Annotated in this window: 49 protein-coding genes and 2 pseudogenes (1 of these 51 running past the window's edge); 14 read left to right on the forward strand and 37 right to left on the reverse strand. The window is 39.4% G+C overall.

Features of this window, described 5'->3' with window-relative positions:
• Positions 1-557: 557 nt before the first annotated feature.
• The 7 genes from BLS16_RS24250 to BLS16_RS11495 form a co-directional block, all read right to left on the reverse strand.
• The gene (locus BLS16_RS24250) at positions 558-1,103 is read right to left on the reverse strand and encodes a hypothetical protein (protein ID WP_242876265.1); all 546 of its coding nucleotides are present in this window, start codon (positions 1,101-1,103) and stop codon (positions 558-560) included.
• A gap of 633 nt (positions 1,104-1,736) precedes the next feature.
• Positions 1,737-2,180, reverse strand: coding sequence for a hypothetical protein (locus BLS16_RS11475; RefSeq protein WP_092333335.1), 444 nt, complete (start codon positions 2,178-2,180; stop codon positions 1,737-1,739).
• Positions 2,181-2,380: 200 nt separating this feature from the next.
• Positions 2,381-2,551: a hypothetical protein gene (locus tag BLS16_RS23605; protein WP_176786137.1), complete on the reverse strand. Its 171-nt coding sequence runs from the start codon at positions 2,549-2,551 to the stop codon at positions 2,381-2,383.
• A complete protein-coding gene (locus tag BLS16_RS11480; RefSeq protein WP_092333337.1) occupies positions 2,503-3,636 on the reverse strand; it encodes a glycosyltransferase family 2 protein in 1,134 nt (377 codons plus the stop codon). Before BLS16_RS11480 ends, BLS16_RS23605 begins: the two co-directional genes overlap by 49 nt.
• Before the next feature lie 124 nt (positions 3,637-3,760).
• Positions 3,761-4,894 carry a glycosyltransferase family 2 protein gene (locus BLS16_RS11485; RefSeq protein ID WP_092333339.1) on the reverse strand — a complete coding sequence of 378 codons (1,134 nt, stop codon included), beginning with the start codon at positions 4,892-4,894 and terminating at the stop codon, positions 3,761-3,763.
• 268 nt (positions 4,895-5,162) lie between these two features.
• Positions 5,163-5,402, reverse strand: a complete 240-nt coding sequence (locus tag BLS16_RS11490; RefSeq protein ID WP_282433738.1) for a helix-turn-helix domain-containing protein — start codon at positions 5,400-5,402, stop codon at positions 5,163-5,165.
• Between the two features lie 134 nt (positions 5,403-5,536).
• The gene (locus BLS16_RS11495; protein ID WP_092333341.1) at positions 5,537-6,349 is read right to left on the reverse strand and encodes a DUF3102 domain-containing protein; all 813 of its coding nucleotides are present in this window, start codon (positions 6,347-6,349) and stop codon (positions 5,537-5,539) included.
• 279 nt (positions 6,350-6,628) lie between these two features.
• Between BLS16_RS11495 and BLS16_RS11500 the strand changes: the two genes are divergently transcribed.
• Entirely contained in the window at positions 6,629-6,853 is a 225-nt protein-coding gene (locus tag BLS16_RS11500) for a DUF1659 domain-containing protein (RefSeq protein WP_092333343.1), read from the forward strand.
• Positions 6,854-6,894: 41 nt separating this feature from the next.
• Positions 6,895-7,134 carry a DUF2922 domain-containing protein gene (locus BLS16_RS11505; protein WP_092333345.1) on the forward strand — a complete coding sequence of 80 codons (240 nt, stop codon included), beginning with the start codon at positions 6,895-6,897 and terminating at the stop codon, positions 7,132-7,134.
• Between the two features lie 110 nt (positions 7,135-7,244).
• On the opposite strand, the gene BLS16_RS11510 is transcribed toward BLS16_RS11505, so the two are convergent.
• Together BLS16_RS11510 and ppx are read right to left on the reverse strand one after the other, a co-directional pair.
• Complete coding sequence (locus BLS16_RS11510) at positions 7,245-7,622, reverse strand: LrgB family protein (protein WP_092333347.1); 378 nt, start codon at positions 7,620-7,622, stop codon at positions 7,245-7,247.
• A 321-nt stretch (positions 7,623-7,943) separates the two neighbouring features.
• Positions 7,944-9,440: an exopolyphosphatase gene (gene ppx / locus BLS16_RS11515; RefSeq protein ID WP_092333348.1), complete on the reverse strand. Its 1,497-nt coding sequence runs from the start codon at positions 9,438-9,440 to the stop codon at positions 7,944-7,946.
• Positions 9,441-9,568: 128 nt separating this feature from the next.
• Here ppx and BLS16_RS11520 point away from each other — a divergent pair, with 128 nt between their 5' ends.
• The 3 genes from BLS16_RS11520 (at position 9,569) to BLS16_RS11530 (ending at position 13,928) form a co-directional block, all read left to right on the forward strand.
• A complete protein-coding gene (locus tag BLS16_RS11520) occupies positions 9,569-11,101 on the forward strand; it encodes a Ppx/GppA phosphatase family protein (protein ID WP_092333350.1) in 1,533 nt (510 codons plus the stop codon).
• Between the two features lie 6 nt (positions 11,102-11,107).
• A complete protein-coding gene (locus BLS16_RS11525; RefSeq protein WP_092333352.1) occupies positions 11,108-13,228 on the forward strand; it encodes an RNA degradosome polyphosphate kinase in 2,121 nt (706 codons plus the stop codon).
• Positions 13,229-13,400: 172 nt separating this feature from the next.
• On the forward strand, positions 13,401-13,928 hold the full coding sequence (locus tag BLS16_RS11530; RefSeq protein WP_092333354.1) for a hypothetical protein: 528 nt from the start codon (positions 13,401-13,403) through the stop codon (positions 13,926-13,928).
• 869 nt (positions 13,929-14,797) lie between these two features.
• Here BLS16_RS11530 and BLS16_RS11535 read toward each other — a convergent pair.
• The 5 genes and pseudogenes from BLS16_RS11535 to BLS16_RS11555 form a co-directional block, all read right to left on the reverse strand.
• Complete coding sequence (locus tag BLS16_RS11535) at positions 14,798-15,757, reverse strand: anti-sigma factor (protein ID WP_092333356.1); 960 nt, start codon at positions 15,755-15,757, stop codon at positions 14,798-14,800.
• Between the two features lie 254 nt (positions 15,758-16,011).
• Positions 16,012-16,782, reverse strand: a pseudogene (locus BLS16_RS11540) (PhzF family phenazine biosynthesis protein).
• A gap of 418 nt (positions 16,783-17,200) precedes the next feature.
• Positions 17,201-17,857: a hypothetical protein gene (locus tag BLS16_RS11545; protein ID WP_176786138.1), complete on the reverse strand. Its 657-nt coding sequence runs from the start codon at positions 17,855-17,857 to the stop codon at positions 17,201-17,203.
• 53 nt (positions 17,858-17,910) lie between these two features.
• A pseudogene (locus tag BLS16_RS11550) lies at positions 17,911-18,849 on the reverse strand (IS1595 family transposase).
• Positions 18,850-19,106: 257 nt separating this feature from the next.
• On the reverse strand, positions 19,107-20,120 hold the full coding sequence (locus BLS16_RS11555; RefSeq protein ID WP_092333360.1) for a LysR family transcriptional regulator: 1,014 nt from the start codon (positions 20,118-20,120) through the stop codon (positions 19,107-19,109).
• A 913-nt stretch (positions 20,121-21,033) separates the two neighbouring features.
• On the opposite strand from BLS16_RS11555, the gene BLS16_RS11560 reads away from it, so the two are divergent.
• Complete coding sequence (locus tag BLS16_RS11560) at positions 21,034-22,728, forward strand: ATP-binding protein (protein ID WP_242876267.1); 1,695 nt, start codon at positions 21,034-21,036, stop codon at positions 22,726-22,728.
• Positions 22,729-22,730: 2 nt separating this feature from the next.
• Positions 22,731-23,429 (forward strand): response regulator transcription factor, encoded by a 699-nt coding sequence (locus BLS16_RS11565; RefSeq protein WP_092333364.1) that lies wholly within the window; start codon positions 22,731-22,733, stop codon positions 23,427-23,429.
• Positions 23,430-23,976: 547 nt separating this feature from the next.
• Here the strand turns inward: BLS16_RS11565 and BLS16_RS11570 are convergent.
• From BLS16_RS11570 to BLS16_RS11595, 7 genes are all read right to left on the reverse strand, one after another.
• The gene (locus BLS16_RS11570; RefSeq protein WP_242876268.1) at positions 23,977-24,750 is read right to left on the reverse strand and encodes a YdcF family protein; all 774 of its coding nucleotides are present in this window, start codon (positions 24,748-24,750) and stop codon (positions 23,977-23,979) included.
• Between the two features lie 357 nt (positions 24,751-25,107).
• Positions 25,108-25,623 (reverse strand): rhodanese-like domain-containing protein, encoded by a 516-nt coding sequence (locus BLS16_RS11575; RefSeq protein WP_092333366.1) that lies wholly within the window; start codon positions 25,621-25,623, stop codon positions 25,108-25,110.
• 89 nt (positions 25,624-25,712) lie between these two features.
• Positions 25,713-25,853 carry a DUF3102 domain-containing protein gene (locus BLS16_RS24875; RefSeq protein ID WP_143015526.1) on the reverse strand — a complete coding sequence of 47 codons (141 nt, stop codon included), beginning with the start codon at positions 25,851-25,853 and terminating at the stop codon, positions 25,713-25,715.
• Between the two features lie 1,568 nt (positions 25,854-27,421).
• On the reverse strand, positions 27,422-27,979 hold the full coding sequence (locus BLS16_RS11580) for a hypothetical protein (protein ID WP_092333368.1): 558 nt from the start codon (positions 27,977-27,979) through the stop codon (positions 27,422-27,424).
• Positions 27,980-28,159: 180 nt separating this feature from the next.
• Complete coding sequence (locus BLS16_RS11585; protein WP_092333370.1) at positions 28,160-29,290, reverse strand: zinc-dependent alcohol dehydrogenase; 1,131 nt, start codon at positions 29,288-29,290, stop codon at positions 28,160-28,162.
• 789 nt (positions 29,291-30,079) lie between these two features.
• The gene (locus tag BLS16_RS11590; protein ID WP_092333372.1) at positions 30,080-30,595 is read right to left on the reverse strand and encodes a hypothetical protein; all 516 of its coding nucleotides are present in this window, start codon (positions 30,593-30,595) and stop codon (positions 30,080-30,082) included.
• A 253-nt stretch (positions 30,596-30,848) separates the two neighbouring features.
• Positions 30,849-31,892: a metallophosphoesterase family protein gene (locus BLS16_RS11595; protein WP_092333374.1), complete on the reverse strand. Its 1,044-nt coding sequence runs from the start codon at positions 31,890-31,892 to the stop codon at positions 30,849-30,851.
• A gap of 669 nt (positions 31,893-32,561) precedes the next feature.
• Between BLS16_RS11595 and BLS16_RS11600 the strand changes: the two genes are divergently transcribed.
• Positions 32,562-32,792 carry a hypothetical protein gene (locus tag BLS16_RS11600; RefSeq protein ID WP_092333376.1) on the forward strand — a complete coding sequence of 77 codons (231 nt, stop codon included), beginning with the start codon at positions 32,562-32,564 and terminating at the stop codon, positions 32,790-32,792.
• Between the two features lie 6 nt (positions 32,793-32,798).
• Here the strand turns inward: BLS16_RS11600 and BLS16_RS11605 are convergent, their stop codons facing one another.
• The 10 genes from BLS16_RS11605 to greA form a co-directional block, all read right to left on the reverse strand.
• Entirely contained in the window at positions 32,799-33,830 is a 1,032-nt protein-coding gene (locus BLS16_RS11605) for a 4Fe-4S dicluster domain-containing protein (protein WP_092333378.1), read from the reverse strand.
• Positions 33,831-34,197: 367 nt separating this feature from the next.
• Positions 34,198-35,421 (reverse strand): NrfD/PsrC family molybdoenzyme membrane anchor subunit, encoded by a 1,224-nt coding sequence (gene nrfD, locus BLS16_RS11610; protein WP_092333380.1) that lies wholly within the window; start codon positions 35,419-35,421, stop codon positions 34,198-34,200.
• Between the two features lie 29 nt (positions 35,422-35,450).
• Positions 35,451-36,227, reverse strand: coding sequence for a 4Fe-4S dicluster domain-containing protein (locus BLS16_RS11615; protein WP_092333382.1), 777 nt, complete (start codon positions 36,225-36,227; stop codon positions 35,451-35,453).
• Positions 36,228-36,243: 16 nt separating this feature from the next.
• A complete protein-coding gene (locus BLS16_RS11620; RefSeq protein ID WP_092333384.1) occupies positions 36,244-37,821 on the reverse strand; it encodes a [FeFe] hydrogenase, group A in 1,578 nt (525 codons plus the stop codon).
• 781 nt (positions 37,822-38,602) lie between these two features.
• Entirely contained in the window at positions 38,603-39,775 is a 1,173-nt protein-coding gene (locus tag BLS16_RS11625) for a DegT/DnrJ/EryC1/StrS family aminotransferase (protein ID WP_092333385.1), read from the reverse strand.
• Between the two features lie 91 nt (positions 39,776-39,866).
• On the reverse strand, positions 39,867-40,643 hold the full coding sequence (locus BLS16_RS11630) for a DeoR/GlpR family DNA-binding transcription regulator (RefSeq protein WP_092333555.1): 777 nt from the start codon (positions 40,641-40,643) through the stop codon (positions 39,867-39,869).
• A 264-nt stretch (positions 40,644-40,907) separates the two neighbouring features.
• Positions 40,908-41,348 carry a DUF6773 family protein gene (locus BLS16_RS11635; RefSeq protein ID WP_092333387.1) on the reverse strand — a complete coding sequence of 147 codons (441 nt, stop codon included), beginning with the start codon at positions 41,346-41,348 and terminating at the stop codon, positions 40,908-40,910.
• A 5-nt stretch (positions 41,349-41,353) separates the two neighbouring features.
• Complete coding sequence (locus tag BLS16_RS11640; RefSeq protein ID WP_092333557.1) at positions 41,354-41,548, reverse strand: helix-turn-helix transcriptional regulator; 195 nt, start codon at positions 41,546-41,548, stop codon at positions 41,354-41,356.
• Positions 41,549-41,730: 182 nt separating this feature from the next.
• Positions 41,731-42,918 carry an ATP-binding protein gene (locus BLS16_RS11645; RefSeq protein WP_242876269.1) on the reverse strand — a complete coding sequence of 396 codons (1,188 nt, stop codon included), beginning with the start codon at positions 42,916-42,918 and terminating at the stop codon, positions 41,731-41,733.
• 870 nt (positions 42,919-43,788) lie between these two features.
• Positions 43,789-44,259 carry a transcription elongation factor GreA gene (gene greA / locus BLS16_RS11650; protein ID WP_092333391.1) on the reverse strand — a complete coding sequence of 157 codons (471 nt, stop codon included), beginning with the start codon at positions 44,257-44,259 and terminating at the stop codon, positions 43,789-43,791.
• 373 nt (positions 44,260-44,632) lie between these two features.
• Between greA and BLS16_RS11655 the strand changes: the two genes are divergently transcribed.
• On the forward strand, positions 44,633-45,775 hold the full coding sequence (locus tag BLS16_RS11655) for a DNA cytosine methyltransferase (RefSeq protein WP_092333393.1): 1,143 nt from the start codon (positions 44,633-44,635) through the stop codon (positions 45,773-45,775).
• 60 nt (positions 45,776-45,835) lie between these two features.
• Here the strand turns inward: BLS16_RS11655 and BLS16_RS11660 are convergent, their stop codons facing one another.
• The 4 genes from BLS16_RS11660 to BLS16_RS11675 all read right to left on the reverse strand — a co-directional run bounded on the left by BLS16_RS11660 (position 45,836) and on the right by BLS16_RS11675 (position 50,625).
• A complete protein-coding gene (locus BLS16_RS11660) occupies positions 45,836-46,561 on the reverse strand; it encodes an SGNH/GDSL hydrolase family protein (protein ID WP_092333395.1) in 726 nt (241 codons plus the stop codon).
• Positions 46,562-46,724: 163 nt separating this feature from the next.
• Complete coding sequence (gene sstT / locus BLS16_RS11665) at positions 46,725-47,954, reverse strand: serine/threonine transporter SstT (RefSeq protein ID WP_092333397.1); 1,230 nt, start codon at positions 47,952-47,954, stop codon at positions 46,725-46,727.
• 1,347 nt (positions 47,955-49,301) lie between these two features.
• The gene (locus BLS16_RS11670) at positions 49,302-49,982 is read right to left on the reverse strand and encodes a formate dehydrogenase subunit gamma (protein ID WP_092333399.1); all 681 of its coding nucleotides are present in this window, start codon (positions 49,980-49,982) and stop codon (positions 49,302-49,304) included.
• Positions 49,972-50,625 carry a molecular chaperone DnaJ gene (locus tag BLS16_RS11675; protein ID WP_092333401.1) on the reverse strand — a complete coding sequence of 218 codons (654 nt, stop codon included), beginning with the start codon at positions 50,623-50,625 and terminating at the stop codon, positions 49,972-49,974. The genes BLS16_RS11670 and BLS16_RS11675 overlap by 11 nt, the downstream gene beginning before the upstream one ends.
• A gap of 293 nt (positions 50,626-50,918) precedes the next feature.
• Between BLS16_RS11675 and BLS16_RS11680 the strand changes: the two genes are divergently transcribed.
• Positions 50,919-51,428 carry a type II toxin-antitoxin system HicB family antitoxin gene (locus BLS16_RS11680; RefSeq protein WP_092333403.1) on the forward strand — a complete coding sequence of 170 codons (510 nt, stop codon included), beginning with the start codon at positions 50,919-50,921 and terminating at the stop codon, positions 51,426-51,428.
• 1,469 nt (positions 51,429-52,897) lie between these two features.
• Here BLS16_RS11680 and pckA read toward each other — a convergent pair.
• Entirely contained in the window at positions 52,898-54,472 is a 1,575-nt protein-coding gene (gene pckA, locus BLS16_RS11685) for a phosphoenolpyruvate carboxykinase (ATP) (RefSeq protein ID WP_092333405.1), read from the reverse strand.
• Positions 54,473-54,711: 239 nt separating this feature from the next.
• Between pckA and BLS16_RS11690 the strand changes: the two genes are divergently transcribed.
• The 3 genes from BLS16_RS11690 (at position 54,712) to BLS16_RS11700 (ending at position 55,873) form a co-directional block, all read left to right on the forward strand.
• On the forward strand, positions 54,712-55,158 hold the full coding sequence (locus tag BLS16_RS11690; RefSeq protein WP_092333407.1) for a demethoxyubiquinone hydroxylase family protein: 447 nt from the start codon (positions 54,712-54,714) through the stop codon (positions 55,156-55,158).
• Between the two features lie 78 nt (positions 55,159-55,236).
• Complete coding sequence (locus BLS16_RS11695; protein WP_034597020.1) at positions 55,237-55,446, forward strand: hypothetical protein; 210 nt, start codon at positions 55,237-55,239, stop codon at positions 55,444-55,446.
• 100 nt (positions 55,447-55,546) lie between these two features.
• Entirely contained in the window at positions 55,547-55,873 is a 327-nt protein-coding gene (locus BLS16_RS11700) for a hypothetical protein (protein WP_092333408.1), read from the forward strand.
• A 72-nt stretch (positions 55,874-55,945) separates the two neighbouring features.
• Here BLS16_RS11700 and BLS16_RS11705 read toward each other — a convergent pair whose 3' ends face one another.
• A complete protein-coding gene (locus BLS16_RS11705; protein ID WP_242876272.1) occupies positions 55,946-56,485 on the reverse strand; it encodes a flavodoxin family protein in 540 nt (179 codons plus the stop codon).
• 212 nt (positions 56,486-56,697) lie between these two features.
• On the opposite strand from BLS16_RS11705, the gene BLS16_RS11710 reads away from it, so the two are divergent.
• On the forward strand, positions 56,698-57,671 hold the 5' portion of the coding sequence (locus tag BLS16_RS11710; RefSeq protein ID WP_092333412.1) for an MFS transporter. It continues 286 nt past the right edge of the window; 974 of the gene's 1,260 nt are visible here — the first part of the coding sequence; the start codon lies at positions 56,698-56,700; the stop codon falls past the right edge of the window.

Consider the following 57,671-nt stretch of genomic DNA (forward strand, 5'->3'; position numbering starts at 1 on the left):
TGATAAATTTTATATGCCCACCTGTATGTATAAGAAAAACACAACCATCTTAATCTGGATGGTTGTGTTTTTCAGGCCTTAACTTAATGACATTGACCCAAAGGGGAGCATATCACTTCATCTTTGGACTCTTTTGTTTGTGTAATATGCGAGTACGAACGGAATCAAAGGTACGAATGCGAGCAATCCATACCAATTTTCAGCACCGCCGAAATAGAGCATTGGTAGTATAAATGCTGTCCCACTAATAAGTAGTGCCTTAGAAGACTTTTTACAAAGTCCGTAAACAAATAGCAATAAAGCACATCCAATCAATGTCCAAAAGATGAATCCTACCCAATAGAAGCCCATTTTCTCATCTCCTGTGTAATGTTAGCCAATCACAGTTCATTTACAAATACCCTCTTGATATCTTCTACGGATGATACGCCTTTGTTTACAGCCAAGAATGATAGTAATGTTATAGGTTTATTTAGTTGTGCTGAAGCAAATGTTTTTCAGGTAAATCTCTTAATCCGTTTCCTAAAATATTAGAAACCTCATGGGGAGATATGCTCCTATTTGCCATTTAGGTAGGAATCAATTACCCTCCATGAGATAGCTCCTTCATTTGTGTCGTATCTTAATAACATGTATCCAGAAATATGTCCATCTTCGAAATATGCCAATACCCATTTATCTGTAAGAACATGTATGTCATTTTCACTATAAAACCCCATTGTGCCACCCTTAATCCCCTTGTAGGGAATCAGCTCGCTATGCGTTTTAAGGTCTGCGACGATGTCTTTAAGTTGACCAGTATAACCTTCACGCTGTAATTCCCTTATCGCAACTTTATCAGAGTTGACTAGTATTTCGATCTCGCCCTTCAATTCCGCAACTTGAGTGACGTAATCTTCATTTCCTTGCTGTAGTTTGGTGTTATCGTTAGATAAACTAGTCATCTTTTGCTCAGCGTAACTCAACTTAGTTTGATATTGAAGAAAAAGGAATAAGGAGATGGAGATAACTATCACCAATGAACCTATCCATATGACTCGCTCTTTACTTTTCACATCTATATCCCCTTCTTGGTATCTTTCCGACAATAATTTCCTAGCCATGACGACCTAATTGTATCCTTCCACACATTTCCTTGATATCCTTTTAGATCTTGGAAGTCACCGAATAAAAATAAAAATGACAGACCGTCAGATATCAATCAAGCATTTCATACAGAAAGGGACTATGGAAGTTTTACTCTTCTAAGTCAGTTTAGTTAATATTTATAAATAACTGGCCCATTGCATTTATATCTTTTTAACTTTGTCTTCCTAAGAGCCAGGATATCTTTACCCTTAATAGAATGTAGTTCATTAGAATTATATCTTTTCACCATAAACTTCACACCAAAATAACATTACCAATTTTCTTTATAACTCCTCATTAGAGAGGTTATAAAAAATGCTAAATACATAACAAATAACACATCCCACTCGATATCAGAAAATGAATCCCTAATTATCAGATTAACAATGAGAAAAGTTATAGTTATAACTGCAAGATTTATGAAATTCCTTTCGAGAGACTTTTTTGTTGACACTTTCATAATATCTCCTTTTTATATATTGCTATTGCACAATTTCCTACGAAAGCGTCACAGGATAAGAATGGTACGCCAATGCTTTGCATTAATCATAGCAATAGCAATCCAAACAAACATAAAAAGCGTTGTTAATATGTTTATAATAATGGAACTAACATTTATAGAATTCATTGATCTCCTCCCTTAATATTGCTTCTTTCTTATAAAAGCTAGTTATAAGTGTATATCCGCAAATTATTCCCGAGACCTGAAAGAACAAGTTATTATAGGAAAGGAAACTTGGAAGTCGAATTGGTAACGTATAAATTAAAACCAAATAAAAAGCAAAAACACCCGATGGAACCCCCATGATAATAAGCCTAATAATATTTACTGACCAATTTCCGTCCTTGCGGAATTCTTTCACTAAGTGTTCTAACCCCAATAATAAGCCTAATAATATATAAATTACACTAGATCCAATAAACCCTGGTATTGGTGTATAATTTCTACCTACCCATACTTTGATCATAAACATCTCCCAAGAAGCAACTGCCAGAGCGCCAAGCAGAACTAATATGTACAAGATATATGTCAGTATCTTAGAAGTTCTCACGACCGACCACTCCTCCTCTCACTCTTCTATATTTTTCGGCATGATCTTCTCACAATCCATTATATACCATACCTTAAGAAAAATGGCATTATAACAAAAAAGACTTGAGTTTTCTCAAGCCTTACTTTATTTGGTTTCCGAGCGGTCGATTTTATCATACCCAGCTCAACTCCTCGACAGCTCTCGCGATATCATGCTCGTTAGGCTGCTTCTATTTCATCCTTATCATCATAGCCTTTATCGGCAGCGACATGAATTGTTTCAACTTGCAAGGTACTTTGCTTTTTTAGGCCATAGATGTAAGGTTGTTCTAACGTTGAACTTAAATATGTTTCTTCAATACTTCTAAGGGATAGAAGGTTCCTCGCCATTTGATACCGCCTCGGTTAATAATCTTGACCATTGAATTTAGCATTGCTCCAAGAAACAACAACGCAGATAAAGGATGAAGTAAAAAATAACCACGGGAAATATCAATGAGCTTTGATAAGTGATTATAGGCGACAAACAAACTGAGGACAGATATCCCACATAGAACCCTCGCCGATAGTGGGCCAAAGAACAGACCAGCAAAAGGATAAACATTAGTAAGCAAGCTATATATGCATAAACCTATTACGGCTGATACCCTATAGTTCATAGATGAAAATTGGTTCTTTTCAAAGCCCCTAAGAATATCAAAAAGGCTCTCATACCATTTCACCACGATAAAACCTTTGCCTGAACATGCTAAACCTTGTTTATATCCCTTCTCCACAACTTGCTTCCCAAACGACATGTCATCAAGAGGATGTAAAGCAATCGCTTCATACCCGCCAATTTCCTGATATACGGATGTTTTTACTAAGTTAAATGCACCCAATCCCACCTTATGGGTAACCATTGCTATACTGAAAAATGTTAACCCAAAATATGCAAGAAAAGCCCGGTAGAAAACACCTCCGTAAAAAACATCTGGAACGATTGTTAGGTGGTCTAGCGAATGTTCTAATGCATAACTAACCGTATTTTTCAAACTTCTCCGTGCAAACATTACATCTGCATCGGTAAGAAGCAACAACTCCCCTGTAGCATGTTTCACGCCTTGGTCGATAGCATGGTTTTTGCCCAACCAATTTGAAGGCAAATCATAAATAGTTACCACTTTAAGTTGCGGGAATTGAATTAGAAGCTTCTCTAAAATTGCCCCAGTGTTATCGGTTGAGCGGTCATTCACAATAACTATCTCTAAATTTGGGTAATCTTGAGTGATTAACTGTCTAACCGTCTGTTCAATACATTCCTCTTCATTGCATGCTGGAACTATCACCGATAGTGTAGGATAAATTGCTTCATCATTCAAACAATCAGTTACCTCAAAAAGACGTATCGTTTTCATATATCTGAGCCATAACACAACTGAGATTAGCCCGTATAATGCCAAAATCGAAGCAATTGTCAAAAGAAGAACGCTCATATTTTTTCTCCCTCAATTTAGCCTCTATCTCTGAACGAGACAGTGGAAAAACACTCCTGAGGATAATACTTAGTTCAATTTGCACTCTTTTGATGTATTTGATATGGATACTTATTACTTTCTCTTAAAAAGTATGTTTCTTCAACTCATCTAAAGAATAAACTGTCCCCCGCCATTTGAGACCGCCCCTACTTAGAATCTTGACCATCGAGTTTAATACCGCCCAAAAGTACAGTATAGCTGATAAAGGATGAATTAAAACATACCTTAATGACACAACGGTGTACTTCTTCAAGTGATAATAAATAGCTACTAATATAATGATGGAAAACCCACACATTGCTCTAGCCCATTCGGATCCCAGGAACATTCCCGCGTATGGATAAACATGAAGAAAAAGAATGAACCAACAAAATGCTAAAGTGGGCAGAAATTTATAATTAATACTTGCAAACTGATTTTTCTCAATACCTTTTAGCATGGCACCTAGGTTATCAAATAATTTTACTGATATTAAGCCTTTACTAAACCCAAAACCCTGTTTGTATCCCTTCAACACAACTAATTTACCTAAAGAAACGTCATCAACAGGTTGCATTGCTAATCTCTCGTAACCGCCAATTTCTTGATAGGTAGATCTTTTTATGAGGTTAAAGGCACCGATTCCAGCACTCTTACTAATTAGGTAAAAACCAGTAACAACCAGAACAAAAAAGGAGATAAAACCGCCGTAGAAAAAACCTTTGTAGGTTATATCAGGAGTGATTGTTAAGTGATCAAGCTTGTTTTCCATCGAGTACTTTACGGTTTTCTTTAAACTTCCAGGGGAGAACATAACATCGGCATCTGTAAAAAGCAGCCACTCACCTGTTGCCTCTTTCACTCCTTGATAAACAGCATGGTTTTTACCTAACCAATTGGGGGGTAAATCTGAAATATTTACAACTTTTAATTGAGGATATATAACCTTAAGTTTATCAAGAATCACTCTCGTGCGATCTGTAGAACGATCATTAACGACTATCACTTCAAAATTCGGATAATCTTGGTCTAGTAATTGACTAATCGCCTTTCCGATTGACTCTTCTTCATTACAAGCTGGGATGACCACAGATAAGGATGGATAAATGATACCCTTTTCGGAACAACTAGTACCACTAAAAATTGGCTTGCTCTTCAAATAACTGAAGAAGATTGAGCCCATAAGTATCCAAGTGGCAAGATTGATAAAGGCCAAAACTATGAAAAGTGTACTCATACGTTTCTCCTCTCCAAAGATACAATTATAAACTTGGTGTGATCACCTCTAATCAATTAATTTTTTATTACATTTCTATAATATTTTTCCATTTCCTCTTTTTCTACCTTTGATTAAGAGATTTATTCCCATAAAATCAAACAACCCTCGCTTTTCAGGCGAGGGTTGTCAAAACATTACTGTTTTGTTTGTGCTATCAGGTCTGCGCTTAACATCAAACAAACCATTTCAGATAGTGCCGCAATTATACCATTAATAATTGCCAGATTTATTTGCTTTTACCTTCCTTGAAACGCTCTATCAGGCCGATTAACATCAGAAGGTCTTTATCGGGCAGACCGTGCAGACCGTCAAGTGCTTTTTGAATCAGAATCGGTTCTGCCTCGCTTTCATCGAAAAAAGCTTTTGGCGTGACATTCAGATACTCACAGATATACAAAAATTCTTCAAGAGATGGCAAGGAGCGCCCTGCGATAATGTTTTGTATATAGCTTCTGCTGTGCCCCAGATCAAGACTGCCGAGAAGGGATTGCTGTCCTTATGAAATCAAAGGGCTGCTGCTCTGTGAACTTTTTTCGTTCATTTTGCAGCAGTCCCTTCAACTATCGCAACCCTACCTGCACCTGGGCCTGGACAGCAGCCTTACAGTCTTTCCGCTATTTTTCCGATCAGCTCGCTTACCTCGCTCTTATACTTTTCATGAGCTTCCGGATCTGCCGGGGCCAGTTTAGTCAGTTCACTCAGCAAGTCTTCGAACTCTTTGGCGATATTGTTGTAGAGAAAGCTGACTTTGTTGGCCGACAGCTTGATCCGGGCGACTTTGATATCCTTTTCCAGGACGGCGATTTTTTCAACTGAAGCTTCACTCTGTCTGGCTGAGTCCAGTTTCCCCTGTAAAGTTTTGATGGTCAACTCTTTCGTGTGGATGGCCGCTTGGAAACCTGAGGCCTGTTTTCTCAACTCGTCCCGCTCAGAGGCTATTTCAGTGACTGTACCCTGGTTGGCGGTCAGAGCATTTTGAAGCTCCACTTTTTCGTTAACAGCCTGATCCCTTTCCTGGACTGCCTGTTTGAGCTCCCGGGTCGACATATTCGCTGCGTCATGCTCTGCCACAAAGGACTCCCGTTCCTCCTCGGGAATTCCCAGGAGGATAATCGCCTGGGTGTAGCTCAAATTCGGAATCGATTCCGAATTTCCACTGTCCTGTCCGGTGGTGAGCTTGGCCCCATACTCATCAAAGAGGCGCATGAGTTTATTGGCTGTGCTTTGGGAGTAACTCACCGAGCTCTCCAGCCACTTTCCCCATTCTCCATGATTGACCATGGATTTGGCCTCCGTCAGACGCCGTCCGATCTCGACAGAGCTATAAAGCAGCATTCTGCCAGTTTGATCTTTAATACTGTTAATTTCCGCCGCGATAATCTGTGGCGTTCGCTCACTTATTCCCTTCGCCATGATTTTCTAGCTCCTCTGCTTATTCATAAGCTTTTCCGGAGAAAAGCTCCCATAAGACAAGATGGATTTGTACAGCCTTACTCATAGCCTATGTGTTCAAGCCCTCACTTGTGACAAAATAATGGGAAGACCGTAAAAGGCTTAGGTACTTTACGGTCTTCCCATTATTTTGTCATATATACCCTAGACAAGGGTAACCCCTACCGGACAAGGTGCATAAGATAAAAAGGACAAACCAAGGCTTGACCAGTAAAAATCAGAATAAGGGAGGGATTATGAATGCCTATCATTTCGTCAGGGGTGGAAACCGAGATGGTTCTCCGTTATCAGATCGGCACGAATGCCGGCGGTTCCCCGGTTTTCCGGCAAAAAAGCTTTTCCGGGCTGAAGATGGACGTGTCCGATGAGGATCTTTACGAAGTTGCAACCACTTTATTCGATTTGTTGGAATACCCGTTGGTATCCGTAACCCGAAATAACCGCTTTGATCTAGCTGAGGAATAAATCTCTATTCAATCGATCATACGAGGAGAGGGGGGATTGGTATGGCAGATACGCAGCAGAAGACCCTTCGGCTGACCTTTGCTACAACCCAGGGAAGCACATTTACCCTTACGCTGCCGGCACCACGGACAGACTTGACTGCCGCGGAAGTTGAAGCCGCTATGGAACTGATTATATCAAAAAATATGTTTGTCACCACCGGTGGCGAATTAATCGGCAAAAAAGACATTAAAATAACAGATTCAACAACAACTGATTTGTATGATCCGCCCTTGTATTAAAGCCTGCCAGAGGGGCAAATGCCTCACCAGCCGATGGCTGTTGATTTTGCGGCCTAAGGGCCGCTCTTATGGATATAGAAATTGAGATAGTCAAAATGGTAAGTCAGTATTTATCCTATCAGTGTGAGGAACATCGGTGCTATCAATGATGTTAAAACACCAGCCAGTGCCATTGCCAGTCCGGCCATAGCTCCTTGCATTTCACCCTCTAGCATAGCAACGGCAGTCCCTTGACCCTGACCAGCAGTACCTAAGGCAATCCCTCTGGCAACAGGATCTGTGACTTTTAATCTCGTTAATAATGTAGGTCCGATAATGGAGCCAACCAAACCGGTAACAACCACAAAAATGGCTACCAAAGTCGGATCACCACCTATATATTTAGCAATTTCTATTGCAATAGGTATTGTTACCGATTTAGGTGCCAGAGACATTGTTATCGTTCTAGACAACCCTGTAAGCTTGCCAATTAACACAGCAGTGGTCATGCTAGCCAAGAGAGGCTGCAGCGAAGTTTAACATTAAGTTAACTTTTCCTTAACTGAGAATTAATGTTTATACTTTATACTGACAAGTAATGATATATGAATTTAGATTTTTCCGGTTTAGTCTAAGCCGTATAGAATGAGCGAGATGACAGATACATCTCGCTCACCGACATTTCCGGAAAGTTCTAAAGTCGTCGCCGACCCATAAATAAAAGGCTAGATGCTTGCTGCTTCTAGCCTCCTCCCCGATTACTACCTAAAAAGTATACTCCGAAGTTTTTCTTTACCTGAAGCATAAATGAACTAGGCGATGGGCAATGATTATTCCAACTCCAATGTTTTCCCGAATAATTTGTAAAAGTTACTACCGCGGTCCTCTACGGTTTTCCTCTCGCTTTCAGTCGTGCCCTCTGATAATAAACGCAAGAACAAGTTGTCTGACCTTAACTCGCATACTACATCAGTAACATTTCCGTTCCTTTTCTTGTCGAGGGATTCTGCCAGTCTTAAAATCGTTCCGAGTCTTTGAACAATTAATTTATCTTCTTTTGTTAATAGCTTGACATACGGAGATTTGTCGAGCACAAAATTCTCTTTTACGCTAAGAATCATTGTATAAGCCGCCATAATGAGTTCTTTATGCGTTAGCCCGTTAATTGGTAAACTAGCCATCATATAGAAGGAGTGTTTGTGATAACTATAGAAATTTATTGCTTTACCGCAATCATGTAATAAGGATGCAGTTTTTAAAATTTTGTAAGAGTTGCCATTCATCTTGTGGATAGGCTGAAGCTGAGTATACAAGCTTTCCGCAAGCTTCCAAACGTGATGGGCATGTTGTTTATCAATACTTAATGTTTCAATAATATTATTAATAGAAAACTCAAGCACATCGTTAATCACTTTATCTCCATGAAGGATCTCATGTAACAGCCCTTCTCGAATTCCGCTGCCACTTACAATTAGTTGAGGGCTACTACAGAACTCTATCAAAGCTGAAACCACAGAAAATGCTCCTAAGAACATATCGCTCCGGTCTTTAGAAAGCCCCTTTATCTTTTTACGTTGCTCGGAGTTGTTGAATTTTATATAATCATATAAATTCAAGACATCAGCAGAATCCATTATGTAATTATGAGAACGATCTATGGGATAATTAGTATTTTTCCTTGATATTCTAGCAATATTGCGAATCGTTCCGCCCACTCCTATCAGCGGTAAATTCGTTGCCCCACCAAGCCAAGATATTCTTCCGAATTGTGAGAGAAGGTATGTATTTAATTCTTTTTCAATAGTGCTATTCATTTTTTCTCTAATTCCGTATTGATCAGTAATGGTAATTGCACCAAAAGGGAGACTAACTGCTTCCTTAACCGTTTTACCCTCAACCCAGATGAGTTCTGTACTGGATCCTCCGATATCTATGATTAACACATTCGAATAGTCCATACTATTAATGACACCAAAATAATCATAATAAGCCTCTTCTACCCCGGAAAGTACCTTTATTTTGATTTGTAACTTGGATTCAACTAACTTTAAGAATTCCGCTTGATTGCTCGCCCTTCGGACAGCTTCAGTTGCTACGGGGAACAGTTCGCATTCGCCTAAACCTTCACACAATGATTTAAAATAGGATAACGTTTCAATAGCTCTTTCAATCCTAACTGGATTAAGTCGGTTATCTTCAGTCATCCCCATTCCTAATCGAACGGTTTCCTTTACTTCATCAATAATTCGAAAATAGTTACCACTGACCTCTATTAACATTAACCTTATTGAATTGGACCCAATATCAATTATTCCGATTTTCTTCATGCTATTTCTCCCATAAAATTATATGCTATGATACGTTAGATAAATCGATCTAATACTATATTAAATCTAAACTATTTTCAAGGTTGGCAAACTTAGATCACAAGAGGTACATAAGGAGCCGTAATATAATGAAAAAGAAAAATGAAGTGGTAGCCGCCATTAATGTAGGTTCAGATTTCTTAAGAATGAGTATTGCACAATTACATTCCGATGGTACCTTAAGGATATTAGAGGATACTTCCCTGCCAAATAATATTGGCAAGGATACATTTACAACTCGAAGAATTTCCCCTAAAACTATTAATGAAACCTGTATTCGATTAAAAAGTTTTGCCAAACTTATGAAGGATTACGAGGTGAAAGTATATAGAGCAATTGCTACAAGTGGTCTCCATGAAGCAGATAATCGAGACTACATTATTGAACAAATAAGACTTATAGCAGGAATCCATGTGGAAATTGTTAATATTCTTCAAGAGCGATTTTTGATCTATAAAGCTTTGAGAAATTATTTAAACGAAGTTGACCAGATTGACCTTGCTGATTCAATTATTGCAAATATAACTTCTGGTGGAGTCGAAGTTTCAATGTATGCCGCCGATGGATTGAAGTTTACAGAACATCTCAAACTGGGACCGTTAAGGCTAAGAGAAGTTCTCTCTTCACTGGAAGCAAAAACCATTTCATTCCCCAGGATTATGGAAGAATATATTGAAAGCAAAATATATTTACTTAAACCTAAGCTGAAAAAAATACCTATTAAGAAATTTATTTGTCTTGGCGGGAGTTTAAGCATATTATTACAAATCACCAAAATGGAACAACAAGCTTATATCAGCAAAGAATCTTTTGATACCCTGTATTTTCAGGTTAGAGATTTAAGCAGCGACCAAATGATCGAAGCATTCAATATTACTTTGGCAGAGGCAGAATTATTATTGCCCACCATATTAATTATTCACAGCTTACTGAGCAGGACAAAAGCTAAGGGCATCCATGCCCCGATGATAACTAATCGTCAAGGGATTCTTTATGGGCTTATTGATAGTTTATATGAGACGCAACGAAAATCAAACGATGAGAATGATATTATAAGTTCAGTGTGGTATATGGCTGAAAAATATGGTGTGGATGAAAAACATGCGTCCTATGTAGAAAAAATGTCCATAGAATTATTTGAAAAAACATGGAAATATCATAAACTTGGGGATCAGGAAAAATTATATCTTCAGGTGGCAGCAATTCTTCATGATTCTGGAAACTATGTTAGTTTAAGTGAACACAGCAACCATTCCTCGGATATAATCAGATCACAAAGTATTTTAGGCTTCTCGGATAAAGAATTAGAACTGATCGCTAATATTGCCAAGTATCACACAACAACAAGGATTCCTACATATTCGGACCAAAGTTATTATGTTTTGAGTCATACTGAAAAAATTTTAGTTTCAAAACTATCTTCAATCTTAAAAATTGCTGAATCAATGGATATTTCACATAAGCAAAAGATTAGTGATTTTGAAATACTCAGTTCTTCAGACGACGAACTTTACCTACACCTAATTAGTAATAAGGACATTATCCTGGAAAAGTGGGACATCATGAACAATGCAGAATTTTTTCAAGAAGTAATGGGTGTAAGAATTAAACTGAAAGGATAAAAAGCATTGAAGAAAAATCCTTATACAACCCAGCAATTTTTCAATAGAGAACTCAGCTGGCTGGAATTTAATGCAAGAGTTTTAGAAGAAGCTCAGGATACCAGTAACCCCCTTTTAGAACGCTTAAAATTTCTTTCAATTGTAGGTTCTAACTTAGATGAATTCTTTATGATTCGAGTAGCATCCTTGCATGATCAAGTCACTGCAAAGTTCGTAAAAACTGACCCTGCCGGTCTCACTCCCAAGGAACAACTTTTTAGAATATCCTCGAAAACCCACAAACAAGTTACGGATATGTACAATTGTTATAATCGTTCACTAACAAAATCTCTAAAGAAAGAAAATATTCATTTTATCCGATATAAGGAGCTAAACAAAGATCAGCTTGATTTTATTCGAGATTACTATGCCAATAATATATTTCCGGTTCTTACCCCAATGACTGTCGATAGAAACCAGCCATTCCCTCTAATTTTGAACAAGACCTTAAATATTGCCTTATTATTGCAGGATACTGATAGCGATGATAGTAATTCGATATTTGGAACTATTCAGGTTCCCTCAGTCTTAGATCGGTTAATAGAAATTCCAACCATTAATTGTCAAAGGGTATTTATTCTTTTAGAAGAAATTATTAAAGCAAACTTAGCTGCCTTATTCAATAAATACTATATCAAAGCCATAGGGTGTTATCGTATTACTAGAAATGCTTATTTGGATGTTGCTCAGGATGAAGCGGAAGATCTTCTCACGGCAATTCAGCTGTCACTAAAACAAAGAAAATTCGGGAGTGCAATTCGCTTAGAAATTGAACAGAGTATGAATCCTTTACTGCTGAAATTCTTAGAAGAAGAGTTGGAAATTTCAGTAGAAGCGAATTATAAAGTTAAGGGACCCCTTGATTTAACATTTCTCATGAAACTAAGTGGACTTGATGGCTATGATCATCTAAGATATGATCCACTTAAACCCCGGGCTTATACAACTCTCTTAAATGACGATCAGGATATATTTCAGTCAATCACTGAGAAAGACATTTTATTACATCATCCCTACGATTCTTTTGATATGGTTGTTGACCTTGTCAAAAAAGCTGCAGAAGATCCTAATGTTCTCGCGATTAAACAAACACTTTATCGGGTAAGCGGCAATTCCCCCATTATTGAAGCATTAGCTCAGGCCGCTGACAACGGGAAACAAGTTACTGTTCTCGTCGAGTTAAAAGCACGCTTTGATGAACAAAATAATATCACTTGGGCTAAGAAGCTTGAAACTGCAGGATGCCATGTGATTTATGGATTAGTCGGATTAAAAGCCCATTGCAAGGTATTATTGATTGTTCGCCGGGAAGAGGGTATTATTAGACGATACGTTCACCTTGGAACTGGTAATTATAATGATGTGACTGCAAAAATATATACAGATTTAGGTTTGTTAACCAGTAATCCGTATATAGGAGCGGATGCCTCTGCAGTTTTCAATGTCCTCTCGGGCTGTTCCAGCCCTTCCCATCTCTACAAATTGACCATTGCTCCAATCAGCCTTAGGAAAAAATTCCTCGATTTAATCAACAAAGAGGCAGATATTGCTAGAAGCGGCAGGCCCGCTAGAATAATTGCCAAAGTCAATGCTTTGGTGGATAAGGAAATTATCGAAGCATTATATGACGCTTCCTCTGCAGGAGTTACCATTGATCTGATTGTTCGTGGCATATGCTGTCTGCGACCAAAAATTCCTTTGATTAGCGAGAATATTACTGTTAGGAGTATCGTTGGTCGATTTCTTGAACATAGCCGAATCTATTATTTCTATGGAGACGGCGAGGAAGCAATTTTCCTTTCTAGCGCGGATCTTATGAAACGAAATTTAGATAGAAGAGTAGAACTTCTCTTTCCTGTCGAAGATCCAGCAGTTCGAGAAAAAGTCATAAATATCCTGGAGGTCGCTTTGGAAGACACAGCGAAATCAAGGGTTTTGAATTTTGAAGGAACCTACAATAAAATTATTACAAAGAGAAAAGCGCTTATAAATAGTCAGGAACTGTTGCTTAGCTCAAGCTCAAGTGAAACCCCTTCAGAAGAAGTTGAACTTAGTCGTATGAAACTAGAACCGATTTTCTCGAGATAATCATTTAGAATCTAAAAGGCCAGTTAGACTACTTCACACATATCCTCTCAGGATTCGATATTAGAACGGTTAATTTATAGATTTTAGACCTCTTTTACGAAGAGTGTTAGAGCAAAGTTTAAGATGTTAGTGGACGATTTAGAATAAGGAAATGAGTAAAGGAGGAGCTAATATGTCAAAAAAAGCTGTTGACAAAACACCCAAAACTAATCCTATACAAGAGGTTAATGAAGGTATTGAAGCAGAAAGTCAAATTGAGGGGATTTCTGAATTAGAAAGCGCACAAGAATCAACACTGGAAGGGGAAATTAATGTTGAGTCCCCCCCTAAAGTAGAATATGTGGCCGAGTTAATCTCCGAAGTTGAGCCTCAAGCGGAGATAATTCCTAAAAATGAAAGTGCCCTTGATGAAGTTTCAGAAGCAGAAAGTAAGGGTGTTGAATTGCCGGTTGTTGAAACTGAGGACGATTACCTTTCTGAAGCCTCAGACATGGGCAGTCAAGAAGTAAAAACTCTTGAGCTTAAATTAGCAGAATTAGAAGAAAAAGTCGCCAATATTCAAAAAGAGCTAAATCTTTTAGTCGACAAAAAGAAGAAGAAAAAGAAGAAAAAGGCTGATAAAGTTAAGTGTAAATGCAAAGATAAAAAGGTCGATATTTCAGAATGCAAGTGTAAAACCAAGAAATTAAAAAAAAGTTAATGTTAATCTTTGACAGGGGGTAGTTTGACTACCTCCTGTTTTATTTATGCTGTTTCACATGCTAATCTAGGATTGATCTCAGTGATATTATGTCTTGCGAAACTTTTTACTAAGTCTATCTGATCAAAGATAAAAACGCCTCTCAGTTAAGAGAGGCGGGAGGTAAAGAGAGACAGCAGTCTATATTTTATCCGTTATGTCGGGTATTTTTCGACTATACTTAGCATAGAACAAACATGTTACCGTTCCGTGACCTTCCAAAATATTGGGTCATTTTTTTTTGACATTTTTAGTCGTTCCCCAAGCGAGACGAGTTTGTAACCTTATTGGACAATCAGGCATAATATGTATTGTGGTAACTGCCATGTACCACTTCCTTTCTAAAATGGAGAGCCTACGGATGTTTCATGCTAGAACATCTCAGGGACATGCTGAATAGTATAAATCAAGAAACCTCACATTCTTATGGGAATCTAAGATAAAGAGGTGCAGTATATGATTTGTATAGCACTGATAATAATTATTATTTTATTGCTTATAATTATTGGGCAACTATTATGGCTTCAGAGACCGATCTTGCCACAACCACAACCTTGTTGAACTATAGCAAGTTTTAGCCTGGGTGTTAATTTTGCGGTCTAAGGGCCGCTCTTATGGCTAAAAACCTCGCCCGGCTCTAAAGATGGCAGTTCAAATTCGGAATCGATTCCGAATTTATGTTTGATACTGATCGATCCCGACATCATTAGGGGAGGTAAAGTCATAGTTTTCATCCTCTTCTTCTCAACAGTAGAACTTAGATTTGTTTATCTCGTACTACTGCCATTCCTCCTTAGCTGCTGCTTCTCTTTCGTAAAGATGCTCCCTGGCTAATATTTATCTACAACCACTCCAAACGATGAAGCCTTGATGTGGGGATTTCCAATAAGCGTCTTCAATTCATCTTTCATGCCATAAACGATCACTCCTAAAATCGGAGCATTATTCGGATCTGTATAGCCTTTGGTGACAAGTTCGTTATATATTTCGTTATACTTTTTATCTTTACTACTTTTCAACGCCTCCACGAAATTATAGTAGCTCCCGTAAAAATCTTCCCCTCCATATGCCCTCACGTTAACTCCTAACGCCTCGTATTCACTAATAAACGTAGCTTTACCGTCGTATTCGCTAGCTTCTTTTTTATAACGTTCAAAAACGTCTTTGCTACAAGCGTCAACCCAATACCAAGATTTATTAACAATCGGCAATATCGTTTGGATCTCTGCTACCTTATAGGGTTTATCGAAGGATATTCCAACCTCAATAAGTTTATCATCAGAAATCCTATTTAACTCATGTAGATCATTTTTGTATTCTTTATATGAGATTTCCGGATGAAAGAAGATCATCTTGCTGTAGCTATTTTCCCAATAATTACGGGGCCATTCGCCTGCTGATTGGCTACTGCCGCCCTGACTTCTTGACATAAAAAGTTGAGGAATCAACCCAAAGGGCGCAGCCTTATTTTCCAGAACCACTGGTTTTTCACCAACAAGCCTCGAGACAGTGAAGTCACTCCTCCCCCCTAAAAAGCCCATAGAGTCATCCGACTTGCTAATATAGCCGTTGGGTACATGCAGCTTAATGTTAGCCTCATTGACGTAGAACATCTCATTGCTTAATTTAATGGTAATGGCTGCATTAGTTACTAAAATACCTATTAACACTACCACACCCATTACCAGAGACATTAGAATCGTCTTTCTAGTAGACTTCTTTCTAACCTTTTTAATTACCATATCTGACTCATCATTCTCAAATATTTCATCAAATTCACGATCGCCCATACGCTTCTCTCCTCTACCTTTAAATCCGTTCCATTTTTATTTCACGTCTCGAGTGCAAGAACCCATACACTCCTTAGTAATTAAATTTTTCAGTAAAGGCATTCCAAACAATGCCGATATTGTATCCTATCAGGCTGAACAAATGAACCTCAAGTCTCATCGCAACATAGAAAAAAATAAAGATTGTATCTCTAGAAGTTATGTGCTGCACGGCTATTAGAATCGCTAAATTATAATATCTCCTTTGAAGATTGTTACTGCCTTCCTTTTAAAACGACTCTATTACCAATCCAAATACACCTAACGATTCCAGTTCGAGCTGACGCTTGAAATCCAATTAATTCGTTTTTTCCTAATTTATTGCCCCAATAAGGTGCTAAAGAACAATGTGCAGATCCAGTAACCGGATCCTCATTTATTCCAACTCCAGGAGCAAAGAATCGTGATACAAAATCATATTTATCAGAATTAGATTTACTGGTTATAATAATTGCTTTGGCATCACTGTTTTCCAATAACTCAAATTTTGGATTTAGCTTCTTTACAATTTCTTCGTCTTGAACTTCAATTAAATACAAGTTTCCATTTGGAGTTAAAAATCGGCCAATATAACTTGGGTTAATATCAAATGCTTCATTTAAGAACTTTTGGTTTTCAGTCTGCTCAATGAACCTAGCAGGGAAATCTAATTCAATCCACGAATCCGCCTTTATATTTGCTTATAATAAACCACTTTTTGTACTAAAAATAGCTTCTTGATTGTCCTTTAGAATTTTTTCCTCCCATAATATATGTGCACTTGCCAATGTAGCATGTCCACAAAGAGAAACTTCCGTCTTTGGAGTAAACCAACGTAGATTAAACACTTTATTTTCTCGAAATAAAAAAGCCGTTTCAGATAAATTCATTTCATTGGCAAAGCTTTGCATCCAAGAATCGGATTTTAGATTATCTAATATACAAACTCCTGCTGGGTTTCCATTAAATGCTTCATTCGTAAAAGCATCCACTTGAAATATTTTCATTTTTTCTTAATCCCTTTCTGGAAATATTTTCTCAAAGCTGTATTGTACATAACGGATGGATTTTCCCGATGAATCCAAACGACATTCATCATCCTCTAGTATCGGGTACTAAGCCGCTGCGCGGTGGCTTTTGGACGCTCTAATTAGTTGATATCATCTTATTTGTTTAATTCTTTGGCTTAGTTAAAGCTTATTGTTGATTTTCAGTATGATAATAGGAGTTGTTACATACGGCTGTCCCTTTGCCCCACTGTAAGGCCCCCAATTAAGGCATAATAAGAAGAATGCGAAAATTAAACTATCTCTTCTTGAACGAAAAAATTGGTTATCGTTACATATTACTGAGTGTGATTTCAGAGGCAGTAATGGAGCATAGTGAGTCCACAGAGAATTTACGTATCATTGGATTCTAGACCTATTAGTTCTTACTGAATTTATAGAGCTTAAACACTAATGAACCACAGATAATTACTGCAACTGTTGCCCATACAGTGTTTGTACTGCTGAATGGGCTCTCTGAATTTGTGTTTGAGACTTGTACAGCATTTTCCTGGTTTATGTTAGTTTCTGATATTGCCTGACTGCTAACTTCTTTATTTTTCTTTGCCTTTGCCACTTTATCAGCTTCAATAAATCTACCACTATTGATAAACTCCTGAACTTCTAGAACAGCATTGCCTGGGATATCTGCATACTCCAATTTCAAAGTTTTGTAATCTGTGCTATCAGCTTTGTAGCCACCAAACTTAATTTCATAGACTGTATTCTTTTTGTCTAATGACAGGGCATAATGCTGACCTACAGTAGGATTATCCCATCCAGAAGGATACTTTGGTTTTTCAACTTGTATATCTGTAGCTTCTATATCACCCATTAATACCTTTTCAATGTGAACTGAATACAAATTGTCTTTCATATTAGTCACCTTACCAATTACAAAAGCATCTTGATCTCCAAATGCTATATCGTACGCTACGTCACCTGCTAATGCAATGGAAGGAAGCAAGATAAGTATAAGAATTGTGAGTGCAATAACTTTCTTCAATATTTGAACATCTCCTTTTAAAACTTCCACACATTATCACTATTCATTTATTCCAGAGTAATATAAAGCAATATTCTAACGGCTTATGCAACACTGAATTCTGACAAACGCAATGACCTATAAGTTTCCCTCATCTGATAAAGACAGGAAGTATAAAGCATGTCCTTAAGGTTCTCTTTAGTCTTTTCAAAGCCTTTGGAATCCAGGAAGCGAAACCATGCCAAGTAATTATCTAGGTACTTACTGGCAACCCCATTGAAATGTGCCAACCAATCTTTAAGACGTTTATGATAGTTATTTACGTTCTGAATATGGTAGATACCCTTTTTAACATGTGCTTCGGTAGACTTGATACTGTGATGGTCTAAGCCCTTCTTCCGAGCGAACAATGAATAAGACCTCCATGCATCCGAACAGAGGATATTTGATTCTGAAACCTTTGGCTCAATGAGCCACGTTTTCTGGGCTTGCCATAAATGATTCCACGTTTTCCTTTCTCTGAGTAAAGGAAGTAGGTTTCATCGGCTTCTAAAATACCATTAAATGAGGATATATCTATCTGACTAAGAGCATTCAACAGTTTGTGCCTCCAGTAGAATTGGGTCACATGATTAACCCCGAAAATTTTTGCTGAATGACGAAGAGGAAGCCCTTGGAGCATACAGTCAATGAACTGAATCCATTTGTTGGGGTAACGAGTTCTTGCCAAGGGGGTATCTGTTAAATCACTGAACGTCTTTATGCAGTCTTTACACTTATACCGCTGGCGACCTTTGAACTTGCCATATCGAACAACATGAGTACCGCTACACTGAGGGCAACTGAAACCTTTGCTATATTTCTTCTCTCTTAGTTCGCCAATTAGCTTAGCATTACCTTCAGTTGAATTGCTCATTTATATTTTGAACTGTAAGGATAAGTTTTTCTTTTTCGTCATAACGCAAACTTGTAATAAGTTCAATAATCGAGCCAAAGAGTGTTACGACATGGCTTGGACATAACTTTGTATAAATCAACAACATTCTTTAACTAAGCCAAATCTTTTAAATTCACATAAATAAAAGGCTAGATGCTTGCTGCTTCTAGCCTCCTCCCCGATTACTACCTGAAAAGTATACTCCGAAGTTTTTCTTTATCTGAATCATAATTGAACTAGGCGATCGGCAATGATTATTCCAACTCCAATGTTTTCCGGAATGCTTTGTAAAAGTTACTACCGCGATCCTCAACGGTTTTCCTCTCGCTTTCAGTCGTGCCCTCTGATAATGAGGTAAAGTCTTTAGGAAACCCCTCGGTAACTTTCCTTGTCTCCTCCCTTTCCTGCCATTACTGCAGGTTGTGTAAAACGCACCTTGCTCGCGTGTTCCCCTAATTCACTATGATTCTTACTTAAAATACTAAATAGTAATCTATGATCATTGAGCAGGTCGATTAAGAGACACTCTTCTCTGGTTTGGTTTATTCGGTTATTGGTGAGAATACTCAGAGGCCGATAAAATGGAGCGTCTAATATTTTTAAAGTATTAAATGATTCTTTATCGTCTTCTCGCTTAACTGTCAAAGCTGAGATAATGGTAATTCCAAGTCCTGCAGAAACCACTTGCTTGATTGCATCTGTACTTCCTAATTCCATAGTAATATTCAGGTCCTCAGGATCAACGCCCCGCTCTTTAAAGGCCATCTCCATAATCTTACGAGTTTCCGAACCCTTCTCACGAGTCACCAGACGCTCATATAAAAGTTCGGCTAGAGTAATACCTTTTCTTGACGCCCAAGGGTGAAGTTTGGAAACAAGGACTACTAACTCGTCATCCAAAAAATTTCCTACACTAAGATACTTGTCCTGTGGAACTGTTCCCTCAATCAAACCAATATGGACTTTTTTCTCTATAACATCTTTAGTAATGGCCTCTGTACTCGCAATCTTTACGTTGAAGTTAGCGTCTGGGTGTTTTTTATACAGATACGATAGTATGTCTGGGAGAATATATTCTGCAATCGTCAAAGTAGCCCCTAGATTGATTCCTCTCTGACCTTTTTCTAAATCATTTATCTCCTCTTTGGCACTCGCAAGAATGTCCAGGACACTCCTGACATGTGAATAGAAAATTTCACCCTCTTTAGTCAATGTAACCCCTTTATTGCTCCGGTCAAAAAAACGAGCACCATACTGGTTTTCCAGCTGCTTAATCTGCGAAGAAACGTTTGGTTGACTCATGTGTAACTTCTCTGCCGATAATGTAATGTTTTTTGTTTCTGCTACCTCTTTAAATAAAAGAAAGAGTTGTTCCATGACTATGCAGCTCCATTCCTAAATCATTAGCACAGGGTTCTATTTTAATAGGCAAGATAATTGTTTTAATCAAATAGCATTTTCGAACATTTGCTCCATTAACATTGTAACTTTCCCTTCATTCTTACCAGCTTTGGCTAAGGATGTTCCATTACTAAGTATTTCACAACCCCCTTTTTCATTTCATGCCCTTTGCGAAACATAGTTTGTGATATTTTTATCATACACTACTTGACTGTTGTTTTTCTTATAGTTATCTTGCTATAAGCTTTCTGAATCTAACATTTTACTTACACATCACTTCTTCTATTAATCAAATTAGTTTCATAATCCTCAATCTTTGGGAACGTGTGATATTATTGACCGTTAATTAGAATGCCTTTTGAAATAATTTATTCCCCAATTTTCCAAGGAAAAATTAGCACCATTTTTCACAAACGGCGATATTTAGTTAATTATAGCCAACAATGCCTAAAAGATCTAGAACAGGCTTGAAACTTGCTTAATCAAGCTGAATTAAAGTGGGTAGTGTACGGTTACCCCTAGTTAAAGCGTGCAAGGTTAACTTTGAGTATTAACATTTTTCTTACAGATTCTCCATATTAGGCAAATACTTAGTCGCAATTATGCTTGCAAATAGGCAGTTTTATATAACTTTTTACTAATATCTTTCTTGCATTGACCTTTCTCCATTCTTGCACAAAGATTACAAGGCACCAGAAAAATTTACTTTTACGAGACATACCGCCTGTCAAGCAGTTTTCGTGTTAGATAGTAGATTTGACCTTAACTACCCTAAGCTTAAGTTGCAAATTATCCGTCAATTGACGGTCATATAGGGTTTGATTACAATGTAGTAAAAAAGGGCCACATTTTTATGCACCGCCTTTGGAATATTAATAGGAGGACACTCTTGACGAAATTTAAAACATTCCACCAAAAACATTTAAACTCGCAAATAATTTTGATCGTAACTTTCATAGTTATTGGATTTATGAGTGTGTATATTGGTTGGGGTAGTTATAATCAATATCAGTTAGCATTCAAAAACTTACACAATAGCACGTCGATGCTCGCTCAAGAGCTGATTGCCACCCGTGTCTTCATCGCCGAAAAGCAAAATGTCATAAATTTAGACAAAAACGGAGCCGTCAATTTTAAGCATTTTAATCCTTCGGTTGCCATTCGAGGTATCTCGGAAATCTTTAATGGAACTTTAGGCTACACCTTTAAGCAAACCCGATTCCAAGTTAGAAATCCAGTCAACGCCCCTGATCCGTATGAACTGGAAATCTTAGAAAAATTCGCCCAAGACAGAAGTTTAACTGAGTATGCCTCCGTCGACTCAGTCAATGAACTAAAATCCTACCGTTATATGGTGCCACTCTACTTTGAAAAGGATTGTTTAAGTTGTCACGGTGAACCCTTAGGAGAGATAGATATTTCCGGATACGCTAAAGAAGGTGCGCAACTGGGTGACTTTGCCGGTGCCATCAGTATTACAGCACCCCTTGATCAAACTTATAAAGACCTTATAATTAGCCTCAAACACAATATTCTTTCTACCCTAATTCTCTTACTCAGCCTCACTATTGCAGTCTTTCTATCCATCCGTTCAAAAGTTGTTAAACCTCTTGAAAATATGGCTAACTTAGCTACTCGTATCGGTAAAGGAGATCTCAGCATTCCGGAAACTACTATTGCCCATAATTATGAAATTGGAGTATTACAAAATAGTCTTTATACTACGGCTAATAATCTAAAGGTTCTTTACGAAACCTTAGAGTCTCAAGTAGATGAGCGAACGAAAGAATTACTTAGAGCAAACCAGGCTTTGCATCTCCATCAAGAAAGCCAATATCGCATAAATAAAGAATTAACAAAAGCAAACGAAGTTAAGTCGGAATTTATTGCCTTGATGAGCCATGAACTACAAACCCCTCTGACATCAATCATTGCCTACAGCGAGATTTTGATACATCAAGGGACAAACGTTCCCGAAGCCTCCGAGTATTTATTTGATATCTATCAAAGCGCCCATCATTTACTCGATCTCATAACAGATTTGCTTGATTTTTCCAAACTAGAAAAGAACAAAGTAAATCTGCATCCCACGTTTTTTGAGTTCTCTGAGATTACTGCTATTCTCCTGAATATCTTCCGTCCCTTCATTCAAAATAACAATCTTCAGCTTTCTTTTAATCTTCCTTCAGATTTACCCGTGATCGAGGCAGACAAGAATAAGATCAAACAAGCCCTCATGAATCTGTTATCCAATGCCATTAAATTCACTCCATCGGGTGGAAGCATCCACCTTCAAGTACTCTATAATGAAGATAAAGAAGAGATCCAAGTATCTATCTGCGACACTGGGCGTGGAATTGAAGCAGATAAATTGAACCAGGTCTTTGGGAAGTTCTTTCAAGTAGATTCTGGTACCAGCCGTGAATTTGGCGGGCTGGGCCTGGGCCTTGCCGTGGCCAAACAGATGATTGAACTTCATGGTGGAAGGATTTGGGTTGAAAGTGTTTTGGGCCAAGGAAGCGCGTTCCACTTTACATTACCTATTTCTTGCTCACCTAAACCCGCGATAGAATTGGAGGGGTAAGTATGCCAAAGGTTCTGGTCGTTGACGATGAGCCTAAGATTCTAAAGATAGTAGAACACTGCTTGATACGGGAAGGGTATGAGGTGATCACAGCCCTCGACGGACGCCAGGCAATCGAGCAATTTCACCGGCAAGAACCTGATCTGGTTATTCTGGACCTGATGCTCCCTCATATAGATGGTTTTCAGGTTTGTCGGATAATTCGGGAGACATCTTCAATCCCTATTATCATTCTTTCTGTACGTAACGAAGAACTTGACAAGATATTAGGTTTTAACCTGGGTGTAGATGACTATTTAGCAAAACCTTTTAGTCCTGTAGAACTTTGCCTACGGATAAAGGCAGTCTTGCGTCGCACTCGACAAGAACAGCACACCTCCAATCCAGATTTACCTACCTTTTCGCATAGAGGACTTCTTATCAATCCGGCCACACGGGAAGTTTTCATTGATGATGTTCTGATAGAGCTGACAGCCAAAGAATTCGACCTTCTTTGGTTTTTCGTTAAACATCCAAACAAAGTCTTTACTCGTAAACAATTACTCTATCAAATTTGGCAAACTGATTATTATGGCAATGATGATGCCGTTACTGTTTTAATCAGCCGCTTACGAGATAAAATTGAACAAAGTAAAAGCCAACCCTCTTTCATTAGAACTTTAAGAGGTGTCGGCTATAAATTCGTCATTTGCTGTGATTGATTCGCAACTCTAACTCATGTAGGATAATCTTCTTTCATCCGGAAATCTCCTATAAATAATACAAAAATGATCTATTTTCAATAGCATACAACTATCTCGCGTAACATAACTATATCTCAGGGCAAAAAAAAGATAAGAGGATGTCCCTTATCGCGCAGGCAAAGCAACCTATAGCATGGTGAGAAGTAGCTTGGTTTTGAGCTGGCTACTTTTTACCTTTCAGAAATAGTTTCACTTGAAAACTGTTTTTATCACCTCCACGACTAAAATCAGCAAACTAATTAGTAAGGAACAGGACCCGATCACAATCATAAATATCTCATATGTTTTCATGATCCAATTTCCTCCCTTCAGAAATTGGTCACATGCCCGCAAGCATAATATTTAAGCGCATTACAAATACATATGCTGTTATGAAGCCGTTAATTACTATTCGTAAAAATAAAGTCGTCCAAAAGAAAGACAGAGGCTATTAAGCCTCTGTTAATGTTTTTATAGGAGCCCTACGATTCCTGAAATCAAGCCGTAAAGTGATCTGCTATCGCCATTACCGATCAAAAACAAAAGACTTCACAACCGCAAAATACTCCCTCAAATAAGCATTAGGTCTCAAATACCAAGGCGTCGGTGAAGGGACACCCACTGGATTCAGTCCATTACGCCTTGCTAGAAACTTCGAGCGAAACATATGGAAATCGTTCGTGATGACTAACACAGGCTCAGAAGGTTCGTAACTCGTTTGTTGCCCAAGAAGCTCACGCGTATAACGGAAATTCTCCATCGTACTTGTCGACTGTTCTTCCTTGATTATCCGTTCCTTTGCGATACCCTGTTCAACCAAATAACGCTGCATTGCCTCGGCTTCAGTAATCCATTCTCCAGGTCCCTTTCCCCCAGAAACAACAACTTTCATATCCTTATTATCCTGCAGAATTCTTAAGCCCTTATCTACCCGTTCCCAAAGAGTCCAAGAGAGTTTATCTCCGTTAAGGCCCGCTCCAAGAATGATAAGGTAGCCAACTTGGCTTGGCACTGGATCCTTGGTATTATACAGCAACAAACTTTCAATTAGAATAAATGAAGCTAGCACCATCACGATACTTAAACGTACCAACTGACGTACCCTTAGAAAGTGATCTTTTAAAAAATGTTGCTTTAGATACTCACTCTTTAATCCCCAAAAGAGCATAGCTACTCCAAGAAAGCCAGGCAGAAGGGTTCCAAGATTGATCCCCCCATTGAGTACAAGAACGAATATCGTATCCAGAATTCCTACCCACCCCAATATGATGAACATAATCGAAGCTCGGTTCTTTGCCAATCTCCCTCTTCTCCTTTTCCTAGATTCCCCAGAGACCTTTGGAGCAACTGTGTATATAAGTGTAACCAATTTATCTATTAACAGAAGCGCAGAAGATCTTTTTGCATATATATTCCACAATAATCCTGTATTTCCTCTTTAAGAGAGCGCAGTTAACGGACGGAAGAGAAAATACAACCTGATATTTAAGCGAACTTGATCACTCTAATCAGCATGATCAGCAAACATTCCATGATACTTCCCCTGAAATCCAAGAGAAGTTGGCCGAATTAAAAAACCCTCTAGAATCGAACTCTAAATCGTAGTTCCTCCAAATAAAGAACCCCTCCATTAACTGCTGGAGGGGTTTGAATCGACTTACTTCTCAAGTAACTCACTATAAGGCCAACCGCTTTGGCCTTTCTCGAGGGTGAATAAACGAGCTTCATCAATTCCTTGATCATATAGATATTGATAGGTGCGCTCGGCTCCCCCTTTACCTGCAGGGCAAACAATTACGATGGGGTCTTTAGACGCTTTAAGTTGGGGAAGAATTTTAGCGAGCTTCTCTTTCTCTTCATCTGTTTTTACTGGATAAGCATAGGTAGGAATAACCCCTTTGATATGATGTGCTTTATATTCAGCCTCAACTTGGATGTCCACGATTTGAAGGGGGGATTTCTTGTCAATTGCCTCTTTCACTTGATCTGCACTATAGTATTTCCAATCCTTAATGACTTTAGGAGCGGGCTGAGCAGTTTGGCTCGTTGTTGTAGATTCTGCAGGTTTGTTCTCCGCACTGGTCTTATTCGCTGTGGTACTGGATGCACAGCCTGTTAAAAGAAAAGTTAGTCCTAATGTTAAAGAAATTGCAACCGTTGAAATCTTTTTCACTCTATTTTCCTCCTATGTCTGTTCATTTACAAAAACAGATTAACAGGTATATATTTCACTGTCAATAACTGTTTATTTATATAATGATATTATTCTTTAGTTATAATATGCTTACCAAGCCCGAAGACGATATTAGTTAGGTATAAGTGTAACTTAATGTACAACACCCACTTTCCCCATTCTCCATGATTGACCATGGATTTGGCCTCCGTCAGGTGCCGTCTGTTTATTCATAGCCATGTGTTCATGCCTTCACTTGTGACAAAATAATAGCAAAACCGCAAAGCGCCTAGGAACTTTACAGTTTTGCTATTATTTTGTCATATATACCCTATCAGATAAAAACGCCCCTCAGTTAAGAGAGGCGCGACAGAGGAGGTAAAGAGAGACAGCGGTCTATATTTCAACCGTTATGTCGGGTATTTTTCGACTATACTAAGCATAGAACAAACATGTTACCGTTCAGTGACTTTGATATGTAGAATGTGTGAAATCTAATGGAAGAATATTCCCGTAGGCAGAGATGTCGTCATTAAAAGCAGAAACCCGGCCTACCACACCGGGTTTCTGCTCCAAAAAGGATATCAAAATTGCGGATACAACCACTCCTGAGCTTTGCGACCCTCCGCACTATACTATATGTCTCTTCCCAGGAAAGAGTGACAAAGCGCCGACTTTTCATGCTGGAACATCACCTGGACATGTTGAGTAGTATAAATCAAGAAACCTCTCATTCTTATGGGAATCTAAGATAAAGAGGTGAAGTATATGATTTGTGTAGCACTGATAATAATTATTATTTTATTGCTTATAATTATTGGGCAATTACTATGGCTTCAGAGACCGATCTTTCCAAAACCACAACCTTGTCGCAGATTACTATTTTCTTAACAAGTTTTAGCCTGGGTTTATTGTCATAACCTATGTGTTTAAGCCCTCAACATGTGACAAAATAATGGAAAGACCGTAATGCGCCTAGGCTCTTTACGGTCTTTCCATTATTTTGTCATAAATATCCTAGACAAAGGTAACCCCTGCCGGACAAGGTGCATAAGATAATAAGGACAAACCAAGGCTTGACCAGCCTTATTTCAGAATAAGGAAGAGTTGTGCATGCCTTCGATTTGTTAAATACTCGTTGGTATCCGTAACCCGAAATAACCGCTTTGACCATGGCAGTTCAAATTCGGAATCGATTCCGAATTTGAGGAGAGATAAAGCTCTAGTTAGGTAGATGACAATTTTACAGTACAGCTCTTGAACTCTTTTTCTATAATATACGTAATCTAGATCTTGTAGTCTTGTTGTCTATTTTTCAAATCTATTGATTCAATCCGTGCAAGGTTCGCTAATGGTTCCGTTTGTAGGTCATCTTTTAATGGTGAGTTGGTTTTTTTAGTAGCCGCGGTACAGTTGCTGGCGAGAAATATCCGATATGTCCGGTCTCTTACAACTTGTTATAATGGACAAAAAAAGCTCCCCTATAAAGCAACAGATTTTTCGTTACTTCTAAGGAGAGCAAAAGTAAATGATTCCAAACAATATTCTTTTTTTAAACCTTAAACTTTGAAATTGCTTCAGTAAGCGAATTTGCCTGCTCACTTAATTGCGCCATTGTCTGATTTACATGTTCTAGTTCACTTGCCACATTACCGGATGCAGCTGCAACCTCTTCAGCTCCTGAAGCTCCTTGACTAATTGTTTGGGTTATACAGAGAAAAAGTCACAAAATGAGGAATAGAAAGAGTTATGTTTACAGAGGGTAGCTTAACTGCCTCATCCCTTTTTAGGTCTAAATTTATATAGCATTAGTATATTTACTCCAAGTAATAGAATTAATAATTTTGTCTATATAGCTCATCTGGTCTTTCGAGAAGGAAGTTGTATCTGTAAAAAAAGAAATCCTTAATACCCCGCTGGTATCTGATTTTTTTAACCAGTACTCCACCCCCGAAATCCTGTAGCTTTCACCAAAAGATGCAGTCCATTCGGTTAAACAACCGTTTTCATTGGCTATTTTAATTGGTTTAAGTGAATAGGAATGAAAATCGAAAGTGCTAATTCTCTTACTATTAACCAAATAATTTTCCAGATCATCTAGGTTCCATATTTGTATATACCCTCTGATTAATATGGTCTGATCATTCAAGTAAACACTATAGAGTAGTTGCCCTCTCTCAATAATAGGGGTTTCCATAACTTTGGTTGATTCAGAAAGATTTAGGACAAGTTGATTATTTAAATTATGTTTTAAGACCTTTGTGTTTATGTAGCTATTAACCGAAAGAATAGGGTTTCGCATAATTAGCGCTAGGCAAAAGCCTAGCACTACCCCTAGAATAATATGCTTTTTCACATAGCTCCCCCCCAATAGGTTTTACTAAACCTTATTGGAGGGGATAATTTTTTATAACAAATTATTGATGGTTAAAAGTTTGATTGCGAAGTAGTTTATCCTCCACCATCAATCTCCAGTGAATACTAGCTTCAGGTCTGCTCATTAGCTGCCATTATAATACAGACTCTTCGGCGAAGATCAAGGCTTTAAGACAACCTTAATACAATCATCCAGCTTCTGGTCAAACAATTCATAAGCCTTTTTCCCATCATGCAGCGACATTCTGTGGGTTATAATGTCGGTAGCATCAAACTTATGCATTTTGATTAAATCTAAAATCCGATCTATGTAAGAATGCGCAGGACATTGGCCCATTTTTAAGGTTATGTTTCGCGAAAAGAAATCTCCGAAGGGGAAGTTGTTGTATCTGGCTCCATATACCCCGACAACAGACACTGTTCCCCCTTTGCGTACAGCTTGAGAGGCAATTTCAATGGCTGACTTGGAACCCCCCTGAATTTTCAAGGCAGTCTCAAGCTTTTCAACAGTGGACATCTCTCCATCCATGCCTACACAATCTATGACAGCATCTGCTCCACCATGAGTTATCTCTTTGATAAATTCTCCGGTATTATCATGATTCTTAAAATTCAGGGTTTCCACCATATTAAACTTCCTGGCATGATCAAGCCGATAGTCAAGATTATCGACTGCAATAATTCTGCTGGCTCCCATGTAAGCTGCCCATTTTTGAGCCAGTAAACCCACAGGACCACAGCCTAAAATAACAACCGTATCACCACTCTTCACGCCCCCATTTTCTACTCCCCAATAAGAGGTTGGCAGAATATCTGTTAAAAAGAGGACCTGTTCGTCCGTGAGCTCTTCGGGAATGATCCTGGGGCCAACATTGGCATAGGGTACCCGCAGATACTCGGCTTGACCGCCATCATAACCACCCATGAGTTCGCTATAGCCAAATATTCCACCTACTTCACCGTGCTCGTTGGAATTATCGCATTGACTCCACAAATCGTGATTGCAATACCAACAGTGTCCACAAGCCACAGGGAAAGGCACAATCACCCGGTCCCCTTTTTTGAGCTTATTAACTCCTTTGGCGGTCTCTTCAACGACCCCCATAGCTTCATGCCCAATAATGAATCCCTTGGGCATTTTAGGGATTCTGCCACGAATTAAATGTAAATCCGACCCACAAATCGTTGTGGAGGTTACTTTGACGATGATATCATCCTCTTTGACAATTTTCGGGTCCTCGACGTTCTTAACCTCGACGTTTTGAACTCCTTGAAATGTTATTGCTTTCATGAGGTGACTCCTTTCAATCAGGTGATTTTGCCTCCATGGTTTATTCTTCAGGAGCGTCTTAGGGATATTCACTCACAGTGCAAATTCATTCTGATAGTCTTTGACGATGGATAATCAATTATTCCACTTTAAAGCTCTAACTTCCCGATCCCTGATCCGTTGATACCCTATGCGTAAGCACACTTCATAAAAATAACCACGTCGCCAAGACGTGGTTATTTGGGTTCCGAGCTACACTTTGCTCAACAAACATGGATCGAATCATTGAGTCAACTTGTATTGGGGCAGTCGCCAAAAGACATTTTGGATTTTATCGCAGCATTTGGAAGTTCTATTATTTGGAACGGATTTCAGGCGCAATCTTTGTCAGTTTTGTAATTCGACAAGAAGGAAGTTATTTGGGAAGAGCTGTGGGCTTTGGCCTCACAACCTGGTTTTTTCTCTTTGCCATTGGCAACTTTATATCATATAGAGACCTTAGATACGGTCTCTTCGCTAACGGTCTTTTCAAATTGGATCAGTATTACAATATACGGAATTGTCTTAGGTTGGATTACAAAAAGGTGGGATGCTTATGAGCAAATATGATCTAATAGCATAGACTAACTACCATGATAAGCCTGTTATGGCCTGCTTCAATATTTCTCAGAAACTTAGGGCTCATTCCTATTATAGCAGCTAATTGTACTCAGAATGGCTGACCCTCGGGCGATAAATGCAATTCTCACAAGGGATTCGCATTTTATGTTGTTCCAGACCAGAAATTGGCTAAAGGACCTTTCAAATTGTTTAAACTCTAGCTTTTTTCAGATAGCTGTCTAAAGCCTTCTGAGTTAACTGCGCAGTTTTATGCTCCCCTAGTCCATTTTGAATTCTCACAGCCTGTTCCAAAAAGTCTGCACACGTCTGAAAGTAGCCCCCAAGCTTGGTATAGATCCCTACGATAGTTCCTATGCTGGGTAATTGTTGTGCTACATCCTCGAAATTACCTGAGTCTTCAGCATTGTCCACTTGAATTTTTAGCTTTATAAGCATTGCTCCAGTCTGCTCTTCCAATTCTTTAACAGCATCTTCACCAGTTCCAAGAATGCCATGTGCTACACCCTTCAGATAGGTGATGACTTTCTCTCTATCCTCAGCTTTAAATTTTTTGCCAAAATACTGGGTCATTTTTTTCTTGACATTTTTAGTCGTTCCTTGAGCTTTGAGTAAGGCCAATAACATATTTACGGTATATGGGGAATTGTCCAGATCAAACAGAACCGTATCCATGTCAATGCAGTTTTCTAGAAGTAATTGCTTCATCTAACACCATCCTTAATGAGAATCTATTTCAAGTGAGAAGATACCTTTATGGACTAATCCAGGACTATTCACGCTTTATATTCTACATTTTCATACATAAGCCTGCAAATATACAGAATAAATATGATCAAAAAAAAACCCGCCGACAGGAGATCATCATTAAAAGCAGAAACCCGGCTGACCACACCTGGTTTCTGCTTCAAACGGGATATCAAAATCGCTGATAGATCCGGTCTCGCTCATTCTCAGAGTCTTAAACGTTGATTTGATACTGAGCCTCAGGTAGCCCAGCGTGCTGTAGGAAGTCACGACCTTGTACACTGACAACTCCCTCTTTAACGTCAACAACTAACCCCTGACTGGTCTCGGCCTGAGAGGAAGCCGGCCAAACTCGGCTGGTCGACGCACTATTGAACATCATAAACGTGTCTTTGACAAAAGAGTCCGGGGAACCTAAGCGCATGTGTAAATGACCGACGAAAAGAACAACATCCGGTACCGATTGCAGGATCTTCACGAGTTCTTTCTGCTGAACCACTAAATTAAACTTCCTTTGTGCCTGACTTTGGGAGGAAAAGACAGGTTGGTGCAAAAAGACAAAGACCGGTTTTCCCGGAGTCCGGTTCTCGGAGATTTTCTGATTCAACCAGGTTAATTGGGTTTCCGAAAGATATGCAGCATCTCCGATCTGTGGATCTGACATTCTCGACTTTTCGGAACCAAGAAAGATGAAGTGATAACCGTTAATATAGTGATCCGTATAGACCGTATCTCGCTCGGCAAAGTCCAAAAACCGTTGTATAGCCTGGGGATCCGTGTCTTGATTGGGAAAAGTATCCGAATTCCAAGCATTGCTGTCCGGATCATGAAAGGCTTTGTAAAATTCGTGATTGCCAATGGTGGGCAAAATCGGAGTGGTTTTTCCTGTACTTTCCCGCACCGAACGCAGGATTTGGGTGACCTTTTGATAGTCTTTCGGGGTACCATCCCCCAGATCACCATTGAGCACAACGAAATCAAGAGGCGGTTCTTGATTCACAAGAAGATCTTCTAAGGCTGTTTGAAACTTCAGCGGTGCCGAGTCACTTTGGAGAATATGAATATCGCTAATTACCGCAAATTGAACATTATTTTGACTTGACTTAGATCCATCATTTGCTTCCCCAGCTACGGACAAGGGAAACACTCCCATTAACGGAATCGGGACATCTGTTTCTGGTAGGCTGGTTTTACGGTTAAAGCTACATCCTGTAAGAAAATATGCCAAAATTCCGGCTAAAAAGGTTCGTCGTTTCATTTATTCATAATTCCCTCTTACGTTTATTTTTTTGATCACTTCTGCATTGACATTAAAGTTGGTTTCCCTAATCTTCAATATCGTAACACTTAGAGTTAGCTTTATGTCAATAGTAAATTATATCCTTTATAATTTGAAATAATAGCTTTGTTACGCTATTGCATCAGCCTATTTTTACTTAACTGATTCACTTTCGTAGGGCCAATTATTAATACCCCTTGTAAGACAGACAATCTAACGCAATAGTTCTCTGCTATAACAATCACAGGATTCCTCCATTAAATCTCAAATATCTTGAAACATTGATAATTCTACCTGTCCCTGCAGAAACCTTATTACAAAATCTTAGGCCAAGCATATAAGTGAACAAACCTCAAATAATAAATACTGCCCCACAATCGGAAACATTTCCGATTGTGGGGCAGTATGGGCTGTATAAATCTATCACCGGGTTGACAGGCGCACAAAAATAGTCGACAATCAATTAATAATGTCGATAGGCAGGAAATTCAGAATACTTCGTGAACTGTCTATGTAATGAGAAGAAGGAGGAAGTGATGTCGTCAAAATTTGATCAAGAACAACAGAAATGTATATTCCGTGGGGCAGCTAGATTACTAAGATTTGCTAAGGTGCCATTAACATATTACCTGAAAAGGAGAGAAGCTTATGAGAGGGAGATATTATGTAATTCATAACCGCAACAAAAAGATAAATGAGAACTTCAATCCCACTACAAAAGGAACTGCTTCTATCTACTATTTAAGGACACCGAACAACTATACTGCTACTGTCTTAGAAGCCCAAGAAGATAGAAGAAGAGGGGTTATTTCAGCGAGTATAATCGTCGCATCCCTATTCATCTATACAATAATTATTATGGTTACAAATTATAATTAAACTGTATTAATGTGAGCCAAGGGATAATAGCCGCTCATCGTAATCTCTTGTCGCACAAGCCATACACAAAGGTGGCTCAAAGTCATCAAACACTTGTTTGTTACATGAAGTGCAAAACCGTCGCTTTCCTTGATACAAAAGAACTTTACCGGTTAGCAAACGATAGGATAAGGATTTAACTTCCATACTTATAGCTTTTGAACGGCATATACTGACACATCTTTGACAGTGGACGCATTTCAGTGGTTCATAAATCAAGGTCAACTGTTCCTTAGTGTCTGTTTTTGTTAACGCACCCTGGGGGCAAATCTCTGGACATTCCCCGCAATTTGTACAGCGTTTGCTCACCTTTAATGCGGCTATAGGGAGTACCTCAATTTCGGATTTTCGTAATTTCCAGGTTTCCTCTAAGAACTGCCGAGTCTTGGGAATAAGATATGGCTCAAGGGAAGTATTGCCTGCTCGGATTGCTTCAAATTTCTCACGTCCGATGTCCCGCCAGCCCCTACTCTCGTTCTGGGCTTGAACTGACACCGTTGGTTCACTGTTCCCTTCATCAGCTGCAACTTTAATCAATACCGGCGGATGATCTGCCCATGCGTTGTGCAATTCCATAAAAATCTGCACACTTATTCCGCATGCTTTTTTATCCGGACAATCCGCACACTCTCCGGTGAATATGGTTAATTCCTTCTCCCGGGCATATAACATTAGGGTCAGCCATAAATCCCGGTCAAAAATCCCCAGGCAAGGGATTTCATGACCTGCCGGAATTGCTTGTGGGCAGTTTAAAACAATCTTCTCTGAACTTTTGAGATACTCATAGAGCTTATCTGTATCGCGATAGACAAATCCGTCGCTGGGACATACTGCCGTGCAAATCCCGCACTCTGTGCAATGCTTAGCATCAAGTTCACGATATATGGAAATGGCTTGATGAGGACAGGAGTCGATACATAACCGGCAAAGATTATCAGAGGCCTTTTTTGCATTGAGACAATTATTTTGATTATATACAATCTGACAATTATTCATCATTAAGACCCCTCTTCTGAACGGTTATATGTTCCCAACTAGGGGCTGTTCAGCAACCCCGAAGTTATTCCACATCTGAAAAGAAGCATAGCAGTAAATTCTTACTTAATTTAGTTCATTAGCCAATTTTAATCTATAACTAAAACTTAATAAACACAGACATTTATTAATCTGGTCTAAGTTGAGTTGGCTCTTTTAAGTGCTCTTTCAAGCAGAAGCTTATCTAACCTTGTAGGTTTAGTCAACATTCTATATCAAATATCGTTTATCAGGTATCGTATAAATATAGGCAAGTAATTGTTTTTCATATATCCACTCAATCCCTCTGAAATTAATCAGAGGGATTAAGTGAATAACTTAAGCTAAATGCTTATTTCGCAGTGGAAGCGTATTTACCATCTTTAATCTCAATATCATCGGCATGTTCTGACCCATGACCGCCCAAGATATTGAAGTTTTCAGCTAAGAATAGATAGGCCAAACAAGCTATTGACACTAGTCCTAAGCTGACAACAAACTCTGACACGGCAGGGACATAAGATCCGCCGTATTGGTTCAGATATTTTCCCATTCCTGTGAACAGTACATCAAACCTGTTCATAACAACTCCACTTACAGTAAGTATTCCAAACCAGATCAGGCCCTTACGGGTGCTGGACAAGGAACTGAATGCTATGATTATAGGGATGATTACCCCAAAAGTCAGTTCGCTCAGGAACATGATACTGGGCAAATCAAAGGCAAATGCATTGGCGAAGGTTCCTCTTACCACCATATCCGTAATCTTTAACATCATATACAAGATCATGGCTCCGGCAGAAATTTTGACCAACCCTCTTAAAACAGGGATTTCTACTTTATGATTGAGTGCCTTCCCGGCTAGAGTGCTTTCGATAACAATCATACCTGCTCCGACGAAGAAGGAGGATAACAGGAAGAACACCGGCAGAAATGCTGTCCACCAAAGTGGGTTTACTTTACCTACCATTAGATAAAACAGTTGGCCCAGTGATGATTGGTGCAAGGTTGGCAGAGTAATACCGATGATCAGCATTACAGGCATTGCCTTCTTCAGGTATTTGTGGGCCCCTTTAAATACTTTCTCGGTTCCAACTTCGCAGAATTCCAAGATCTGAATCACTGTATAACAAGAAATACACCAAAATACTTCAAACAATACACTGGCATGTCCCCATGATACGTAAGGTCTCCAGAAGTTGAACCATTGTCCTACTTCAATTAATAAACCGAGTACAACCACAATATAACCTAATAATGATGTCAACATTGCACTTCTTGCGATGGGATAAAACTTATCCCGGCGAAGCACATATACTATAAGGGCTGTTCCATATCCGCCTCCTGCCAGGGCTACCCCTAACAATACGTCAAATGAAATCCAGAGTCCCCATGGCCACTGGTCGTTTAGGTTGGTTGTCGCACCCAGGCCTAAGACAAAACGCACCAGGATTACTGCTATAGCTGCAGCCGCAATGCCCGTAAACACCCATCTCATGGGGGTCATTTTAAACTTCCACTTCACGGTGGACTTTTTAGCGCCTGCTTTACTTAAAATGGTAGTGACGAGTTCCATACATTTCCCTCCATTCTGTTTTTAGTGTATTAATCTAGAGGTTCCTTGCCCTTATTGTTATAGACATATAATCCGGCTAATATGGCCGCCCAGCCGACTCCCACAAAGGGTGTAGCTTTCATATATCCTTCTGTGTAAGAAGGCAATGGCTGGGTTGTTACATCCGTTCTGAATCTCATCTTCTCAAATGGCGTATCCGAGATATATAGCCAGGATGTTCCTCCTGCTTCTTTCTCTCCAAATACTCTATCCACATAACCGTTTTCTTTGATTCTCTTTTTTGCTTCAGCCAGCAATTCTTCTCTTTCCCCAAAGGTAATTGCACCTGTCGGGCACACTGAGGTACAGGCGGTTTCCTGGTTATTAGCGACTCTTGTGGCGCACATCTGGCATTTCCTTACTCCAGGAATAGCTTTCTTCCATTCGTATCTCAATACGTCAAATGGACATGCCATCATGCAGTAACGGCAGCCTACACACAACGACTGATCATAGATAACCGGTCCTTCGGGAAGTTTCTGGAATGCCTTGGAGAAACATGATGATACACAGGCGGGATCTTCACAGTGCATACATTGGGTTTTGACATATCGTGCGACGGATTCGCCGTCCTTTTCCAGGTCAAAACGATTTATTGAGGTCCATTCTTCAGGCCATAAGCCGTTGTTGGGTTCTTTTGCTCTGTCTTCAGCAGTTTTGCATTTTTCCTGCTCATCCCATTCAAGTTCATTCCACAATTTACAGGCGACCGAACAGCTTTCACAGCCTATACATTTCGGTATATCTACGAGTACTCCCTTTGCCATTTTTTCCACCTCCTACTTAAAATATTTTTTTGTCTTCGGATTTTTTAGGAATAAAATCATCAGCCCTGGAAACATAATGTGTATGCAGAAGTTCTTCTGCTTTTTCGCTCATCGGAGCGGTTAAGAAATCGGCATAGATTTGTTTGATCTCCGGATTATCATGACTGTTGCGCAGTTTGGCCTTGGCATCAATATTGTATAAAGACGCAGCACGTCTATTGCGATCTTCGTCTGAAGGAGGTGATGAAGCACGGGGTTGACCGCCGCCATATTCACAGCCTCCGGGACAAGCCATTATTTCCATGAAAGCCCAAGGAGCATTACCTGCTTTCATCTGATCCATTACCTTTCTGGCGTTAGCCAGACCGGAAATTACGGCAACTTTTACATCTCCTACACCGGGAATATTAACTGCAGCTTCTTTAACACCCTGCATTCCTCTTACCGGAGTTAAATTCCAAAGCGCCGCGGGTGGCTGTTGCCCAGTTATCAGAAAATAGGCAGAACGTACAGCAGCTTCCATAACGCCACCGGTCGTGCCGAAAATTACTCCTGCACCTGTTCCGGTACCCATCAACTTATCGTACTCCTCTTCCGGAAGGGAAGCGAAATCGATACCGGCTCGCTTAATCATTCTGGCAAGTTCCCTTGTTGTAAGAACTACATCTACATCAGGGGAAACATTACTGTCATTTAACTCTTTACTGGCTGAATTCATTTCCGGGCGTTGACATTCAAATTTCTTGGCTGTACAAGGCATGATGGAAACTGAAAAAATCTTTTTGGGATCTACTTCTTTCTTCTCTGCGAAATAGGTTTTAATTAAAGCGCCTTCCATCTGCTGTGGAGACTTGGCTGATGATAAATTAGGAATAAGTTCAGGATAGAAATATTCCACAAACTTAACCCAGCCCGGGCAGCATGATGTCATCTGCGGAATAGGGTGATGCAATTCGCCAGTGACACGTTTAACAAGCTCTGTGCCTTCTTCCATAATGGTCAGGTCAGCTGTAAAGTTAGTATCAAAAACTACGTCAAACCCTAGCTTTCTCAAGGCTGCAACTTGTTTGCCCTGAACATTAGTTCCTACAGGCATACCAAATTCTTCGCCCAGACCAATACGAGTTGCCGGCGCAGTCTGCACTACAACTGTGACGTTGGGATCTGCGAGAGCTTTGAATACTTTATTAACGTCATCCCGTTCTGAAATTGCTCCGGATGGGCACCATTGAATACATTGCCCACAATTCACACAAACAAAATCCTTTTTAATGGGCAGTTCATAATTTCCAAAAACCGATTGAATTCGCTCACATACTTCAATACATTGTCCACAAAGAATACACTTTTGGTCATCTCTGACAATAGCCGGGTTCGCTGGATCAATGGGAACGCGACCGCGAACGTTGGTAGGCCAGTTACCTGGTGCGTTGTATTGGGTCGGCATCCAGCCATTGCCGCCAATGGCTTCATCAGCTGTTGCTGGGTCTCCACAACCAGTCAAGTTTAGCGAGATACCGACCAAACCTGCTGTTCCTCCAACAAACTTGAGAAAAGAACGTCTAGACAAATTTTTTACTGCTTTGCTTGCCATGTGTTTTGCCACCTCTTTTTAGTAAACTCTCTTTGCAAAATTGCTGTTGAATCTCATCAAAAGCTGTTTTATTTGCATTCTTTAAGTTCAATGGTTACAATATCTAAATGTTTAAATTGTAAAAGATAAAACTTTCACTTGTTTTTGTGAACTTTTACACTTATAGTTTACAGAGCAATCGATTTAAGAGTTTTGAGTTTGATCGTGTTAGGGGTTTCCTCGGGGAAGAATGAAATTACTTACACTAATTTAACAAAATAAAAATGGTTTGTAATTTGAATTGGTAATGAATAATAGCTGTTTGAAGTTAATGGTTGTGAAATCTGTCGAAACAATTTTGAATTTGAGGACTTAAGATTAGTGCTCCTTTCTTCGAAATGTTTGTTGGACGAAACATTCAACTCTTTATAGTATTAATCTCTACCTATTATCTGTCACGTTTAAGTACATAAAAAAAATTTTTAGTAGTTAAATAAACATTTAGAAGGTTTTGAAACTATTGAACATCAAATTACAAAAAGGCTCAAAGAGCCTTTTTGTAAGGGATTGAGCTGATTTGGTCATTGTAGAAAAGATCTGCCCTCTCGATCTATTAATAAAAGAAATTAACAAGTATAAAATTCCTTAAAAGGAATATTTATGCAAATTTATGCGGAAGTTTGCCTAAAAACCTTATCGCTTTTTTCTGAGCACCAATTCTCATCCACTGGGAATAGCCATTCATAATAAGAAAATTTCGGATTTTTATATCTACATCGCCTTAATCTCGATTTCGATCTTGCTAAATCATTTCAACACACTCGATAAGCTCCTTAGCCACATATTCCGCTTCATCAACCGTCAGCTTCGAATAAAGGGGCAGTGTGATTTCATTGGCATACTGGGCATGGGCATTCGGATAATCTTCCAGCCTATAACCCAGGTTTCGATAGAAGGTGAACATCGGCAGCGGCATAAAGTGTACATTTGTGGCAATATCTTTCTCACCTAACATCGATATTACGCGATCCCTTTGATCCTCACTAAAATCTTTAAGCCTTAGGGTATATAAATGATAGTTTGTTGCTACTTCATGATTTTTATCAAGCGGCAGAATCGCCCATTCTTTTGCGCCAAGTATTTCGCTATATACTTCATGGATTTCGGCTCTTTTTCTGATCATTTCTTCATGCCGTCGTAGTTGAACACGCCCAATTGCTGCCATAATATCGGTCATATTACATTTGAATCCATCGGTCAAGATATCGTATTTCCAAGCACCGGCTTGGGTTTTTGACAAAGCATCCTTATTTTGTCCATGTAAGGATGTATATTTGAATTCCCGATATAAGTCTTCCTTGCCCTTAAAACTGTTGTCATTATAAGTAATGGCACCTCCTTCTGCTGTGGTTAAGTTCTTTACAGCATGAAAAGAAAACACATGAAAATCCATCTGCCCTCCCACTTTTTGCCCCTTATACGCAGCTCCGAAGGAATGAGCGGAATCAGAAATCAAAGTTATATCTTCGCGACCCAGTGTCTTGAGGTTCTGCCGTATACCATCATAGTCAACCGGCACTCCGGCAATGTCAACGGTCATTATCGCCTTTGTCTTTGGTGTAATCGCGCTATAAATCTTCTCTTCATCAATCAGAAAGCTTCCTTTCTTAACATCGACAAAGGTGGGCATAATTCCACGATGAACAAGTACATTGGAGGTTGCAGCATAGGTGTAAGGAGTTGTTATCACTTCGTCATCTCCACCTATACCTAACACTTTTAAAATCAGCTCCATGCCTGCTGTAGCACTGTTTAAAGCAACTGCATACCGGGTACCGCAATAATCTGCTAATTCTTGTTCAAACAATGCTGTGTTAGGCCCTGTGGTGATCCAGCCGGATCTTAGAATTTCTGAAACGGCGGAAATTTCTTCTTCTGTTATATCAGGGGGTGAAAAGGGTATTTTTTTGTACATTATTAAACGCCTCCATAATACATTTCAAGAACTCTTAAATAGGTTTGCTTTTTTTTTATTTATTTATCTCTCTCATTCAGACAATCTTCTGTTAAAGGTAGTTTTCCTGGGCGATTAAGACCTTAACCCCTAATCCTTCAATTCTCTCAATTTCCTCATCGGGTGCTTCCCAATCAGTGATAAGTATGTCTAAATCCTGCAAATCAATGGTTTTGGCAAAAAATTCTGTTCCTACTTTGTCAAAATTAGCCAGGCAGACAGTTTGACGTGAAACTTCTGCTACGGTTCTTTGAAAAATTGCTCCTTCGGGAGTTGAGCTACTCAGACCATGTTTTGCCGAGATTCCTCCACCGGTTAAGAAAGCCGTATCTAAGCGTAAGGTTCTCATGAATTCAGTGGCTAAAGGATCGACGATTCCTTCTTCACTTTTAACTTTTCCGCAGACGATATAGGTTTCAATATTGGGGCGATGTTGAAGTTTATCAGCAATAACCAGTGAATTCGTGATTACTGTATAATTCCAATCTACCGGTAGATATTTCAACAAAACATAGTGGATACTGGCCCCGCCGATAAAAATAGTATCCCCCGGCTCGATAAATGAAGTAGCTAGCTTAGCCACTGCATTTTGATGCTCAGTTCCCTCACTATACCTAATCCGATCATCAATGGGAAATCTTCTGACCTTTGATAAAGGTACCGCCCCTCCGTGAGTTCTTTTTATAAGACCCTTTTGTTCCATGGTCGTAAGATCTCTGCGAATGGTATCAATGGAAACTTCAAATTCTTGCGCCAGCTCTTTGGCAAATACCCTACCGAGAGACTTAAGTTTTGCAAGGATTACCTCTTGACGTTCCTCAGCAAACATATTTAACAACTCCTCGTTGCTAATTATATCACGTTTTATGCTGTTTTCCACCGCTTTTTCTGCACGCTCATGCACTAATTTGCTTCTTTAGTTATTGTAAGCTATTGCAGAGAAACCTTATAACTGGACATAACCCAATGTTCAGCTAATAGAAGGGGATCGGCTATACCCAAATTTAACTTCATAACCTAAAGCAAAACGGTCTCTTCCACTTCTACAATGGAAAAGACCGTTTTTTATAGAAATAACCACTTTGAATTGAGCTTATTTATCATCATCAAATTCTTGTTCGTACTTATGACCTTTGTAGCGATTATACCTATTGGCGACACCAAAGATCCCAATAAATAGTGCTAAAAATGAACTTACACCCACTACGGAATTTTGCCAGTCATAGACTGGGGACTCCTGCATCGAATTGAGAATGACCACCGCTGATATGACCACTAATACTAAAATTGTTATGACTAAATTCCTTATGGATTGCTTACTCTTACTGTAAACACTTACCTTCAGGATATGCATTCTTATAAACTGATAGAGCGGGAAAAATATCATAATTACATATTCAGTAATACATTCCTCCAAACTCATATTGAGTATCAGAGTTTTTACTAAAAACGAAAAGACTACGCCTATAAATACTATCATAGCCATTTCACTTCTGATTTTATTTTTTGCTTGCTCAATTCTTTCATCCTTCATCTTCTTTATACCTCCCAAAAAATATCGTTTAATGTTTTACCTAAGGTTTTGCAGATAGCTATGCACAATTGTAATGATGGATTAAACTTCCCAGCTTCAATCATACCGATAGTTTGTCTTGTTACCCCCACCGCTTCTGCCAGTTCCTCTTGAGACATATCCAAAATAGCTCTTGCTGATTTCATTTTAAGATTCTTCAATAACTCTCCCTCCCCACATTGCAAATTATACACTATATATATCATTTTGTAAACTATATATTGCATTATGAGAAAAAAAAGCTCTGCCTTCTTGCATTTCGATTTGCAATTAAGGCCGTCTTGCTGCCTCATACCTTAAAGCGAGCAGACATTGATAGTGCTTTCCTAATCGATTGAATTTGTCAAGCAGAAAATGAATGAAGTTCAGCTTCAGATTTACTGGCGTCCTGTCCTGGTTCTGGTATCGGAAACAGGATGCAGAAACTTGTCCCGGTAGAGCTAGAAAGGACACGAATCTTAGCATTGTGAGATTCAGCAATTCTATACGATGTCGCTAACCCCAGTCCCGTGCCGTAGTTTTTAGTCGTAAAGAAGGGGGTTCCTAGCTTGTTAAGGTTTTCTTGTGGTATGCCACATCCCTCGTCAATAATCTCGAGGGCGACCATATTATCTTCTCCAAAACTTTTTATCGTAAGTGAGCGGCCTGCATCCATAGATTCCAGACCATTGCGGACTAAATTTAGAACCATTTGAGAGATTTCTTTACAATTTAGCTGTAGGTCAGGAATCTCACCAGGAAGGAGATGAATTTGTTTATTTTGATTAGTAGCATCTGCGCTTAAAAGCGGATATAAATTATTGAGGATTTCATTTAAATTCATGGTTTTCAGGTCTGCTTGTTTGATCTGAGCGAGTGAAAGAAATTCGGTGATGATGGCATTGGCCCGATCCAATTCGGAAATCATTAGCTCGAAGGTTGATTTTTGGTCTCCAAACATTGATTTCGAGCCCAATAGTTGTAGATATCCACGTACTACCGTAAGGGGATTGCGAATTTCATGAGCAAGTCCTGAGGCTAATTGCCCCACAAGGTAAAGTCGATCAAGTCTTGCTAATTCGTATTCTGTTATTTTTCGGCTTGTAATATCTCTAAGATAACAAGTCAGGCCACTTTCCATTGGGTACGCCCTAACTTCCAACCATTTATCCCCTAACTCCTTAGATAAGAATTCAAAGGAGACCGACTTCTTTTCAGTAAGTACCTCGTAGAAGTGATTTAGGACGGTGTCAGTGACCCAGCATAATTCAGTTATTATTTTTCCTGCTAACTCAGCGTGAGATTTGGCGAAGGCAATATTTCCAGCACGATTGATATAGGTTATTTGCCAGTTCTTATCGATAGCAAAAAAACCATCTGGCATATTCTTTATAATATCCGCGATAAATTGGTTACTGCGAGAAAGTTCCGCCTCTAAGGTTAAGTATTTGGTAAGTTGCTCTATTTTTTCCGTTTGCATCTGTTCCCGTTCAGAAGTCTCTGATTTAAGTAATTTATTCGCATTCAACAATTCACTTGTTCGTTCCTTCACTAACCACTCTAAATTGTATTTATTATATAATTCTCTTTCTGTATATCTATAAAGGATTATTGAAATAAAAAGTGCCATGGGGAAGACTAAAGAAGCATTCATTAAATTAGCTTGAAAAGTTTCTAAGTTTGTCTGATTTATATATAAACCAACTATTAGGAGTAAATAAGATTGTATAAATAAAAGACTTGAGTAGCTAGGTCTTAACGAAAACAAAATTGAGATACAAAGACAACAAATAATATATACTGAAATTTGACCATTCAGATAGGGAGATACCCAACCCGATAGTAAAGAACTCATGTTTAGACCCAGAAAGAGATTAACCTGCAAATAGATTTCTTTTTGAGATTCTTTATCTAAATAAGTGATCAAGATACCATAGACCGCTATGCAAAAATAGGATATATGAATATAGCATAATAATTTATAGGCATTATTAGTTTGCCATAAGCCTGTGACTCTGTTATTGTTATCGATCAATAATATGATTGAGATTAAGATCAAAAACATGATTGATAGACATTTCATCCTTTTATTGTTAATAATCCTAATATCACACCTAATTCTCATGTTTTGTTTTTCTAAATCAGTGCTCAACATGATCCTCCTAAAGCCCAAAAACTAATTAAAAACTGGGAGATTACCAATGTATTTATCAGTTTGATACTTCCACGTTGTCCCTGATATTCCTGCTATTTGCATGAAACTTTCGGAAAAATTGAAATATCCAGTCGAATGAACAAAAGAACCGCGAAAAAAATGCCCTAGCATTTAGCTAGAGCATTTCCACATGCAATCTACTCACTTATGAATTTAGGGGAGTAGTAAAATCACCTAAATCCCAGGATTTGAATTTCCATAGGACGCTTATTTAATATCCAATATTTGATAGCGTATGACACCTACAGGAACATTTACCTCCACAACAGACCCTTTAGTTTGACCCAAGACTGCTTTCCCCACCGGAGATTCGTTGGATATTTTATTCGTGCCGGGATCAGCCTCTGCTGAGCCGACAATAAAATACTCTTCCTCATCTCCAAATTCCAAGTCTTTCAGACGCACTTTTGCCCCAACGGCCACAGTGTCAGTTCCTTCTAGTTCATCAATAATCCGCGCATTCCTAAGCATTTTCTCAAGAGTAATAATCCGCCCTTCAATAAAGGCTTGGTCATTTTTCGCATCATCGTACTCGGAGTTCTCACTAATATCCCCAAAGTCTATAGCCTGCTTAATGCGCGAGGCAACTTCCCGCCTCTTGACAGTTTTAGTTAGCTCTAACTCTTCCTCTAACTTCTTGAGGCCTTCTAATGTTAAAATAACTTCTTTTTCAGCCATAGTATCTCGCTCCCTTTTCTCGCCCTACTCATTGTGCATCTTTTTATCGCACCGCACACTATTAAACCCTATTATGCTTAATCATTATTGTCTAGAATCTTATCTTAATAATAATCTTTAATTACATTACTCGTTATTATATGAATCTTGCAAAATATTGTCAAGGATTCACTTCTTATCCATTAGGAGTTTTAACAATACCCAATAGCTGTAACTAGGTTATAGGATTAAGACATTATATTATGAACAATTTCTAAACCCTTTAGTCAGAGCTGCGCTGCTGTTGTTTAGCCCTAAAAAGAATTATTAAAGGAATAACCATTAAGTTTGCAGAATACAAGCAGTATGTTGCTTTTAGGAAGGAGTTTTCCGGATGTATCCCGTTATCTCTTTGTTTAGTGGCGCAATGGGTTTAGATTTAGGTTTAGAGCAAGCGGGATTGGATATTAAAATAGCCCAAGATATCGACCAATGGTGCGCGCGTACCATGGCCGCAAACAATCGTCAGTTTGTCCATGGCGATATTCGTCAATTGGTAGCCAATGACCCCAACTGTAGGTTCTTGCTTGATCCATCTAGACTTAAAGCCGGCGAAGCTTTTGCAGTAGTGGGCGGCCCTCCCTGTCAACCATTTAGTACAGCAGGTAAACGTTTGGGCACAAATGATCCACGTGGTAGTTTATTTATGGAATTCATTCATGTGATAAGTGTTGTGCGACCTCGCTTTTTTGTCATGGAAAATGTAAAAGGTTTGTTGTCAGCCGCCATAAATCATCGATCACTTGGTGAGCGTAGAGATAGCCCCTTAGAACCCGATGAAATTGCCGGTTCAGTATTCGAGGCAATAAAACAAGAGTTTAGCAAGTTAGGCTATAAACTCGTTTACGGTATTCTGGATGCAGCTCACTACGGGGTTCCGCAATTTAGAGAAAGACTTATAATCTTAGGTTCCCGTGACAATGAAAACATTTTTTTGCCTCTACCCACCCATTTTCAAACTCATCAAAACTCCACTTATCGCTGGAGAACTCTACGCGATGCCATTGAAGATTTAGAGGCTGATCCGGGGTTATTTGCGGCATTCTCCCCAGAACGATTGTCTTATTTGAGAAATATCCCCATGGGCGGCAATTGGAGGAACTTACCCCCTGAAGTGGTTCGCACTGCAATGGGTGGTGCATTCAATAGCGGAGGTGGAAATGTAGGCTTCTATCGCCGTTTAGATTATGACCAACCCTCACCTACTCTGGTGACAAGTCCTGTTCAAAAGGCTACAATGCTTTGCCATCCTACCCAAGACAGAGCACTATCTGTAAAAGAATATGCTCGTATTCAACAGTTCCCTGACAATTGGAGAATAGAAGGTAGACTTACTGATTGTTACCGACAAATAGGCAACGCGGTTCCTACTGGATTAGGTATAGCAATTGGGCAAATGCTAATTGCTGTTGCTAACAATAAGGCAGTAATAAGAACACGGCGAACTCGTGGCACATCTGTCCATGAACAATTATAAATTATAAACATTTGGCCTAGGCATTCAGCCTAGGCCTTAAATATTCCCGCTTTAAGCGTTTTACTTAGCTGTGTTTATCACCCAAACCAATCGGTTATACATGTAGTTTGACATTAGCTTATACCCCTTGTCGTTGGGATGCAGTCCATCTGACAACAATTCATCTAAATCCTCTTGATCTGTAGGAAATGTACTCCAAACGTCTAATAAATGTACTCCAGCCTTAGCTGATACCTTTTTGATGGCCGCTCTAATACCCAAAAACAAAGATTCGTCATCAGAAACCATGGGAGGCTCTACAATGCAAAAAATATCCGCTTTGGGGGCTTTACGTTTAATCACCCGAAGTAACAGTTCATACTTTTTACTAAACTGATAAGGCGTGTATTCATTCCTATCGTTTCTTCCCACACAAATAAAGACAACATCTGTATCACTTTCTATCTCAGTTGCTCTTGTTAAACAATAGTCTACAAGAGTCCCTGAGGAAGCTTTGTTGTCCCAGGATATTCTATGGGAATACTTCTCGGCTAAAGCTCTTTTAAGCTCTCTAGTCCACCCGGTTCTTAAGGGATTTGTGGCCCCCTGACTAACGGCAATTGAGTCTCCTAAAATCACAGCATTAACTGTACCTGTTTCTATCTTTTGAATACCTGTCAAGGTATCAACCTTAGCAACTGTCGTAGTCAACCTTCTCTCTGCCGCCTGTACTGTTACCGGATCACCAAAATTCAGCAAAGAGAGCAGCATGGTTCCCGATATTAAATAGATAGTTAACTTTCTCATGACCCTTACTCTCTTTCTTGTGCCTGAATACACCATCTTCTATCTTTTCCGTTCAGTTTTTCTGTCAGGCACAATCATCTCATAACTTTATTGCGAAGTAAGGGGAAATTTGTCTAAACTCAACTAAAAAGCTCCCATCCTTAGATGAGAGCTTTAGGAGTCATTACTTAATAATAATTTCTTTTCCTTCTTTACGCATTTTGGCAAATTCTGATGTTGCTGTGAAGATCACGTCTGAAGACGAATTAAGTGCCGTTTCAAAAGAGTCCTGTAAAACACCTACTATAAAACCTACTCCCACAATCTGCATTGCAATCTCATTTGAGATTCCGAATAAACTGGCGGCCAGAGGAATCAGCAAAAGAGAACCACCGGCGACTCCGGAAGCACCACAAGCGCAAATAGTTGCTAATACACTGAGGATTAATGCCGTAGCCATATCAACTTGGATGTTCAGGGTGTTGACGGCTGCAAGGGTCATAACAGTAATGGTTATCGCTGCACCTGCCATATTAATAGTGGCACCCAAGGGAATCGAAACTGAATAGGTATCTCTGTCTAAACCTAGATTTTCGCACAAGCTCATATTTACCGGAATATTTGCTGCTGAGCTGCGTGTAAAGAATGCTGTAATACCACTTTCCTTTAAACACTTTAGCACTAAGGGATATGGGTTTTGGCGGATATTTAGATAAACAATAATTGGATTAACGACCAGAGCGATAATCACCATGCAGCCCAGCAGCAGGGCCAATAATTGTGCATAGCTGAGTAAGACCTTTAGACCACTGGTGGCAATGGAATCAAATACAAGACCCATGATACCTAAGGGGGCGAATTTAATGACCCATCTTACCATTTGAGTTAAGGCATCGGAAAAATTGGCCATCATTGTTTTGGTGGAATCCGAGGCTTTTTTTAAGGCATAACCAAGAACTAAAGCCCAAGCTAAAATCCCGATATAATTAGCATTGTACAGTGCTTTGATAGGGTTATCGACAACATTTAGCAGTAATGATTTAAGAACCTCCACGACCCCTCCGGGGGGTTTGATATCTTGAGCCCCGGTTGTAAGAGTTAAGGTTACTGGGAACATAAAGCTCAGAAAAACCGCAACAAACGCAGCAATGAAGGTCCCTAGAAGATATAGGATGATAATTGATTTCATATTAGTTTTATGTCCAGTCTTATGTTGAGAGATGGCTGACATGACTAGGAAGAAAACCAATATCGGTGCTATTCCTTTTAACGCTCCAACAAATAATGTGCCGAAAATTGTGATTGGTTTTGCCAGTTCTGGAATTGTTGTCGCTAAGATTATGCCGATGATCAGACCAATGATTATTTGTTTTACCAGACTCAATTGATTCCATTTGTTGATTAAATTTTTCATGCACTTTCCCCCTGAATTTAAGATAAGCTGCTCCAAAAATTATATTATACTTGCTTTGAGGCTTTGAACTCAACTTTTTTTAAGATCTTTATTTATTCTCCCTTCTTACAGACCAGACAATACCTTATTTCTGCATTTTTTCCAGGTTGATGAACATCCCTCAAAACAACAATAATTCCAAGAACATCCAATAGACATGTTGAATAGAATGGACTAAGATCCTCACAATCTTTGACAATCTAATAATAGGGAGTGAAGCATATGATTCTTACTGCATTAATAATCATCATAATCTTATTGTTGGTAATCATTTGGGAGCTATTGCTACTACTTCGCAGACCACCTCACCCACCGGTTCCGCCCAAGCCTCCCCACCCCTGCCACTAAAAGCAGTTCTCAAAGTTATGGCCTAGGTATAGTTTACCTAGGCCATTTTACTGCTCCCAAGGATCCTTATAAAGGATAATCTCCCAACAACCTTACATTATTTATTGCGAATTGTTTTTCTGTTGATTGTTGAATACCCCCAATTTTTTAGGGAATGATGAAAATAAATATCCTTGAAGTCTATGAAACGGAGCCTGGAAAACTTAACTTCGTAATGTATCCCGATGATCCAAAGGATGAAACTATTCTTGAGGTCAATACTGATACTATAGAATTCTCTCAACTGCTTAAAAAACTACTTGATGCTTAAGCTTAGGAAAATATCTGCCGCCTCATAACCCAACCTAGCATCCTATAATTTACAAATATAATTTGGTATCTTAATGCTTAAAAAAAGAAAAGCTAAAAAAGCTAAAAAAGCTTAAATGTAAAAGGAGGTTTTTCTTATGCTGGGAATGAAACGAAGAAGTAGTTTATTTAGTACTCGCTCGCTGATCATCCATGCAGTCGGCATCGGCGCTGCAGTCTGGTTAGGTAAACTCTGGGGCGATAACGATTATTAAGGTAAAAAAGCCGTCCGAAAGGACGGTTTTATCATTAGGGCAGGAGTACATCTTTGGATTCATTTATATACAAAACCTCCCAGTGTAAAGACCTCTTACTTGGAGATAATATGTTTACAATGAATTGTTCTTCTTAAAGGAATAAAGCCAACAACTTGCGAGAAGAACCATTCATTTTAGTATAAAACGGGAGAGCTGAATATCAGCTCTCCTCATTAATATTTATAAACTAATTTGTTTGAGTTGAGTTATTTCTAAATATAATTGAAACCCCAGATAAGAATATACACTAGTATGATTACATAAAGTATCATCTGGAATATGGTCAGGGGGAGACTTTTCCTGTATTTATAGTACTGTGACATGTTTTATCTTCCTTTCCCCTTTGTGTCTTCGGTTACTTCCCTGATTCAAGTCTTTCTAATTCCAACGGGTGGTCTTCTTCCATTTCTTCTCGAGACATTGTACCTTTATACCAAACATGGTTCATCGGAAAGAACCTGGGGCTAAAGTGAGAGTTGAAAAAGTGCCATATAAATATAGCGCTGATGGCCAGAATTGCTTCGTCTGTATGAGCATACCTGGCTGAATCTATTACCCACCTTGGCATGTACTGGGTAAATATTTCCGGAAACCACATCATTAGTCCTGATCCGCCCATAATCGCCATACCCCAGAAGACAGCCCAATAGTCAAATTTTTCTTTATACGTGTAGCGATCAAATTTGGGCGGATCTTTTCTCAGACCTATTAAATACAGGACATCTTGAACCACGTCAACGAAATCTTTACCCTTCGGCAATATTGCCCAGGATGTCTTTTTAGTCAGCAAGGGATATAGGCCTAAGTAGAATAAATGATATACAAAAGCTAACAGCATAACTGCTCCACCTACAAGATGTACGGTAAAGAGATTATCGAAGCCGCCAAACAACGCTACAATCCAAACAGAGACACTATTTTGCTCAAACTTAATGGGTAATCCGGTAATTGTCAACACAAAAAAACTACTAAACATTCCGATATGCTGAATACGTTGGTGAAGATCAAAACGTTGAAACACATCCTTATTGTCCACGGTTCGTCACCTCTTTCCGTTCCCGAAGAATTGTACGCAGGTTATGAAATAGCTGAAGTTCAATATGGATAACTAAGGCTGTAATAATGATAAGGGTAAGCCAGATAAAAAACTTACCTGTATAGTACATTGGAGCCCCTGATCCGCCAGGCTTAAGCTCGTAGTGATCCTCTCCTTCTGCAAATCCAGGTGATGCCTTCCCGTGACAACTGGCACAAGTTTCTGGAATGTTTTGTTTAGCTACTTTAGAGCCTGAACTATTTGGACCGAGAATATCGTGGAAGCCATGGCAATCGGCACAACTGGCAGACTTTTCACTTCCCAGATGAACAGCTTTACCATGAAAACTTCTGGCATAACTATCCGTTACCTGACCTTTATGACAGCTCGTGCAGGTTGCTACACTTTCTTTTTTATTCAATGCTGCTCCTGGAGGATGGGGATACCCTGTAATTCCTGTGTGACAGCTGGTACAACTTAAAAAGCTGTGTTCCGATCTTTCAATCTTAGTTTGTTGATCCCCATGGCATTGAAGACAATTCTCTTGAGCTTGAACCGGAGTTGCCGGGAGAGCCACAGCTAGGAATATTAGCATTAGGAAGCCCAACACTTGCCATAACCGTCCCTTGATTAATTCAGACATAAGATGCACCTCTTTTAATTTAGATTTTATATCTATCCTCAGTGCCGAAGTTATTATAACGCAAATAAGCGTGCAGTATACGCACGCTTATTTGAATGATCACTGACTTGCTACCCCCAGGGAACAGTGCAACATTATTCTAATTCCAGAGAAAAAGGTCTTAATGAAAAAAACTCAGTAATTCCGATGATTAACGCGTCGCAATAAGACGAACGCAATTTAAAATATGGAAGGTTTTTACAGCATCCTTCTTGAATTGTATACCTAAATTTCTGAATATGGAGGTTTCCTTTATGAAGAATTGCACTTTGATTGCCAGCCCACTTAATGAAGAAGGACTATGGATAGCAGAAATACTTGAAGTAAAAGGGTGCATAACCCAAGGCAATGATCTTTTTGAGGTAATACAAAGAGCCAAAGAACTGAGAGAGGCCATTGAGACAATTAACGGACTTCAATTCAACGAAGAGGAGTCCACAGAAAATAAGGTGGAGCCAGAAAAGACCGATGAGGATGTTATCGGATATTTTGTATCTCATAAAAACAAAGCTAACGGCTCAATTTGTTCAGATATCTGTGAAGTGTTAGGAATTATTCAGGAGTTTGATTCAGTTGACGATAGAGGCACCAAGGCCTTTAGAAGACATCTAGGAATTATGCTAACTCATTTATCCCTCCAAACCCCAACCCTTAGCATTGGGCCCTGGACTATACAATGCAAATCCATGAAAAAGCAGCTGGCCAATGCCCCCAAGTGGGACGGTTGGAAAGATAAGTGGAATGGAGGCGAGGAATCCGCCTAAAATAAGAAAGGAATCCCTGTTTGTTAGGGATTCCTTTCTTGAATAATCTCCACCGCTATGTTCAAGAAGACTCTATTTTTACCGCTTACACGGGAAATGATTCATTATCAGTCTCTGACTAAATTACTCAGAGTATTCATTAGTCGGCAACATTCTTAGCAACGTGGGGATCATACCAATTAACAGTAAAGTAAGAATCAACTTCATGCTTAGCCATCTCCTTTCAAATGTCGTTGAGGATCTTCATTAAATATAATCAATAGATGTTGCTTTTTCGTGACCTAAATGTGTAGAATCTGTGATCAATTCTTTTAGGAATGCCGCTATGCAGCACTATCTGGGGATGAGAATAGGGTCGCTTGGGTCAGGGCGGCTTCGCCCACATCCGTGCAAGACCAGCTAATTCGTGCGAAGACAGTGTCTTCGTGTACCCAGCACTCCAAGGCTCGCCCACGCGCAGACCTGGGAGCGATCTTCAGCGGATAAGTATTCTTTGGAGATAGCCGCTTCAGCGAAAATGTATCCTACGCCGTTAGGGATTCCTTAAGGGATCACGGCTTCGGCGATACTCTCCGCTGGAGACTATCGTACCGGACACTTTCGTGCCAAACCGACCGGGAATACCTGAGGTGAACCCGTGGCTCCGCTTCCCCAAGTCAGCTTGTGGGCTTTACCGCCTATCCATGCAATGGGTTCACTCCTGTGGATCGAAGCCGCCCTGTCTTTCGGGTCTATTATTCGTAAGCGTGTTTTAAGGGCTTTTTTCAGTGTAGCCTTCCCTGCCGCAGTACGGCACCAGCAGATGATGAAAAACTAAAGGACTATCTTCCTAGCACGCTAAATATTCCACGAAGCCTTACTAGAGTCCTCCTAAGTACTGCTTATATTCCCTGCAAACTGCTTGAAGGAGCGCTTTTCTGCTAAGCGGATGCGTCAGTGGAGCCGCGCTAAGGCAAGGGCCGACGGTTCGCGTCCCCGTAGCGCGCCGCAGGTTCACATGCGACGGAACACGATGTTCCTAGTGCCGCATGCGCCACGGACGGCATAGCATGCGGCCAGAAATGCCCGGAGGTTCGGACGCGCTCGCGAACCGTCCAGCGAGCCAGCGGCGGAACTCGCAGACGCGTGCAGATCGACGAAGACACTGTCTTCGCACGGGTTAAACCTTCTTGCAGCACCGTCTTCGCACGGGTTAACACAGCTAAAAGGCGCTCCGCCTCAGAGCCAGACAGAAGGACCGCCCCCCGTTTCCCCAAGTTATTTCCCAGATTAATATCTATTGCCACAAGATTTCATGCCATTAGCACAAATCACCAACATCATAGGTAACGAGTGATCCATAAGAAAAAGCGCCACTCCATTAAATCTGCGGAGAGGCGCTTTTTCTTACTCTATTCCTAAATAATTCTTACAGATTACATCTGTCCGTTATCGAAATTTAAAGTTCCTGAGGAATATCTACATGTTTATCAATTCTTTGGACCGGCAGATCGAATGTCAGCTGAAACATCCTCAAACCTTTGGAAATTTTGCCGAAAGCTCTCTGCTAAAGTATTTGCTGTTTTGTCATAAGCCTCTGTGTCTGCCCAGGTATTCCGTGGGGTTAAAACCTCCACAGGCACTCCATTCACTGCTTCTGGGATCATAAGACCAAAGACCGGATCAGCCTGATAAGCAGCTTTCTCTAATTCTCCATTTAAAGCGGCAGTTATCATAGCTCTGGTATATGTAAGATTCAAGCGTTTTCCTACCCCATATGGGCCACCGGACCAACCGGTATTCACTAAATAAACCGTCGAATTATGTTCATCAATCCGTTTTCCAAGCATCTCCGCATAAACCGCCGGACTCAATGGTAAAAAAGGTTCCCCAAAACATGTAGAGAATGTAACCTGGGGCTCAGTGATACCTCGCTCTGTCCCAGCTAGCTTAGAAGTGTAACCTGACAGAAAATGATACATAGCCTGCTCTTTGGTAAGCTTAGAGATGGGGGGTAATACACCGAAGGCATCTGCTGTCAAAAAAACAACCACCCGGGGATGGCCTGCTTGGCTGGGAATTAAAGCGTTATCAATGTACGTTACCGGATAACCTGCCCGGGTATTTTCTGTAAGGGAGCTGTCTTTGTAATCGGGAAGCCGGGAATCGGGATTTAAAACCACATTTTCAATAACTGTACCGAATCGGATAGCATTCCAAATCTGGGGTTCCTTTGCTTGGGATAGATCTATGCACTTGGCATAGCATCCACCTTCAAAATTAAAGATACCGCTTTCCGACCAGCCGTGCTCATCGTCCCCTATCAGTCTGCGTTCGGGATCAGCTGACAAGGTAGTTTTTCCGGTACCGGATAAGCCAAAGAAAAGAGCCACATCATGATTGGCCCCCACATTGGCCGAACAATGCATGGGCAACACTTCACGAAATGGCATTAAATAATTCAGGGCACTGAAAATCGACTTTTTCATTTCGCCAGCGTATTCAGTGCCGCCTATAATAATTACTTTTTTCTCAAGGGACAAAATAACATAGGCTTCGGAGTTGGTTCCATCTGTTTGAGGATCTGCAGTCAGCCCAGGGGTGCAGATCAGAGTAAACTCAGGTTGGTGGTTTTCCAGTTGTTTTTCCGTTGGTCTGATAAATAACTGTTGAACAAAAATATTGTGCCAGGCATATTCATTAATTACTCGAATTGGCATGCTATATTTGTCGTCTGCCCCTGCAAAACCGTCAAACACAAAATAGTCTTTAGTCTCTAGATATTCCAAAGCCCGACGATATAATTTATTAAATGTTTCAGGACTGATAGGTTTATTAACCTTTCCCCAAGCAATTTGCCCTTTGATGGAAGCATCATCAACGATAAAGCGGTCTTTCGGAGAGCGGCCAGTGTAGTTTCCCGTAGAACAACAAAGAGCCCCGGTGTTAGTTAACATTCCCTCATGGCGAGCTAAAGCTATTTCCACCAGCTTACTCACCGGAATATTCCTGCCAACAGGAGCCTTTACTGTGAACAAGTGATCGATATTGGAATTAGTACCCATCTCTCATTAACCCCCTAGATTTCTCTATTATGTATACCCAAGGATTGAAAATACTTAATACACAACTTTATCGGGTTCTTAGCGACGCGGACTTTGAACATTGTATACATTGAACAATTAAGACTCTATAGGTTATATTAACAGAAACCGACTTACTTTTCCAAGCATTTTTTGCCAAGGATATAAAACCCAATTTTGATAGATTATAAATATACATTACGAGATAGTGAGGTATGATAATGGACGATAAGTTGATTTTCCGTTTAAAAGAATTCTATACCCTAGAAACCTTTCAAGTTGCTTTTTATGAATCACAAGTCTCATCATCTACCAATGAATATTACAAAAAAGCATTCGAAAAAATGGTGGAAATTGAAAGCGGCCATGCAGATTTCTTTGCCCAAGTCTTAACCAAGGCTGACATTGAAGTACCGAAGATTATAGGTTCAGCCTTTGAACTGGCCGGCGGCTTTGTTGGAGATATGGTTAGTCTAACCGGTTCTAGCAATACCTGCAAACTCGGGGTTGCTCTGGAAAATAAAGCAATGGAAGCCTATCGGACTTTCATCAATGAGAGTAAGGACAAACATTATTCTGAACTTCGCAATACTCTTATGGACTATCTTCTTGATGAGGAATTCCATACACTTTGGCTTAGGGATTACATGGAAAAGCACCCTAACTAAAGGGATTTTCAGTTTTTCTATCCCCTAAGCAGGTTTTTTAATCTTTCTATCGAATCACTAGATTAGAGGTGATTTATTATGAAGACCCAGTATCTAGTGATTCCGGTAACCGATGAAGAACGCAAACGACTTAACTATGTATGCACCAAGCTGGGTATTACCATCGAACAATTCTTTGATACCGCTCTTCGTGAAGGAGAAATGGAGATACTTAGCACAGATGCTTTTAAACCAGGTGGCTCCTTTTGGAACATCGAAGAACACCCATTCAAGAACGACTCAGAATAACCAAAATACTTTTACTCTCTCTGCATTTATAATATAATCTAATTTAGCTGTTCGGAAGTTAATCAATTCTAAACAACAATAAGAAGGTGGCGGAATATTCATGAGTGATGATAATAAATCTGATTTAGAGCGTTTAACGGATAGTTTAGAAAAAAATGCTGATAAACCTAATCAATCACTTGGCCTAGTTAGTTTCACAGATCTGTTTACTCCGGATTTTATGAGCAAATATACCAAGTTCGCTAATTTCGGGGAACTGCTTATCGTAGGAAAGTATAATGTAAGTAGATTTGAGGAATTCTTGGCTCTTCTCAACGCAGAATTCGATAAATTTATTGCTAAAAACACCAATTTTAAAACTTGGGAAGAAATGCAGTCCACTGCAGTCTCCGAATACTATAAGAGGCAGGAAGCTGCTAAGCAATAGTCTATTACAAAGTTACAAGCCATCACTATTCGTGATGGCTTGTTTGTTTAGCGATACTATAGCTTATTTAGCCTAGAGCTTAGAAACCATTTCCTTTGTGGCTTCACGAATAGTATCTATCTTGTACTTTTTATTCTTCTGAGTTACTCCGATAAAATCAAACTTCTCGGCTTTTAGATGAGTAAAAAGTCTTTCCATTGAGGTTAGGCAGGTTGTTATTCCATTGCCGCTCCCCCCTGCTGCTGCTACCGATATTACCGGTTTCCCCTCTAAGCAGGTCTTTTCGTTTTTTATACCCTCACATCGTCTTAAGCGATCAGTAAAGGATTTAGCAGACTCACTCATTTCACCCCAGTATACCGGGGAAACTAGGACAAAGGCATCCATGTCGTTCATTGAAGCATGTAAATTCTGAAAGTCATCAATTACTTGACACTGATGCTCATTGCGACAGGGTCCCCAGCCATTACCACAAGCATGGCAGCTCCCAATTTTTTGTTGATTCAAGTTAACCATTATTACCTTTGCACCTGTCTCCTCTGCTCCTGATTTGGCAGCATTTCCGCAGGCTGCAGTAAGCCCATCCGTGTTAGGGCTGCTTGTTAAAATCATCACGTTCATCATATCATATCCTTACATTTCTTAATTACTCTTTACTATTGTATCAGGAAAGCAATATCCCTTAAAGGATTTTCATGCCCAATCCGCTCGAATAATTGCCTCAGCAGAGATAATTCTCCTAAATCTTTTAGAGACAGTGATTGACTATGATATAATATTTTTGTTACTTATCCCAAGCTCAAGTGCCATGAAGGTGTGTGCGTATGGATATTAAAAACCATCTAAAAAACAGATTGACCAACAAGCTTCCCGCCCTGAACCACTATAATTTTCGCATTTTTTGGTTGGGACAATGGGTTTCTTTAATTGGAACATGGATGCAGAGTATCGGACAAACTTGGCTTGTCTTTTCACTGACTGATTCCCCTTTATTGGTAGGCTTATTAGGAGCGGTTCAGTTTCTGCCAATTACTTTATTTTCATTGTTTGCTGGCGTTGTTATCGACAAGTATCCAAAAAGAACAATACTTTTAATTACACAATTCACTTCAATGATATTGGCATTCACATTATTTATACTTGTTTATACGGATACGGTTCGTTATGAATATATTCTCATTTTAGCTCTCATGCTTGGCTTCTTAAATACTGTTGATTTGCCTACCAGACAATCCTTTACAATTGAAATAGCGGGCAAGCAAGATTTAATGAACGCCATTGCTTTGAACTCTGCCACCTTTAATCTAGCTAGAATTCTGGGCCCATCCATAGGAGCATTGATTATGGCTTCCTTAGGAGCGGAATGGTGCTTTTTCCTGAATGGATTAAGCTTTATGGCAGTACTCCTAAGCCTGCTTAAAATCAAGGTTAACCCCTACGTACGAAAGCAGGTTGCTACTAATATCCTTAGAGAAATCAAAGATGGGCTAAAGTACATCATCCTCGAACCATCACTTTTTAAAACTACATTGATGGTTTTAATAATTGGCCTGTTTGTTTTTAACTTCAATGTCTTAATCCCAGTATTCACCAAACACGTTCTTCACCAAGAGGAGTATGTCTATGGAATCTTAATGTCATCTCTAGGAATAGGCTCTTTTATTGGTGCCTTAATGGTATCCTTAAACAGTAAATCTGGGCCTAAAGCTAATGTTTTAGTAGGTAGTAGTGTGGCAATTTCAATTTGTTTGATGATTATCAGCCTTACCAAAGTGTACTATTACTCTGGATTCCTCTT

The sequence above is a fragment of the Desulfosporosinus hippei DSM 8344 genome (assembly GCF_900100785.1).
GTDB lineage: Bacteria > Bacillota > Desulfitobacteriia > Desulfitobacteriales > Desulfitobacteriaceae > Desulfosporosinus > Desulfosporosinus hippei.

Coding starts and splice junctions, on each gene's coding strand:
- BLS16_RS24250 (WP_242876265.1), bottom strand. CDS start 1,103: ATGGCTAGGAAATTATTGTCGGAAAGATACCAAGAAGGGGATATAGAT.
- BLS16_RS23605 (WP_176786137.1), bottom strand. CDS start 2,551: ATGGCGAGGAACCTTCTATCCCTTAGAAGTATTGAAGAAACATATTTA.
- BLS16_RS11480 (WP_092333337.1), bottom strand. CDS start 3,636: ATGAGCGTTCTTCTTTTGACAATTGCTTCGATTTTGGCATTATACGGG.
- BLS16_RS11485 (WP_092333339.1), bottom strand. CDS start 4,894: ATGAGTACACTTTTCATAGTTTTGGCCTTTATCAATCTTGCCACTTGG.
- BLS16_RS11495 (WP_092333341.1), bottom strand. CDS start 6,349: ATGGCGAAGGGAATAAGTGAGCGAACGCCACAGATTATCGCGGCGGAA.
- BLS16_RS11500 (WP_092333343.1), top strand. CDS start 6,629: ATGCCTATCATTTCGTCAGGGGTGGAAACCGAGATGGTTCTCCGTTAT.
- BLS16_RS11505 (WP_092333345.1), top strand. CDS start 6,895: ATGGCAGATACGCAGCAGAAGACCCTTCGGCTGACCTTTGCTACAACC.
- BLS16_RS11510 (WP_092333347.1), bottom strand. CDS start 7,622: ATGACCACTGCTGTGTTAATTGGCAAGCTTACAGGGTTGTCTAGAACG.
- ppx (WP_092333348.1), bottom strand. CDS start 9,440: ATGAAGAAAATCGGAATAATTGATATTGGGTCCAATTCAATAAGGTTA.
- BLS16_RS11520 (WP_092333350.1), top strand. CDS start 9,569: ATGAAAAAGAAAAATGAAGTGGTAGCCGCCATTAATGTAGGTTCAGAT.
- BLS16_RS11530 (WP_092333354.1), top strand. CDS start 13,401: ATGTCAAAAAAAGCTGTTGACAAAACACCCAAAACTAATCCTATACAA.
- BLS16_RS11535 (WP_092333356.1), bottom strand. CDS start 15,757: ATGGGCGATCGTGAATTTGATGAAATATTTGAGAATGATGAGTCAGAT.
- BLS16_RS11555 (WP_092333360.1), bottom strand. CDS start 20,120: ATGGAACAACTCTTTCTTTTATTTAAAGAGGTAGCAGAAACAAAAAAC.
- BLS16_RS11565 (WP_092333364.1), top strand. CDS start 22,731: ATGCCAAAGGTTCTGGTCGTTGACGATGAGCCTAAGATTCTAAAGATA.
- BLS16_RS11585 (WP_092333370.1), bottom strand. CDS start 29,290: ATGAAAGCAATAACATTTCAAGGAGTTCAAAACGTCGAGGTTAAGAAC.
- BLS16_RS11590 (WP_092333372.1), bottom strand. CDS start 30,595: ATGAAGCAATTACTTCTAGAAAACTGCATTGACATGGATACGGTTCTG.
- BLS16_RS11595 (WP_092333374.1), bottom strand. CDS start 31,892: ATGAAACGACGAACCTTTTTAGCCGGAATTTTGGCATATTTTCTTACA.
- BLS16_RS11600 (WP_092333376.1), top strand. CDS start 32,562: ATGAGAGGGAGATATTATGTAATTCATAACCGCAACAAAAAGATAAAT.
- BLS16_RS11605 (WP_092333378.1), bottom strand. CDS start 33,830: ATGATGAATAATTGTCAGATTGTATATAATCAAAATAATTGTCTCAAT.
- nrfD (WP_092333380.1), bottom strand. CDS start 35,421: ATGGAACTCGTCACTACCATTTTAAGTAAAGCAGGCGCTAAAAAGTCC.
- BLS16_RS11615 (WP_092333382.1), bottom strand. CDS start 36,227: ATGGCAAAGGGAGTACTCGTAGATATACCGAAATGTATAGGCTGTGAA.
- BLS16_RS11620 (WP_092333384.1), bottom strand. CDS start 37,821: ATGGCAAGCAAAGCAGTAAAAAATTTGTCTAGACGTTCTTTTCTCAAG.
- BLS16_RS11625 (WP_092333385.1), bottom strand. CDS start 39,775: ATGTACAAAAAAATACCCTTTTCACCCCCTGATATAACAGAAGAAGAA.
- BLS16_RS11630 (WP_092333555.1), bottom strand. CDS start 40,643: ATGTTTGCTGAGGAACGTCAAGAGGTAATCCTTGCAAAACTTAAGTCT.
- BLS16_RS11635 (WP_092333387.1), bottom strand. CDS start 41,348: ATGAAGGATGAAAGAATTGAGCAAGCAAAAAATAAAATCAGAAGTGAA.
- greA (WP_092333391.1), bottom strand. CDS start 44,259: ATGGCTGAAAAAGAAGTTATTTTAACATTAGAAGGCCTCAAGAAGTTA.
- BLS16_RS11655 (WP_092333393.1), top strand. CDS start 44,633: ATGTATCCCGTTATCTCTTTGTTTAGTGGCGCAATGGGTTTAGATTTA.
- BLS16_RS11660 (WP_092333395.1), bottom strand. CDS start 46,561: ATGAGAAAGTTAACTATCTATTTAATATCGGGAACCATGCTGCTCTCT.
- sstT (WP_092333397.1), bottom strand. CDS start 47,954: ATGAAAAATTTAATCAACAAATGGAATCAATTGAGTCTGGTAAAACAA.
- BLS16_RS11675 (WP_092333401.1), bottom strand. CDS start 50,625: ATGTCTGAATTAATCAAGGGACGGTTATGGCAAGTGTTGGGCTTCCTA.
- BLS16_RS11680 (WP_092333403.1), top strand. CDS start 50,919: ATGAAGAATTGCACTTTGATTGCCAGCCCACTTAATGAAGAAGGACTA.
- pckA (WP_092333405.1), bottom strand. CDS start 54,472: ATGGGTACTAATTCCAATATCGATCACTTGTTCACAGTAAAGGCTCCT.
- BLS16_RS11690 (WP_092333407.1), top strand. CDS start 54,712: ATGGACGATAAGTTGATTTTCCGTTTAAAAGAATTCTATACCCTAGAA.
- BLS16_RS11695 (WP_034597020.1), top strand. CDS start 55,237: ATGAAGACCCAGTATCTAGTGATTCCGGTAACCGATGAAGAACGCAAA.
- BLS16_RS11700 (WP_092333408.1), top strand. CDS start 55,547: ATGAGTGATGATAATAAATCTGATTTAGAGCGTTTAACGGATAGTTTA.
- BLS16_RS11705 (WP_242876272.1), bottom strand. CDS start 56,485: ATGATTTTAACAAGCAGCCCTAACACGGATGGGCTTACTGCAGCCTGC.